The organism is Streptomyces sp. NPDC048353, from assembly GCF_055587165.1.
Genome location: NZ_JBVJGU010000003.1, coordinates 115,344 through 171,704, shown reverse-complemented (window position 1 = coordinate 171,704; position 56,361 = coordinate 115,344). Strand labels below are relative to the sequence as shown.

The following is a 56,361-nucleotide window of genomic DNA, read 5'->3' as shown; positions in this document are numbered from 1 at the left end:
GCCGGAACATTCCCGCGCCGTCGACGGCGGCGGCTTCGTAGAGCTCGCCGGGCACGGTCTGCAGGCCCGCCAGCATCATGACCATCATCCAGGGGAAGCTCGCCCAGGTTTTGGTCACGATCACCGCGAGCATGGCCGTCCCCGGCTCACCGAGCCAGGACACCGCCTCGTCCATCAGACCCGTCTTGATGAGCAATCCGTTGAGCAGTCCGTAGTTGGCGTTGAAGATCCACATCCACAGGAATGAGGTGACGACGCCCGGGATCACCCAGGGGAAGAGGAACAGGCCCCGCATGAACCCGCTGCCTTTCAGGCCCGCGTTGAGGGCGAGGGCGAGGGCGAAGCCGATTCCGAAGGCGGCGACGGTGGTCCCTCCGGCGAAGACGAGGGTGTGTTCGAGCGTCGGCCAGAAGTTCCGTTGCAGCACGTCGGCGAAGTTTGATAGGCCCACGAACTCCCGGCCGGGGAACCGGAGGTCCTGGCGGAAGAAACCCGTGGTCAGCGAGGCGAGTAGGGGATACAGGATGATTGCTGCGAACAGCGCCAGCCCTGGCAGGACGAGGAGCACCGCGAAGGTGCTGTCGGGCAGTCGGGGGCCGTTCCGCTTGGTCTGCCCCGTACGCAGGATGGTCAATGCGGCTTCCTCTCGGGAGGGGGGCGGCAGAGGGGCCGCTGTAGTGCGGCTGTCCGCCCGCAGCGTGTGCAGGTGGGGCGGGGCTGCTGCTTCCCAGGCGACACTGGTGGTTCACTCTGAGCCCGGCGTGCAATATGCGGGATAATCAATCACATGTTGGTTGCTGTCAACCATCAAGGCGGAGCGCTCCTCATGCGGTGATCGTCGGGCCACTGCCCTCCTGACGCCCTTCTCTACCTCATCACCCCTGGCCAGAGGCCCTTTTGGCGAGGACGGGCCATACTTCGGGCGAGCGCGACGGGCGCTCCCCGCCTCGGCTGTGTGCACTTCAATCTCATTCTCTGCATGTGTATTCCATTCTCCAGGTTCGGCGTGCACACTGATCCCCGCGACGGCTCAGCACGCCGTCGCACATCGCAAGGGAGCCGCTGAGAATGCGACAGGAAGAGTTCCACCACGACATCGCGGTCATCGGCGGCGGTCTCGCCGGCGTCTGTGCCGCCATCGCCGCCGCCCGGCTCGGGCAACGCGTCGCACTCGTGCACAACCGCCCGGTGCTGGGCGGCAACAGCAGCAGCGAAGTGCGCGTCTGGGTCTGCGGGGCCACCGCCCACGGAGTCCAGCGCTACGCCCGCGAGACGGGCATCATGGGCGAGCTCTACACCGAGAACCAGTACCGCAACCCCGAGGGCAACCCCTACTACTGGGACCAGGTGGTCCTGGACGCCGTACGCGCCGAACCGCTGATCGACCTGTTCCTCAACACCGACGTCCGGGAAGCGGAGGCGGACGGACCCGAGGACGACCGCACCCTGCGTTCGGCGACGGGCTGGACGATGGGATCGGAGCGGCTGATCACCTTCCGCGCCCAGGTCTTCCTGGACTGCACCGGTGACGGACTGCTGGGCGAGCTGGCCGGGGCCCGCAGCCGCGTCGGACGCGAGTCGGCCGCCGACTTCGGCGAACCCTGGGCCCCCGAGGTGTCGGACGGAGCGCTGCTCGGCTCCACCATCCTCTTCTACACCAAGGACCTCGGCCGGGCCGTCCCCTTCATCCCGCCCTCGTACGCGAAGGACATCTCGCAGACCCCCATCCTGCGTAACCGCGTCCTGCGCACCGGCGACAACGGCTGCGACTACTGGTGGATCGAGTGGGGCGGTGCGATGGACACCGTCCACGACAACGAGGCCATCCGGGACGAGCTGCACGCCGTGATCATGGGCATCTGGGACCACATCAAGAACTCCGGTGAGTTCGACGCCGACAACCTCACCCTGGAATGGGTCGGCAGCGTCCCCGGGAAGCGCGAGTACCGCCGCTTCGTCGGCGACCACGTCCTCACCCAGCAGGACATCCTGGCCCAGCGCCGCTTCGACGACCGGATCGCCTTCGGAGGCTGGTCCATCGACCTCCACCCCGTGGAAGGGATGTACGCCGAGGGTCCGGGCGCGGTGCAGCGCTATACGGACGGCGTCTTCCACATCCCGCTGCGCAGCCTCTACTCGGCGAACGTCGGCAACCTGCTCTTCGCCGGCCGGAACATCTCCGCCACCCACATCGCCTTCGGCGCCACCCGCGTGATGGCCACCTGCGCCACCCTCGGTGAGGCCGCCGGGACCGCCGCCGCGCTCTGCGTCCGGCACGGCCGGAGCCCACGGGACCTGGCCACCGAGACCCCCGGGCTCGTCGGGCAGGTCCTGCTCCGCCAGGACGGCTCCGTGATGGGCGTCTCCAACGAGGACCCCGACGACCTCGCCCGTACGGCCAGGGTCACCGCCTCCTCCCATCTCTCACGTCTCGCGGCGGAACCCGGCCCCGGCACCCCGGCCGAACCCTGTCCCCTCGACCGCGACTACGGCGTGCTCCTGCCCGTCGACCCCGCGCTGGACGGCGTGGAACTGCTCGTCTCCGCCGAGCGGGACACCGAGCTCACCGTCGAGCTGTGGAGCACGCGGCTACCCGAGAACGCCGTGCCCCTCGACGTGCTGAGCACCGTCCGGGTCCCCGTCACGGCCGGGGGACCGGCGTGGGTCACCGCCGCCCTGCACCACGCGCCCGAGGTTCCCGAGAACGTGGTCGTCGTCGTCCGCGCCGACCCGCATGCCTCGCTGCACCTGGTGCCGACGGGCACCGAGGGCGTGCTCGCCCTGCGCAGCCGCGTCGACGGGGACCCGGGCGTCGACGACGACATCCCCGAGGAGGAGGGGCAGGCGGTACTGGACTGGTCCGCGCGCGAGCTGCGACGCCGGTCCCTGTGCTTCCGGGCCCTGCCCGCCACGAACGCCTTCGCGCCCGGCAAGGGCGTCGGCGGCTACCAGCGTCCGTTCGGCGGTCCGCAGATGTGGGTGTCCGGCGACCCCGCTCCCGGCTCCCACCTCGCCCTGGAGTGGGACGCCCCGCGCGACCTGCGCACGGTCCACCTGGTCATGGACGACGACGTGGACACGTACCTCATCAACCTGCACCGGGACCGCATGCCGGACGCGATCGCCCCGCAACTGCTGCGCGACTACCGGATCGAGGTACGGGACGCGACGGGAGAGTGGCGCACCGCGGTCACCGTGCGGGACAACCGGCGTCGCCACCGCGTTCACCGGCTGGACGACGGGGCACTCGTGCGGACCGACGCGCTGCGGATCACGGTGGACTCCACGCACGGGGCACCGCGCGCCCACCTCTTCACGGTCCGGGCCTACCAGGACTGACCCACCACGCGCGCCGTCGAGCGGTCAGCCGCGGTCAGCCGCGGGCCGTCGCGGACCGCTCCGGACAGTGGCCTACCAGGCCGGCCGGGTCCGGGAATGCCGGAACGCCCGGAGTGCGGGGTGCGCACTCCGGGCGTCCCTCACGCGGACACCGCGCGGTCAGTGCGCTCCCAGCGCCTGGCTGACCGCGTCCGCCGCCTCGATGACCTGGCCGACCAGTTCCGACTCCCCGGTCCCCGGCTTTCCGGCCGCGGAGAGGCTTCCGAGCAGGGAGGCGGGACCCCACAGGGAGATCGCGGCGACTACCGAACCCCGCGAGTCCAGGACGGGAGCCGCCAGGGAGGACCGGCCAAGCGCGCGTTCCTGTGCCTCGACGGCGTAGCCGGCTCGCCGCACCGCCTCGCACTCCTCGTCCAGCGCCTTGTGCGAGGTCACGGTGTACTCCGTGTGCGCCTCCAGCTCCGGACCGAGCAACGAACGGCGCTCGTCGCCCGTCATGCGGGAGACCAGGCACTTGCCCATCGCCGTCGCGTGCAGCGGGGCGGTACTGCCCGCCTGTGTGTACGCCTTGGGGGTGCGGCTGCCCTCGAAGTTGGCCAGGAAGACCAGATCGGCCCCGCGCAATATGCCGACGTTCGCGCCCAGCTCGGTGCGGGCCGCCAGTCCCTGCAGCACCATGCGGGAGGCCCGGTGGACGGGGTGGCCGTTCAGCGCCATGGTGGCGAGCGGCAGCGTGCCCAGTCCCAGTCGGTAGAGCCCGCTTATCGGGTTCCGCTCCACCAGATCGAACTGCTCCAGGGTCGCCAGCAGCCGGGAGGTGGTGGACGGACCCAGCTCGGCGTCCACGGCGATGTCGGAGACACGGCGCTCCGTGCTGCCCGAGCCGAGGGCCCGCAGGACGGAAACGGCCCGCTCGACACTCTGATTGGTCCCCTGCTCGGCAGGCATGGCGAGGTCTCCTCATCTGCGTACGCACGGCATTGCGAAGCCTACGGCGTATCCTACATTCAGATCTTGCAACCAGCTTGCACCATACGGTTCATCTCTTCAATCTGCCCGCCGTCCGCTGCTTCCCCTCAGGGGACGGTGCAAGTGATCGCACCCTAGCCGCAGAACCGCGACGCGTCGACGCGCCCGTATGAGGGGCCGGGCCCCGGCAGGACCGAGGGCGGGAGGCGGCGGGGCGAGACTCGCGACGCGGCCGCCGCCGGGACGTACAACGGCCCGCTGGGCGCGGCGGAGCTCATACGAGGGCGTTGGTCAGCACCACCCCGCCAGCCGGTCGACCAGCTCCGCCCGGATCCGAGCGGTTTTGAGCGCCGCAGCGGAGCCCCTTCTGGGAACGGGCGGCGGAGCCTGCCGGCCCCCGGCAGCGTGATGGTGCGTGCGTACGGAGGTGGAGTCCACCGAGACGTCCCAGTGCGTAGCGGCCCGCCCTTAGATGCGCAGGCCGGGAGCCGAGGCCCGAGGCGTTCTGGGGGCGGCTCAGCGGCCGGAGTGGTCGATGACGTTGCCGTTGGAGCAGTTGTTGACGTGGTTTCCGACCCAGTCGCCGAGGACCGGGACGACGGCTACCTCCTGGAGGCAGACGGCGGCGGCGGTGAAGTTCCAGGCGTTGGCGGCGTTGATGCCGCCGCCGAAGTTCGAGTCCTCGTCCGCGTGTGCGGGGGCGGCGATGGTGGCGGCGCACAGCGCCGCTCCGACTACGGTGATGATCTTCTTCATGGTGACGGTAACGAGGCCGGCGGCAGCAGGACACGCGACCGAGCCGTCCGGCTGAAGCACCCGGTGGCGCTGCTGGAACAGCCCGTACGCGTACCGGCGCTGGAGCACCGCGCCGAGGAACTGGACCCGCTGAACGCCCGCGCCGCAGCCGAGCATTACGAGGCGTTCGCCATCGGGCACGTGAACTTCTTCATCGCCAAGCCGGTCCTCGGCCGTTCGTTCACCGATCCGTGGAACTAGGTGCCGCCGCTACGCGGAAGCGTGTGAGCGGCACGAAGGTCGACACCTGCTCCGATAACTCCACCCGGGCCGACTCCGGCCAGTGCTGCATACCCTCCTCGCCTGGCGCCCTCGCGCGCCAAGCGAGGATCGCCGCTCGCAGCAATGCTCGCGCGGCTGCCCGGGCGGCCCGGCCCCGGCTCGGCGAGAGGTGCAGTCGCTCTTCCTGACAGCATCCAGCGCGCAGAACAACCGCAGGGCGGTAAGCGGGTCGGAGCCCTCGACCTCGTCCAGTCGCCCGCAGATCTGTGAGACGTGGGGGGCCACGTCCTCATACACGGCCCGCAGCGCTCCGGGGACGGGCGGCCACGACAACGCCGATCAGCAGTACCAGGACCACTACGAGAACACCCTCCACCCCATGGTGGGCGTGCACGAGACCGCCCGCGAGCGCCCCGGCGGCCAGCACGACCACCGACGCCGCCCGCCGCATGCTGCCGGGCCCAGGTCGGTCCACCGCGAGTCCGGTCAGGGTCCGCGTCATCACGGTGGTGGCCAGGTCCGGCACGCCCAGACGGTGCACGACGGCGTTCTGCAGCCCCATCCCGCAGGCCAACGGCACCAGGACCGCGTACCGTCCCCAGCCGGCTGCCTGACCGGCAAACGCGAGCCCGGCCAACAGGGCCTGAAACACGACCAGCGAAGCGAACAGCGCTCCAGGCTCGGTCTTCCGCCGCCACGCACCACCCGCCGCCGCCCCGGCCAGGAACCCTGCCAGCGCCACCGCCGACGCCGCCGCCGACAACCCGGCCACTCCTGACAAGGCGAAGCCCAGGAAGACCACATTGCCCGTCATGTTGGCCACGAACACCCGCCCCAGCCCGAGGAAGCTGGCCGCGTCCACCAGACCGCTGACAAACGTCAGCACAAGCAGTGACGGAACGAACCGCTCGTAGAGGTGCCCGTCGGGAAACAGCCACCGTGCGACCGTCCCACCACCACTCACCGCGGCCCCTCCCCGCAGGCGCGCTTGACCCGGGAGCCGCCGGCTTCCTTCATGACTCGTGTTCGTTGCACTCACTCACTGGAGCAGAAGGTGAAGAGACGCTCGACGTCACACGCCGCACGTGTGCTTACTCGATCGCCACGTCGCGAGGGTGCCCTCGGGGGCCGTGCCCTCGGGGACCGCAGTGAAAAACCGCAGGATCAGCGACAGCGAGCCGCACCGCGATCATCCGCAACGGACGCGGCCCCAACCCGTGACACCCGACGCCAAGGACTGCAGGCGCGCCTAGGCGGACAGTTCACGCCGAGCCGTAACGTCCCGTGCCCGGGTGCGGTACCGTACGGGGAGCGTCGCGTGCCGGTGGCAGACCGTGTCAGGCATGGAGGCGCCGGACCGAAGGAGGTCGACGATGTACTCGTCCCACCCTTCGCTCTCGCGTGTCTGAGCGCGAGACGACCAGGCTCGTCGCCTGGAGCCAAGAACTCCGTCAGGTGCACCACCGATTGCGGGAAGCGCTGTCCGTGACCCGCGCCTCCCTCGCCGACGGCACCCCCGGTGAAGCGGCCACCCGCGAACTGCTGCTGTACTGCCACGGCTTCTGCACGGCTCTCGACGCCCACCACCAGGGCGAAGACCGCACCCTGTTCCCCGCCATCGCGGCAGCGCACCCCCAGCTGCGCCCGGTACTGCGCTCCCTTGAGCAGGACCACTCGATGATCGCCTACCTGCTCAACGGCCTCCGCGCCGCGGTCGACCGGGCCGCGCCGCCCGAGGAGCTCGACCAGCACCTCGAAGGCATCGCCGCGATCATGGAGAACCACTTCCGCTACGAGGAACGGCAACTGCTCACTGTGCTCGAGACCCTCGAGCTGGAAGCCGTACCCGGCGAGGTCCTGGGCCCGATATGAGCCGGTGAGCGGTGAATCCGCTTACGCCTCGTCAGCAGTGCCGGCACGCAGACAGTGGGGTGGGGCGACCCCCCACTGCCAACGGCGTCCTGCCCAGGGGCGAGGGTCGAGCGAAGTGAAGCGGTCGCCGCAGGCTGCACCGGATGAACACTCCTTGTCATGATGGCTGCACTCCCGGTTGTGGCTGATCGCACAGAGGTTGGTCTGGCGAGGCGTGGCCGGTTCTGCGATGCTTTCGCCGAACAAGCGACGGCGGAACGAGGAAGCCGGTGTGATTCCGGCACGGTACCGCCACTGTGTAGGGGGAGCGACTCCGCCCATGGCCACCGCCCCATCAGGGGTGGGAAGGCCGGAGAAGCTGTGATCCCGAGTCAGGAGACTCACGCCGTCGCACCTCGATGTACGGGGCGGATTTCCCCAGGAGAGGCGGTGGCACTCGTGTGCCTGCGTATGTGTGAGGGCAGTTCCGCGCTGCCTGTGCTCCTCCGGAGCCGGCCTGCCCGGCGTGCCGCACGGGCTCGATCCCCCAGGTCCTGACGACCTCCTCCCTCAGCGGTTTCTTCCCGCACGCCGTATCAGGCGCACCGCCATGCCGGTGTGCCCTGCCCACGCATGCCCTCAGGAGTCAACTTTGTCGTCCGTAAGGCCCCTTGTGCCCGGTCGCCGTCAGGCTGCCGCAGCGGTCTTCCTGGCCGCGGCCCTCACACTCACCGCGTGCGGCGGCGCCTCCGGCCCGCCCGCCGATGCCAAAGCGGCAGCCGCCGGGAAGGGCTGTATCGAGGACTTCGACCCGGCCAAGGACTACTTCCCGGTCAAGTCCATGGTGAAGCACGCCGAGAACTTCACGCTCCGGTACGAGAAGAGCTACCAGGTCCTCACTGTCAAGGAGCCCTTCCCCAAGGGCAAGCCCGCGTCGTACGTCCTGGTCAAGTGCGGTGCGCCGAAGCCGGAGCTGACCGGTGAGCTGGCGTCCGCACAGCAGGTCACCGTCCCCGTCAAGAGCCTGTACTCCGCCTCCACCACCCATCTGCCGCTGCTCACCGAGACCGGCACCCTGGACGTGCTCACCGGTGTCGCGAGCGCCGTGGCGATCTCCTCCGCCGAGGTGCTCGAGCGGGTGCGGGCGGGCGAGGTCGTCGAGTACGCCAAGGACCGCACCCTCGACGCCGAAGCCGTCATCGGCGCCAAGCCGGACGTCCTGATGACCCAGGGCACCGACGACCCGCAGTACCCCAAGCTGCGGCAGGCCGGCATCGCCGTCGTCGCCAACGCCGAATGGCTGGAGCCGAGTCCGCTCGGCCGAGCCGAGTGGGTCAAGGCCATGGCCGCGCTCACCGGGGCGGAGCAGCGCGCCGGTGAGGTGTTCGACACCATCGAGGGCGACTACCGGAAGGTCGCGGCCAAGGGTGCGCAGGCCGTCGCGGCGGGCAGGCCCGTCGAGGTGCTGCCCGGAACGATGTACCAGGGCACCTGGTCCATGCCCGCCGGCGGCAGCTACGCCGCCCGGCTGATCAAGGACGCGGGCGGCACCTATCCGTGGGCGGGCGAGCGGGGCACCGGCGGCCTCCAGCTGAACTTCGAGGGCGTGTACGCCAAGGGCGGCCGGGCCCCGGTCTGGATCGCCGACCAGCAATGGAAGTCCACCGCCGACGCCGCGAAGGCCGACAGCCGGTACGGGCAGCTGAAGGCCCTCACCGGCGGTGCGGTCTGGACGAACACCAAGGCGGTCGGCCCCGGCGGCGGCAACGACTACTTCGAGCGCGGTGTGCTGCGCCCGGACCTGGTCCTGGCCGACCTCTTCGCGCTGATGCACCCGGACCGGGCGAAGGGCCACACCTTCACCTTCTACCAGCTGGTGCCCAAGGCGTGACGACGCACCTGACCGCCGCGACGGCCGCCGCCCCGGACACCACGCCGACGATCCGACCGGCGCGGCGGCGCCTCGCCGTCGTCCTCGCCCTCGTCGCCGGTACCGCCGCCCTGTTCGTCCTCACCCTCGCGACCGGCTCCCACCCGGTGCCGACCGGGGAGGTGGTGCGGATCCTGTTCGGCGGCACCGCCGCCGACCCGCGGTGGACCGTCATCGTGGAAGAGGTCCGGCTGCCGCGAGCGCTGACCGCCACCGCCGCCGGTGCCGCCCTCGCCGTGGCGGGCGTGCAGATGCAGACGCTGTTCCGCAACGCGCTGGCCGATCCGTTCTCCCTCGGGGTGAGTTCGGGCGCCAGCATCGGCGTCGCCGCCGTGGTGGTCGGCACCGGCGGCGCCGCCGGCAGCTTCACCGGCAACCTGGCCGGTCTGGGACGCGTGGGCGTCGTCATCGCCGCCTCGCTCGGCGCCGCCGCCGTGATGGCGCTCGTCCTGCTCCTCTCGCGATGGGTGAAGTCGGCCGTCACCCTCCTCGTCATCGGCGTCATGATCGGTTCGGCGGCGACCGCGGTCGTCGGGGTGATGCTCGTCTACGCCCGGCCCGAGCGCGCCCAGCAGTTCGTCATGTGGGGCCTGGGCAGCTTCAGCGCCACGACCTGGCCCGACCTCCAGGTCATGCTGCCCGTCATCGGCGCGGGACTGCTGGCGGCGCTGCTGACCGCGAAACGACTCAACGCCCTGCTGCTCGGCGAGGACTACGCCCGCACCATGGGCCTGAACGTGCGACGCAGCCGCAATCTGGCGCTGGCCGGCACCTCGCTGCTGGCGGGCGCGGCCACCGCGTTCTGCGGCCCCGTCGCGTTCCTCGGCCTGGCCGTCCCGCATCTGACGCGGGTGGCGCTGGGGACCTCGGACCACCGGGCGCTCATGCCGGCGTCGATGCTCGCGGGTGCGTTCCTCGCACTGGCGTGCGCGTTGCTGAGTCAGCCGCCCGGCACGGACTCCGTGCTGCCGCTCAGCGCCGTCACCTCGCTGTTCGGCGCCCCTGTCGTCATCGCGTTCCTGATCCGCAGCCGTCGCGGCGTACAAGGAGTGGCCTCGTGACCGACACGATGACCGAACCCGTCAAGGACACGGTCGGCAGACCGGACCGCCCCGGCGGTCTCACCACCCAGGGCCTCGGCATCGGCTACCGGACCCGGTCGCCGCGCGGGCGCGGAGCGAGCCGGGCCGTGCTGTCGGGGCTCGACCTGGAGGCGCGGGCCGGCGAGCTGACCGTGCTCCTCGGACCCAACGGCGCAGGAAAATCAACCCTGTTGCGCACCCTGTGCGGGCTCCTGCCCCCACTGGACGGCCGGATCCGCATCGGCGGGGCGGACCTGGCGCACCAGCCGCCGACCACTCTCGCCCGCCGGCTGGCGGTCGTCCTGACCGACCGGGTGGACGCCGGGCTGCTGTCCGTACGGGAACTGGCCGGGCTCGGCCGGCACCCGCACACCGGTTTCACCGGCCGTCTCACGGCCGTGGACCACGCGGCCGTCGAGTGGTCGCTGAAGGCGGTGGGCGCGCGGCATCTGGCGGACCGGCCGGCCGCCGAGCTCTCCGACGGCGAGCGTCAACGCGTGCTGACCGCCCGCGCTCTCGCCCAGGAACCCGAGGTGGTGCTCTTGGACGAGCCGACCGCGTTCCTGGACGTCCCCTCACGTGTCGCCCTCACCGTTCTGCTGCGCGACCTGGCCCGGGACAAGGGCCTGACCGTCGTGGTCAGCACCCACGACCTGGAGCTGGCGCTGCGGGTGGCCGACGCGGTCTGGCTCGTCGACCGCGACTCCCGCGTGCACGCCGGGGCGCCCGAGGACCTGATCCTCAACGGCGCCGTCGCCGCCGCCTTCGACGCCGACCACCTCGCCTTCGACCCGGTCTCGGGCACCTTCGGCCTGCGCCGCACCACACGCACCGTCGTGACGGTGGACGCGCCGGCCGAAGTGCTCCCGCTCCTCGAACGCGCCCTGGCACGGGAGGGGCTGGCCGTGGCGGCCCCGGGCGACCCGAACGGCGACAGGAGAGTGAGGTGGGACGGAGCAGACCGGCTCACCCTCACCGGACCGGACGGCCAGACGGTCCAGGCGTGCGGCTTCCGCGAGCTGACACGAGCGGTACGGGCATGGTGACCGCGGCCCTCACCCCCGCCGTCCTGGCGCGGATCTCCACGATCGGCCCCTACTTCGCGGTGACCACCGGTCCTCGCCCCGGGGCCGGGAGTACCGGTCCTCGCTCCGGGGCCGACGGTTTCCGGCCGATGACCGACCTGTACGCCGTCCCGGGCGTGGTGGAGGAGTGCGTACGGACCCTCTCCGGTCGGCTGGGCGCCGACCAGCTCAGGGTGGCCGCGTCCACCCTGCACCTGGGCACCGCCTCACGGCTCTGGTCGATCGCCCTGGCCTGCGCCGCGTTCACCGGCCGCGTCCCCGACCTGGGGCCGGACCGGCTGTGGTGGCGCGTGCCGTCCTCCGGCCCCCTCGACCTGTGGCTTCCCGACCTCGGGGAGGTGGACCGGGAACCGCGTCCGGCCCTGCACCACACCGTAGTCCTCCGGAATCTGGTCCCGTGGGCCGAAACGGTACGGCGGGCGTACGGAGTGTCCCCGCACACTCTGCGCGGCAACGCCGCCTCGGCGCTGATCGGAGCCCACCGCGTCCTGCTCGCCCGAGCGCCGCACCCTCTCGTTCCCGTCGTCCCCCTCGTCCGCGCACTGCTGGACAGCCCTCCACTGGCCGGGGCCGGCGCGCATCGCGCCACTCCCGCCGGGCCGCTCGCCTTCCAACGCCGCAGCTGCTGCCTCTACTACCGCGTTCCGGGCGCGGGTATCTGCGGCGACTGCGTCCTCGACCTCAAGGAGAAGATCACCTCATGACCACCCCCGAGCCCACCGTTGTGGAAACCCCCGGCGGCGGCACCCAGCACGTCTGGCCCCTCCCGGTCGACGAGGCCACGCTGCTCGACCTCGTCACGACCGTCTTCACCGACCACTGGCAGCACATCCACTTCGGGCCCATCATCGAAGGCGCCGCCTGGGAGGTCGGCGCTCCGGGCGCCCCCACCGCCATCACCATGAACGACGGCTACGCCACCGTCGACTTCGGCACCTGGCACTTCCACCTGTGCATCGGCGAGCACACCGCATCCGGCCCCGACCTCGGCCGCATCCGCCGCTGCTCCCGCGCCGAGCTCTACCGCAGCATCGGCTCCGACGGCGCCCCCGTCAGCTGGGGAGCCCGTCTGTTCAACGGCCGCGACGAGCAGATGATGACCGTCCTGCTGCCCAACCCGTTCCTCACCGACCGCCAGGAACTCCTCGACACACCCGACTTCACCCGGCTCGCCGCATGGGACGCCCTCCGCGACCGCTTCCTCGACCTCGCCCCCGACCCCTTGGACCGCACGGGCAAGGGGTTCCGGCACAGCGGCTGACTTTCCTGCACGGAACCGGGCAGCCACCCCGTTTGTCTGGTCTGTTCGTGTGCAACCTTTCCGCTCGTCGGCTCGTCCAACTGTTCGCAATTGATCGGCTAGAGCGAGGACACGTACGCGTGACGCGTCGATGGGAACGAATGACAGCGGGGGTGGGGGCGGGGGCGGCTCTGCTGCTCACCTGCCTGACCACCACCGCGGCACAGGCGGCGCCCGCGGCGGGTCCGGTGGACGTCGGCGCGTACGCCTCTCTCGACCGCGCGATCGTCGCCCCCGGCACGAAGGTCGGCCTCGTGGCCAGTGTCGGCACCGAGGGGAAGGGAACCATCCCGCACCTCGGCCTGACGCTCACCCTGCCCGAGGGCGTCACGTTCGACGGCCACATCGACGACGACAGAGGAAGCTGCGTCCCGGCAGCCGGGGGCCGGACCCTCACCTGCACGGCGGTGAAGAGCGGCCCGGCGGATTGGGTCGGGGTTCATCTCCGTGTCGCGTTCGCCGCGGACCTGGCGCCGGGCACGAAGCTGGAGTTCACGGCCACCGCGGACATCGGCGACACAGCCGATCCCAGAGCGGCCAACAACACCACGACGGAGAAGGCCACCGTGCAGGCCCCCGCGGACCTCGGGCTCACGTGGACCGGACCGTCCGGGCCGGTGCCCGCCGGCCAGGCCGTGCCGACCACGCTCGTCGTCACGAACCACGGCCCCGGCACCGCCACCGGCTTCCCCTTCCAGGTCGGCGCGGACGGGGACTCATCCCACCCTGGCGGCTACGACAAAAGCTGCTGGCCCGATCCCGCCTCACTCACCTGTGACCCGTCGGGCGACCTGAAGCCGGGCGAGAGCCGGTCGTTTCCCTTCGTCTGGGACCTCCCGAAGACGACCCCAGGGACGTCCCGGACCGTGGGGGCCCGGCTGCACTCCGAGAACGTGCCCGACCTGAACCCGGCGAACGACGCGGCCGACCTCACCCTGAAGTTCGGCACGGCGCCGGGGTCGAAGCCCACCAAGCTGATTCCGACGCCGGCGATCGCGGGCGCGGTCGTGGCGCTGACCCTGGCCGGTGCCACGTTCGTGGCCGTACGTCGACGCACCCGGCACCGCGCCTGAATTCCGCCCCCGCCGGACGGCATGCAGCCCATGCAACGTGCGGCGCAGCGACCGTTGCTCACCCCTCGGGGCATGGAGCACTGAGGCGTACACGGCTTTCCTCGTCAAGTTCATGAGCTGCCACGAGTTCCGGCTTGCACCCCGCGGACGGCTGGATCGTCTGGTGCACCGCCGACTTGGAGGGTCGCCCCTCTGAGCTGACCGGACCTGAAGCCGTCAGCCCGCGCGGACAGGCCGATAGCTCCCGGGTGTTCTGGCGCGGCCCCGGGTGCGGGTCGTCTGGGCGCTGTCCGGCACTCGGCGAGCAGCACCGCCGCTACCCGCGACCGGCCCACGGCCGGCCTGCGCCCCCATGGACCACGAGCCCCGGAAAGCGGAAATGGCCGGCGAGCGAGGCTGTCAGGACTCGCGCGGTGGCCCCGGCCGGGAGGGAGACGCGCGGTCGACGGGGCCGAGTCTTACGACCGGGCGGAGGCGGTCCGGTTCCGGGGAGTTGCGAGGCTAGGGCCTTTTCGCCGGAGGACGGTGTCGGGACGTACGGCTTCCGACACTGCTTTGCCTCGAACGCTTTCGGCAACGGGATCCCGATCACCGACGTCGCGGAGTGGATGGGTCACAAGTCCGTCGAGGAGACGTACCGGACCTGCCGGCACCTGATGCCGGGCAGCATTACCAAGGCCGCCCGGATCCTGGACGCCGGCCTCTGGAAGCGGCCTGATTTCAACGTATCGGGAGAACAGCAGGTTCTTGGTCTGCTGGTGGTGCAGGGACCACGCCCCCGTTGACCTGCAGGAACGGATGCCCTCGAGCCTCAGGCGAGAGACGTGGCCCGAGGATGGTCCGGATCCTGGTCAGGGCGAGCAACGGCCGGTGGAGCGGTGGTTTCATGCTGCCGGACGCCGGCTGCTGGCGCCGCACCTCTGGCAGCCATATGCGTCTGACAACCAATCACGTGTCGGTGGTGAAGCGTGGCTGTGCGACAAGCCGGTCAGGGGCTGAATCGCCGTCACGACGAGGTGTGGGGGATCGCATGGATCTGCTGGCTTTGCCGGATGCTGTCGGAGGCGAGGACGGGTTCGACTGGTTCTGCGAGACGGTGTCCAGCACTGTCATGCCCGTCACGCTCAGCACCCGGAACCCGGCCGACTTCCGGGCGAGCATGACGGACCTGGATCTCGGGGTGGTGCGGCTGTCCACCGTGGCCTGCTCGCCGGTGCTCTCGCGGCGCACCTCGACTCACATCCGGCGTGACGATCCCGAGCGCTTGCATCTGGGACTCGTCACTCGAGGTGAGGTGCGGATCTCCCAGCACGGCAACGAATCGGTGGTCGCGGGGGGAATCGTGCTCACGGACACCTCACGACCGAGCGAGGGGGTGTGCGCAGAGGGGAGGATCGAGACGGTGGTCTTGCAGATCCCCCGTCAGGCGCTGGGGCTGAGCCCGGACCGGGTGGACCGGCTCCTCGCGCGGAACTTGGCCACGGATGTGGGGTCAGGGGCGATCCTCGCAGACTTCCTGAAGACGCTGCTCGCACGAGGGCCGCAATGTCGCCCGGAAGAGCTGCGCGGAATGGGGTCCGTCGCTCTCGACCTGGCCACGGCGTTTCTCGCGCGGCGGCTCGGTGACCCTGGCGAGGCGCCTGCCGAGGCGCGCGCACAGGAGGTGCTGCAGCGGATCTACCGCTTCGTCGAGAGCAATCTCGGCGACCCGGGCCTGACTCCGGAGGTGATCGCCGATCGGCACAACATGTCCATGCGGGGTCTCCACCGCCTGTTCGGCGACCAGCCCCTGACCGTCGCCGCACACATCCGCCAGAGCCGGCTGGAGCACGCCCACACCGACCTCGCGTGCGAGGAACTGAGCGGCCAGCCCGTTCAGGCGATCGCGGTCCGCTGGGGCTTCTCCAGCGCGACCGGGTTCAGCCGGGCGTTCCGCGAAGCCTTCGGGGTCACCCCTTCCGAGCACCGTGCGCTCTCCCTGGCCGGCCCGCGGCACGCAGAGGACAGGAACCCGGCACGTCATGCACACCACCGAGCGCCGCTCGGGCCTACATTTTCCGCTGGAGACAGCGCCACAGCGTGAACGGTGCCATGGGACAACAACCCGGCCCGACGCCCGGCGTGCCATCGACAGTGGCACCGGCCTGTGACAGCCGCGTCTCCATGCCCCTCGCCGTTCTGCGAGGCGGCGTCCGAGATCCATCTCATGGGGGAAGAATGAGCGTGCGCAAGAAGGTCGCCACCACTGTCGGGGCCGCTGCCCTGGCCTTCGCCGGAGTGCTGGGCTCCGCGGGCCAGTCGTTCGCCGGATCGAACGGCCAGCAGCTCCGCTTCCACGACACCAGCACCGTCGTCTACTCCATCCGTGTCGAGGGCTACAACCAGAACGGCGACTCGGTGTCGGGCTGCTTCAGCACGCCGAGCAAGGACACCTGGATCAGCGGCTGGTGGTGGAAGGGGGAGGTCAGAGTCACCTTCTACAAGAACAACTCCTGTTCCTTCGCCACGTACTACGGCGACACGATCGTGTGGGTCCCCACCGAGCAGAGCGGCGACTGGACGACCGTCTACTCCTGACCCCGCCCTCCGCTCCCTCGCCGTGCAACAGCCGTCATTTCGGCATGGATCGAAACGAGGAACACTCATGATTCGACGCGCTTCGGCGATGCTCGTCGCCGCGGCATCCCTGTTCACCACGGGAGTCGCCATGGCCGCGCCCGCGCAGGCGGCCTCCTGCACCCCCGACAACGCCTGTCTCTACTCGGACTCCGACTTCACGGGCCTCAAACGGGACGACTACAACTCCCGTTCCTCATGGGCGTCCACCAACTACGACGGCTTCCCCGACGCCTTTCTCTACTGGTACGAGAACAGTCCGCTCAACGTCAGCTCGCTCGACAACTGGGACGTGGACACCAGGGTCTCGGTGTACTACCACTCCCAGTGGCTGGGGCCCTGCTTCAAGATCGCGAACTACGGCTCCGTGACCAATTTCGCCTACATCACCCTGAGCAGCGGCAAGAACGCCAACGACGTGATGGCCTCGCACCGCTTCGGCAACCACTGCTCGGGCACCGTCTACGACTCCAGCTCATGACCGTGGTGGGGCGGAGGCCAATTCCGCCCCACCACAACACGTCAACCGACCCTCAACGGCCGTCATTTCGGCATGGATCGAAACGAGGAACACTCATGATTCGACGCACTTCGGCGATGCTCGTCGCCGCGGCATCCCTGTTCACCGCGGGAGTCGCCATGGCCGCGCCCGCGCAGGCGGCCTCCTGCACCCCCGACAACGCCTGCCTCTACGCGGACTCCGACTTCACCGGATACAAGCGGGACGACTACAACTCCCTCCACAACTGGGAAAACGTCACCTACCCCGGAACCCCCAACATCCCGCTCTACGCGGGTGACAACTACATCTTCAACGTCAGCTCGCTCGACAACTGGGACGTGGACACCAGGATCTCGGTGTACCGCGCGCCCTATTTCATGGGGCCCTGCTTCAAGATCGCGAACTACGGCTCCGTGACCAACTTCGCCTACATCACCCTGAGCGGCGGTCAGAACGCCAATGACGTGATGGGCGGACACCGCTTCGGCAACCAGTGCTCGGGCACCGTCTACGACTCCTGATCCCCGGCCCATGACCGTGGTGGGGCGGAGGCCAATTCCGCCCCACCACAGCACATCCACTCTATCCAGGGGATCCCTTTGCGTTACACACGTCTTGTCATCGCCGCCGGGATCGGCACGCTGCTGCTCACCGGATGCGCGGAGGAGGCCCCGGAAGGCGTCGGTGCCGGCGGTTCCGTTGCCCGGGAGGTCGTCACGGAGGCCGACATCGTCCTCCCTGTGTCCGCCTATTTCCTCACCCCCGAGCAGCAGGCGCTGGTGGACACCGCGCACTCCACTCTGGCTTCCGACTGCATGAAGCGGTTCGGGTTCGACTGGCCGGTCACGAAGGCCGAGCCCGTCAAGGCCGTGAGCCGTCGCTACGGCGTGGTCAGCGAGAAGGTCGCCGCCGAGCACGGCTACCACATGATTCCTCTGGCGGGCGACGACCACACCCGAGGCGCGGTGTCCGGCAAACCCAAGCTTCCGCCCGAGGCGTACATGGTCTTCGGCGCCAAGGCTCCCAAGGGCGGCCAGGCGGGCTCGGGCGGCAGCTACCGGGGCAAGGACATTCCCGAGGGCGGCTGCGTGGGGGAGGCCCAGCGCAAGCTGGGGCTCGAGAAGGTGCAGAACCCCGAAAAGGGCAAGATCGGACTGCTCAGCATCGACTTCTCCAGCTTCGAGCAGGCCCAGAGGATGCCGGAATTCGTCAAGGTGCAGGACGCATGGGTGTCCTGCATGAAGAAGGCCGGATACCAGCACGCCGCATTCCTGCAGTCCGGCGAGAAGTTCACGCTCCAAGGGAACTCCGCGTCACCGCAGGAGAAGGCCGCGGCCAAGGCCGACGTGAAGTGCAAGCAGGAAACGAAACTCGCCACCGTCCTGCTCCGCCTCGAAACGCAGATCCAGAACGACTACATCGAGCAGAACGCCGCCGGTTTCGCCGAGATCAAGAAGGACCAAGGCGCGGTCATCAAGTCGGCCAACGCGGCACTGGCGAACTGAATGCAGAACGACGAGCACTCCTCGGAGGCGGCCGAGACGGTCGCCGGTCACGGGGGTGACGGTGTACGGACCAGACGCCGCTGGCTCGCCCTGATCGCGGCGGGCGCGGTCGCGCTCACCGGGGCGGGCTTCGGGGCCTCCCTGCTGATCAAGTCGCCCGCGCAGGCAGCGGCGGACTCCCGGCCCCCGGCACCCTCCGTGATCACGGCGCCGGTCGAGTACCGGACGCTGGCATCCTCGATGATCATTCGCGGCACCGTGGTCGCCGGCCAGAGCGTGGAGATCACCCCCGGCGGCGCGCCCGAAGGAGGCAGCCCCACGGTCTCCAAGCTGCCGCTGAAGGCAGGCGACCAGGTGCGCGCGGGCCGGCTGCTGGTCGAGGTCTCCGGCCGTCCGGTGATCGCGCTCCAGGGCACCGTTCCGCTCTACCGCGACCTCAAGCCCGGTGCCCAGGGCAGCGACGTGGGCCGGCTCCAGGACGCGCTCCAGCGGCTCGGCCACTCCACCTCCCCCGACAACCGGGGGCGTTTCGGCGAGGGCACGAAGTCGGCGGTCACCGCGCTCTACGACGCGCTCGGCTACGAACCCGTCCAGGTCGGCGGCGCCGACGGATCGAACACCGTCACCTCGGCCGAAGCACAGGTGACCTCGGCCGAACGGGCGCTGGACGACGCCGAGGACGCGCTGAAGACCGCCGAGACAGGCTCCCGGTCCGAAGCCGATGCCGGCTCCCACTCCCTCTCCCGCTCCGGCAGCTCCGAATCGGGCTCGGGCAAGACCGCCGGCTCGACCGCGGGGACGGCCGGCTCGGCCGAGGGAACGGCCGGGGAGGCGAAGGGCGGCGGCCGCGACCTGGAGGGCCTCCGCAAGGACGTCGCACGTGCCGGGGAGGACCTGGCCACCGCTCGCGAGGCCCTCGTCGCCGCGCGGGCGGCCGCGGGCCCCATGGTCCCGTCCGGCGAGGTCGCGTTCCTGGAGAGCTTCCCGGCGCGGGTGCAGGACCTTCCCGTACGGCTCGGCACGAAGGTGCAGGGGGCCGTGATGACCGTCGCCGCGGGCCCCCTGGTGGTGCACGGTTACGTGCCCGACCACCAGAAGGGCCTGATCAGGGCGGGCCAGAAGGCCGAGATCCTCTCCGAGCTCGACGGCGCCACCGCCCCGGCCTCCGTACGGTCCGTCGCCACCGCCCGTACGACCCCGCAGCCCGCCGGCGACACGCAGGACGGACAGCAGGCCGGCGGGCAGTCCGACGCGGACGGCTATCTGATGATCCTGGCGCCGGGCCGGCCCCTTGAGGCCCAATGGACCGGGCAGAACGTCCGCCTGACCGTCCTGGCCGCCACGACCCGCGGCAAGGTTTTGGTCGTACCCGTCACGGCGGTGTCGGCCGGCGCCGACGGCTCCACCGCGGTCACCGCGCTCGAGGAGGACGGCAGGCAGCGCCGGGTCCGGGTGAGACCCGGCACCACCGGCGACGGCCATGTAGAGGTCATCCCCCTGGACCGCGGGGCCCTCGGCGCGGGCGACCGCGTGGTGACCGGCGTCCGCGCCGATTCCACCGCGCAGGGAGACACCGGATGACTGCGCCCGCGACCCCGCCCGAACCGCCCGTCATCGAATTCCGGCAGGTCGGCCTCACCTATCCGGGACCGCCGCCCGTGGAGGCGTTCCGCCCCAGCGACCTCACGGTCCACAAGGGCGAGTTCATCACCGTCGTCGGCCCCTCCGGATCGGGCAAGTCCACGTTCCTGAACATCGCCGGACTCCTCGACACGCCCACGACGGGCAGCTTTCTCCTCGACGGCATCGACACCGGCCGGCTCAGGGACACCGAGCGCACCACGTTGCGCGGCCGCCGCATCGGGTTCGTCTTCCAGGCCTTCCACCTGCTGCCGCACCGCAGCGCCCGCGAGAACGTCGAACTCGCCATGGTCTACGGCGGCGCCCCGCGCCGCGAACGCCCCCAGCGGGCCCGCGAGGCGCTGGATCGGGTCGGCCTCGGCCACCGGACCGACGCACTGCCCACCCGGATGTCCGGCGGCGAACGCCAGCGGGTGGCCATCGCGCGGGCCTTGGTCGCCCGGCCCTCGCTGCTCCTGTGCGACGAGCCGACGGGAAACCTCGACACCGGCAACGCCGAGGCGGTGCTTCGGCTCCTCGAAGCCCTCAACGCCGAGGGCATCACGATCGTCCTCATCACACACGACCCTGCCGTGGCCGCCCGCGGCCGACGGACGGTCACCATCCGGGACGGCGTACTGAGCGAGAGCGAGCGGGCACGCGCATGCTGAGCCGGAACCGAAAGGCACGGGACACCGCGCCCCCGCCCCCCATCGGGCACTCCACGTTCGTGTCACGGGACCTGCTGGCCGAAGCGCTGGCAGGGATGCTGCAGCGCCCCGCCCGCTCCGCGCTCACCATGCTCGGCACCGTCCTGGGCGTCGGCGCCTTCGTCGCCGTACTCGGCCTCACCGCCACCGCCTCCTCGCAGATCGACTCCCGCTTCAACGTGCTCTCCGCGACGGAGGTGACGGTCGAGGACATCGCCCGCGACCAGGACGAGTTCGCCGACGCGGCGTTCCCTGACGACGCCTCGGACCGCGTCGAACGGCTCAACGGGGTGCGGCACGCCGGCGTGCTGTGGACGGTACAACCCCGCTACGGCGCCGCCGAACTCACCGTCACCGCCGCCCCGGTCGGCGACACCGGAGGGGAAACCCTCAACGTGGTGGCCGCCGCCCCCGGCACACTGCGCGCCGCCGAACCCCGGCTCTCCCAGGGCAGGCTGTACGACGACTTCCACAGTGACACCCGCCAGCGCGTCACCGTCATCAGCTCGGGCATCGCCGCACGCCTGGGCATCACCACACTGGAGACCCGACCGGCGATCTTCATCGGAGGGCAGCCGTTCACCGTCACCGGCATCGTCGACGACGTCCAGCGCCAGCCGGACGTGCTCCTCTCCGTTCTCGTACCGCACACCACCGCGGTCGAACTCTGGGGGCGGCCCGCCCAGGGCGCCAGAATGCTCATCGCGACCGACCTGGGCGCCGCCCGTCAGGTGGCCGGGGAAGCCCCCACGGCGCTGCGCCCCGACCACCCGGAGTACTTGAAGGCGGTTCCACCGCCCGACCCGAAGAGCCTGCGGTCCTCGGTTACCTCTGACCTCGAACAGCTGTTTCTCCTGCTCGCCGGGGTGTGCCTGGTCATCGGAGCGGTCGGGATCGCCAACACCACCCTGGTAGCGGTCCTGGAGCGCACCGGGGAGATCGGTCTGCGCCGTGCTCTCGGCGCGCAGAGGCGGCATGTCACCACCCAGTTCCTCGCCGAGTCGGGCACGCTGGGCGCGTTCGGCGGACTCATCGGCACGGCCATCGGCACGCTGGCCGTCCTGGTGGTGGCGCTGATCAGGGAGTGGACGCCGGTCATGCACCCGGTGATCCTCGCGACCGCCCCGTTCATCGGTCTGGCGACCGGAGTCGTGGCCGGGATCTATCCCGCTCGGCGTGCGTCCTCCGTACAACCGGCCGAAGCCCTTCGCGGCTGACCGGCCCCACCCGTGGGCCGTCGCTCGCGAGTTCCACGCTGCCGAGGGGCCTCGGGCGGGCGGCAGGCAGCGGGCCGACTTCCGGAGCGGTCGAGCGTCGATCGGCTGATGGCCCAAAGGGGGCGTGTTGCGTGAACTGGAGCGATGTCGGTGCCCGACAGTTCGGTGGTGCGTGGGCGCACGTCGTCCGTGTGTGCAGAGTGGGCTCCCGCATACCTGATGACTCATCAGGAAAATCAGCATTCGGTCAGCATGAGTCCCCGCGCGTTCCGGGGCGATCGTCCCAACAGGCGCCGGTGCGAAGGGAAAGCCCAGGTGGGAAGCCGTCTCACCTGACCGGAGCGATGTTCCTCACAAACATCGGACGGACGGGGGTGTCGGTGTAGAGTCGAAAATGCCCTTGACCTGTAGAAGCAGGCAGGGAGCCGTCTTAGAGGAGTCCACAGTGCTGCGCACTCTGTTCAAGTCCAAGATTCACCGGGCCACCGTCACACAGGCCGATCTGCATTACGTCGGCTCCGTGACCGTCGACGCCGATCTCATGGAGGCGGCCGATCTGCTGCCCGGGGAGCTGGTGCACATCGTCGACATCGACAACGGGGCCCGGCTGGAGACGTACGTCATCGAGGGCGAGCGCGGGTCCGGGGTGATCGGGATCAACGGCGCCGCCGCGCACCTCGTGCACCCCGGTGATCTGGTGATCCTCATCAGCTACGCCCAGGTCGACGACGCCGAGGCGCGGGCGTTCGTGCCGCGGGTGGTGCACGTGGACGCGGACAACCGGATCGTGGAGGTGGGGGCCGACGCGTCCGCGCCCGTGCCCGGGAGTGACACCCGGCGCAGCCCGCAGGCCGTCGCCGCGCACGTCTGAGCCGGGGGAGGCGTCTCGCATGGCGGAGCTGAGGATCCGCGACGACCGGGCCGAGGGGCGCCTGGAGGCGTACGAGGGTGACACCTGCGTCGGTGTGATCGTCTACTTCGTCCTCGACGCCCCGCCGCACGCCCTCGTCGCCGTGCACACCGTCGTCGAGGACGGTCACGAGGGCAAGGGCATCGCCGGATCGCTCGTGCGCGAGTTCTACGCCGGCGCCGCGCGTGAGGGCGCCCCCGTCGTGCCGCTCTGCCCGTACGCCGACTCCTGGGCGCGGAAGCATCCCGAGGAGGCGCCCGCGGCGTCGGCCGAGGTCGTCCAGGCGGCGAAGGCCCAGCTCAAGGAGGCGCCGGAACTCTGGTGACCTTGGCGCTGCTGCACACCTCGGACGGCCACGTCCCCGTCTTCGACGCCCTACGCGACCGATACCACCCCGGGCTCGCCCTGCGGCACCTCGTCGCCGCGGAACTGCTCGTACGGGCCCGGGCCGAGGGCCCGGGAGTGGTGGCCGGAGCCGTCCGTGGCCTTCTCGGGCGCGCCGTCCGGGACGGCGCCGCCGCCGTGCTCTGCACCTGTTCGACTCTCGGGGCCGTCGCGGAGCGCGCCTCGGCCTCCCTCGGTGTGCCGGTGCTGCGAGTGGACCGGCCGATGGCGGCCGAGGCCGCCCGGCATGCGCGGATCGTGGTCGTCGCGACCGTGGCGTCCACGGTCGAGCCCACCCTCGGGCTCCTGCGCGAGGAGGCGGGCGACCGGTCCCCGGCGGTGGAGACCCTGCTGGTGGGGGAGGCGTGGGAGCGTTTCGAGGCCGGCGACCGCGACGGCTACCTGGACGCCGTCGCCGCCGCCGTGGACCGGATCGACCCGGGCGGCGACACCGTCGTCGTGCTGGCCCAGGCCTCCATGGCGGACGCCGCCGCCCGTACGCGTACACCGCTGCCCGTGCTCTCCAGCCCCGCGTCCGGTCTCGGCGCCGCAGCCGCCGCGGCGGGCCGCTGACCCGAAGGAATGGATCCGGCGGGCGCGGGCACGCGCACCGGTAGAACCTGGTGCAGAACGGCCGAGTCGACCGAGAGGCCCGTCATGACCCACCCGTACCCCGATCCGGTGCCGCCCTCGCCGGTCCCGCCTCCGGGCCCCGTCCCGCCCCCGACGCCCGGGCCGACGCCGGTTCCGCCGCCGAACCCGGTGCCCGAGCCGCCGCAGCCCACGCCCGTACCGGAACCGGAGCCTCAGCCCCAGCCGGGCCCCGCCGGCCCCTGAGCGGCGTGTGACACGAGGAAGTCGAGCCCCGCGCGGAATTCGCGCGGGGCCTTGTCACGGTCTGTGGATTACCCGTAACTTGGTCGGCTGCTGATGCGCCCAAGGGGGGACCATGGCCTTACGCGGACGACACCGCAGACCTCAGCAGAGCCGGATCAACCGGGCTTCGCTCACGGTCACCGCGAGCGGCGCCGGACTCGCGCTGCCGCTGATCGGGGCGGGCTCCGCGCAGGCCGCCTCTTTCGACGTGTGGGAGAAGGTCGCCGCCTGCGAATCCTCCTCCAACTGGGCCATCAACACCGGCAACGGCTACTTCGGCGGGCTGCAGTTCAGCCAGTCGACCTGGGAACGGTACGGCGGTACGCACTACGCCCCGCGCGCCGACCTGGCCTCGAAGGACCAGCAGATCGTCATCGCGGAGAAGGTCCTCAAGGGCCAGGGGCCGGGTGCCTGGCCGACCTGTTCCCCGCGGGCGGGGCTCGTCCGCGGCGGTGACGCGCCGGACGTCCGGCCCGCCACCCTCCCCGCGCAACGCGGCTCCGGCGGCCAGGAGACGGAGCGGTCGGCCCGGCAGCAGCAGGGGCAGCAGCCCACGGGGCAGAGCCCCACGGGCAAGAGACCGACCGGCCAGAAGCCGTCGACCGCCGCACCGAAGCCTCCCGCCGCCGTCACTCCCACCAGCGTGCCGACGGTCCGCGAGATGTACACCGTCGCGCCGGGCGACTCGCTCTCCCGGATCGCCCGCGAAGAGCGGGTGAGGGGCGGCTGGCCGCAGCTGTACCAGGAGAACCGCGCCGTCGTCGGCGGCGACCCGGACATGATCCACCCCGGGCAGCGGCTCACCTTGCGCATCTCCGCGCCCAAATCCCCGCCCGCCCAGGCCCCCTCGGCCAAGGCCCCGGCGACCACGGCCCCGCCCGCGAGCAAGCCGCCTGCGAGCAAGGCACCCGCGAGCAAGGCACCCGCGACGAAGCCGCCCGTGGCCAAGGCGCCGGTCACCAGGACCCAGCCCGTCACCCGGCCCGCGTCCAAGCCGCCCGTGAAGGCGGTGACCAAGCCCGTCACGAAGCCGGTGAGCAGGCCGGTCACCAAGCCCGTCACCAAACCGGCGACGAGACCCGCGCCCCGGGCCGACGACCGCTACAGCGCCCCCGTCTCCGCCTCGCTCGGCACCCGCTACCGCAAGGCGGGTTCCTCCTGGTCCAGCGGCTATCACACCGGGGTCGACTTCCCGGTCCCCACCGGCACCTCCGTCAAGGCCGTGTCCGACGGCAAGGTCGTCTCCGCGGGGTGGGGCGGCGCGTACGGCTACGAGATCGTCATCCGCCACGACGACGGCCGCTACAGCCAGTATGCCCACCTCTCGGCGCTGCACGTCCGCGACGGCCAGCGCGTCACCGGCGGTCAGCGCATCGCCCGCTCAGGATCGACCGGCAACAGCTCGGGGCCGCACCTCCACTTCGAGGTACGGACGGGCCCCGGATACGGCTCCGACATCGACCCCCTGGCGTACCTCCGCGCCCGCGGCGTCTCCATCTGAGCCCCTAGGGGGTGTCGGGCCCGCCGCGCGCGGGCCCGACCCCGGATCCGGGCACGGGGACGGCGCCTCCGGGTTCCCCGCCTCCCGGTCCACCACCGTGTGCGGGACCTGCGCCGTCGCCGCCAGGCGGTCCGTGGTGAGCTGGACGAGGCCGGCCGCCGTCACGGCGCCGCAGATCAGCGCCGCCACGGTGCCGGCGGCGCCGTAGCGGAAGGTCTCGCCGAAGAGCGTCAGGCCCACCGCAGCGGCCACCACCGGGTTGACCACCGTGACCGTGGCCAGCGGCGCCGCCAGACCCGCGCCCCGGTAGGAGGCCTGGGAGAGCAGCAGTCCGGTGATCGCGAGCGCCGACAGGACCAGCAGGCTCGGCCACTGGGCCAGCGGCGCGCTCGCCGTCCACTCCTCCGCCACCGTCTTCGTGAAGACCGAGGCGATACCGAAGGAGACGCCCGCTGCGGCCGCCAGGATCACGCTGCGCAGGACGGAACGGCCCACCACGCGCGCGGCGGCGAACAGCGCGACGATCACGCCGAGCGTCCCGGCGGCCAGCAGCCACCTCTCGCCGCCGTCCAGGGACCGGGCCCCGGCGCTGCCGGTCAGGCTGAGCAGCCCGGCCAGACCGACCGTGGCCATGACCGCGCCGCGCCAGGCCGTGCGGCCGGCGTGGCGGCCGACGAAGAGCGCCGCCATGGGCAGCGCGAAGACGATCGTGAGCGCGCCGAGGGGCTGGACCAGGCTGAGCGGACCGTAGGCGAGCGCGGCCACGTGGAGCGCGGCCCCCAGGCCGTTGAGGACCACGGACCCCCACCAGGCCGGGGTGCGCAGCGGGGCGTACGTGTGGCCGCCGGCGGTGGCCGCCACGCGCTCCTGCACGATCGCCGCGGCCGCGTAGGCGACCGCCGAGACCAGTGACAGGAGCACGGACGGCAAGAGGGGGTTCATACCTCCAACGATCTCTCCTTTCGGCGTTCACGTCGTCGTACCTGGGAACCCCCTCGGACGTACTGCTGACGCAGTACGGGCCCGATCCGTACACCCTGAGATGTACGCCGTCGCAGGTCAGGACGGGTGGAATGCGACCTTTCCGGTATCCAGGTCGAAGCGGGCACCGACGATCAGGGCCCGGTCGAACGCCTCATCCCGAGCCAGTCGCCGCCGGATCCGGGCCACATTGGCCCGCACCGTGTTCTCCACCCAGTCGCCCGGCAGGCCGCGCGTCTCCCGCGCGGCCGGGGCGATCTCCTCGACGAGCCGGGCGAGGTGCCCCTCGGCGGGCTTCCCGGTGCGGACGAACTCGACCGCGGCCGTCGCGGCCCCGCAGCGCTCGTGCCCGAGCACGACCACCAGCGGAACGCCGAGCTCCGTGACACCGAACTGGATCGAGCCGAGAACGGCCTCGTCGAGGACCTGCCCGGCCGACCGTATGGCGAGCAGATCGCCGAGCCCCTGGTCGAAGACGAGCTCGGGCGGCACCCGCGAGTCGACGCAGCCGAGGATGAGCGCGAAGGGGTGCTGCGAGACGGCGACGGCCGCGCGCCGGGCGGCGTCCTCGTGCGGGTGGAGCTGTCGCAGGGCCGCGAAGCGGGCGTTTCCCGCGCGGAGTTCGGCCAGCGCGCGGGCCGCCGTCGGCGGCTTCTCGGCCCGTGTCCGGCCCGACGGCGACGGGGGCGGTGACGTGAGGGTCGTGGCGCGGGCCGCGGGAACGCCCGCCGCGAGGGAGGCGGCCGCCGTCAGGGTCAGCACCGCCCGCCGCCGCGACACCGCGGGCGCTGTGGGAGGGGTGGAGGGGGACGTGCGCGGGGAGGTGGTCATGCGCCGAGCGTTACGGTGATCAACGGGCACCGCGACCGGCTTGGTCCGTTCATGACCTGGCCATGACCGGGTGTGACCCACATTTGACCGCGCCCATGCCGGGCGGGCACGTCAAGGAGGCAGATCGGTGGATCTCGTCGAGAGCGCGTCGGTGGGCGGCTTCTTCGCGCTGCGGACGACCCCGCCCGCGCCCGTGACCCCGCCCGAGCAGAGCGCCCCGCCCGCGCCCCCGGTGTCCGCCTCCACCGCCCACCCCCTCGCCGGCCTCTACGCGGGCCGCATCGGCCCCCTGACCGCCCGCGTCGACTCCGTCGCCGCCCGCATCCGTACGCCCGAGCGGAGGGTGGCCGCCTCGCTCGCGCATCTCGGGCTCGCCGCGCGGTTGTGGTCGGTCGCCCTCGGTCCGGCGGCCCTGCACGGGAGGTTCCCCGACCTCGATCCCCGGGAGGTCCACTGGGACGGGACGGCCACCTCGCCCGACGACCTCTGGTGGTCCGGCACCGCCACCCGCCCCGGCACGGTGGAGGAGCTGCGCGAGGCCGTCCTGGAAGCCCACCTCGTACCCCTCGCCCACGCCTTCCGCGCCGACGGCCGGATCTCGCCGCGGCTGCTGTGGGGCAACGCCGGCTCCGCGCTCGCCGGCGCCCTGCGCGAACTCGTCCGCTGGGCCCGCGCCCAGGGCCGCCCGGACGCGGGCGAGCGGGCGGCCGCCCTCGTCTCCGGGCTCTTCGCCCACCCCGACCTCGCGCGCACCGTCCGCGGTCCCGCCCTGCGCCGTACCACCTGCTGCCTCTACTACCGCTCCCCGAACGGCGGACTCTGCGGCGACTGTGTGTTCGAACACCCTCCCGTCACGGGTTTGGAGACACGCCCTCCGGCTCCGTAAAGTTCCTCTTTTGAAAGACGAGCGCGCGCGAGCGTATGAGCGATCGAGGAACGGCAAAGGCCATGACGGTGACTGAAGAGACCCAGGAGCACGGGCCGGGCATCGACCCCGAGCGCCTGGCCGTCTGCCTGAGCGTCCTCGACGAGCTCGACGAGCTGGACGTCGACCACCCCGACGCGATCGCCGTCCGCCGCGCCACCGCCGGCATCTACCGGACCGTGAAGCAGCGCCGCCGCCAGGAGCGCCGGGCCGCCAAGACCGCGCACGACAAGGCGGTCACCGAGTCCACCGCCACCGGCTCCGCCCAGCGGATCGACGACGAGACCGAGGGCATCCTGCCCTCCTCCGTCACCGAGGCCGGACAGATCGCCGGGATACTCCAGCGCCCCCGCTCCTGCTACATCTGCAAGACCCGGTACATCGAGGTCGACTACTTCTACCACCAGCTCTGCCAGGCCTGTGCCGCCGAGAACCGCACCCGTCGGGACGCCCGCGCCGACCTCACCGGCAAGCGCGCCCTGCTCACCGGCGGCCGCGCCAAGATCGGCATGTACATCGCACTGCGGCTGCTGCGCGACGGCGCCCACACCACCATCACCACCCGCTTCCCGAACGACGCCATCCGCCGCTTCAAGGCGATGCCGGACAGCGACGAGTGGATCGGCCGGCTGAAGGTCGTCGGCATCGACCTGCGCGATCCCGCCCAGGTCGTGGCGCTCGCCGACTCCGTCGCGGCCGAGGGCCCGCTGGACATCCTGATCAACAACGCCGCCCAGACCGTGCGCCGCTCCCCGGGCGCGTACAGCGAGCTGGTCGCCGCCGAGGCCGCGCCGCTGCCGGCCGGTGAGCTGCCGCCCGCCCAGATCATCGGGACCTTCGGCTCCGGTGCGGTGGACACCATCCCGGCGCTGCCGTCCGCCCGCAAGGGTGACGCGCTCACCGCGCAGGACGTGACCGAGCTGGCCCTCGTCGGCGGCTCGGCCTCCCTGGAGCGGATCGCCGCCGGTACGGCGATCGACGCCGGCGGTCTCGTCCCCGACCTGCACGACACCAACAGCTGGATCCAGACCGTCTCCGAGGTGGATCCCGTCGAGCTGCTCGAAGTGCAGCTGTGCAACTCCACCGCGCCGTTCATCCTGATCAGCCGGCTCCGCCCGGCGATGGCGGCCGCCGCCGCGAAGCGCACGTACGTCGTGAACGTCTCCGCGATGGAGGGCGTCTTCAGTCGCGGCTACAAGGGAGCGGGCCACCCGCACACCAACATGGCCAAGGCGGCGCTGAACATGCTGACGCGCACCAGCGCGCAGGAGATGTTCGACTCCGACGGCATCCTCATGACCGCCGTCGACACCGGCTGGATCACCGACGAGCGCCCGCACCCGGACAAGATCCGTCTCGCCGAGGAGGGCTTCCACGCGCCCCTCGACCTGATCGACGGCGCGGCCCGGGTCTACGACCCGATCGTGCGCGGCGAGGCCGGCGAGGACCTGTACGGCTGCTTCCTCAAGGACTACGCCCCGGCCAACTGGTAAACCTGCCGGACAGCCGGGTCGTGCCGCCCAGGCGGCCGCCCGGCACGGCTCCCGCCTGGCCGGTACGCCTCCGGCCTGGGCGGGCACGCCTCGCGACCATCCGTCCCGGCGGTCGCTCACCCGTACGACATTCACCCGATCGCGTCACACTTTCGAGCCCCATAGAGCGCGAGCGCGCTCATTTGGTTACTCTGAGGACCACGGTCGGCCACCGGGGTTTCACAAAACCCTCACGGTCGGCCTGGGGACTGGCCTTCCACCAAGGCCGCGGTCCCGCCCCTCTACGGCGCCACCGCGACCGAACGGCCATGTCCTCATTGGTAACGCGACACAAGGGAGTGCGCGGTGACACCAGAACTGACGAAGCAGGAACAGCGACCGGCCGACCGCCCGGAGCGGCCCCGGCGGTCCGGCGAGCTGGGCAGCCTGGAAGTGTGGGCCCGCTCGGCGCCCATCAGGCTGGCCGGCTACGAAGACGACCTCGCGGAGCCGCACATCCTGCCCGGTATCGACTGACCGGGATCGACCGAGTCGCGATTCGTCGCTTCGCCCTGTGCCCCCGTCCGGACCCCGGCCGGGGGCACAGCGCTGTCCGGCCGTCTGCCCACCGGGGCGCATCACCGAACGCTCATCGGGACTCGCCGTCCCGGAGCCGGATCGGCGGCATGTACTCCCGTTCCAGCGTCCGGTGCCACCACGCGCCGGTCTCCCGCAGCTCACGCCAGGTCGTGTACCGGTAGCGGTAGAGCCGCGCCCGGACATGGGTGGGCGGCCGGTCCTGGAAGGGGTTGTGACGCAGCAGCCGCAGCGTGTCCCGGTCGCCTTCGAGCAGACGCTCGAGGAAGGGCCCGAACCACTCGCGCGCGTAACCGGGGGAGAGCGCCGCGAACCACATCAGCCAGTCGAGCCGCAGATGGTACGGGGCGAACGGCCGGGGCATCCGGCGCGGATCGCCCGGCTTGCCCTTGAAGCCGTACTCCCGCCAGACCGTGCCCGCGTGCGGCGCCGGATCGTCCGTCCCCTCGATCACGATCTCGTCCCGGAGCCGGCCGATCGACCCGAAGGCGCCGTACGTGTTGACCAGGTGGAACGGGTCGTACGAGCGGTTCATCGCCTGGTTCTTGGAGAGCAGGTTGCGGGCGGGGCGGTAGCTGAGGCCGAGGACCAGCGCCGTCGCCGCGACGACCAGGACCACGTACCAGAGCGGCGGATCGGGCTGCGGATGGTCACCGACCAGCGGCGAGGCGTCCACGGCGGAGAGCGCGAGGACGATGGTGATCCAGTTCAGCCAGGCGAAGTTGCCGGAGAGCACCAGCCAGAGCTGGGTGAGCACCATCAGGCCGGCCGCGACCGTCGCCACCGGCTGCGGAGCGAAGAGCAGGACCGGGACGAACAACTGCACGACGTGGTTGGCGGCGACCTCGGCCCGGTGGAGGGGCCGGGGGAGATGGTGGAAGAACCAGCTGAGCGGGCCGGGCATCGGCTGCGTCTCGTGGTGGTAGTACAGGCAGGTCAGGTCGCGCCAGCAGCGGTCGCCGCGCAGCTTGATCAGACCTGCGCCGAACTCGACCCGGAAGAGCAGCCAGCGCAGCAGGAAGAGGACGAGGACGGGCGGGGCCGTGTCGTCGTTGCCGAGGAAGACGGCGAGGAAGCCCGTCTCCAGGAGCAGCGACTCCCAGCCGAAGCCGTACCAGGTCTGGCCGACGTTGACGATGGACAGGTAGAGCGCCCAGAGCACCGCCCACAGCAGCATCGAGACGGCCAGCGGTACCGCGTCCCCCGCGCCCGCCACCAGCGCGAGCGCCAGGGCGGCGCCGGTCCAGGCGACCAGCGCGAAGAGCCGGTCGGAGTAGCGCCAGTGGAAGAGGCTGGGGGCCCGACGCGGGCCCACCCGGCGGACGTACTCCGGCACCGGGAGCATGCCGCGCTCGCCGATCAGGGCCCGGAACTGCAGCGCGGCCGACACGAACGCCACGAGGTAGAGCCCGGCGAGCCCGCGCTGAAAGACGATCCGGCTCAGCCAGTAGTCGGGCGAGGTGAACCACTCCATCCCCTCCAGTATCGGCCCGTGCGCCCCCAGCCTCACCCCGTCCGTTCACCGGGCCCGGCCGGCGACCGCTCCGCACCGTCGGCGGCGGTCCACACGGCCTAGGCCCGCGGGTCAGCCCTTCTCCTCGTCCTCCGCGGCGCGCTCGCCCTCCGCCTGGGACGGCGTGGTGCGCATGGTCTGCGGATGGCGCTGCTTCCTCTCCTGGGCGTCCATGTCCTCGTCGAGCCGCTCGCCCTCGGCCTGCGAGGGACTGGTGTATTCGTCGTACTGGCTCATCGCCGACTCCTCGGAAGGGATGTCACGCATACGCGGAAGGTCATGAACAAGTGACGCATACCGGACGAATCCGTACAGGGGGAGCGTAACGCCCGGTGTACGCCGTTCACCCCTCGACGATGCGCCGCAGCGTACGTCCGAGATGCCGGGCGTAGGCGTGCTGGAGGACCGGGATCAGCGGTCCGGCGAGGCGGGTGTACCAGGTGGCGGGGCGGCTGAAGGCGGTGACCGTGAACCAGACCGAGCCGTCGGCGTGCAGATCGACCACGAAGGACTCCTCGCCGCGCTCGGGATGCCGCGCCAGGGTGCCGTACGCGAATCCGGTGCGGTCCTTCTCGTACGCCGTCCAGACGACCTCGCAGGGCGCGGCGAGGCGGAGCGGGCCGGCGCCGACGGAGATCTCGACGAAGGCGCCCGGCTCGGCCCGGACGGCCGCGCTGCGGACGCGGGCGCCCGACGAGCGGTGCATCCGCCAGGTGGTGACGGCGGCCCCGGCGGTCTCGAAGGCGTCGCGGCCGTGCCCGATCCGGGTGGTGTGGTGCAGGTGGTGGTAGCCGGCCGGCAGCGGGCCGGACGCGGTGGCGCCGAGGCCGGGGTAGGCCAGGCCCGCGGGGGTGTCGGTGGCGAGGCTGCGGATCAGACGGGTCATGACGCGGTCTCCGATCGGGGTGCGAGGGTGCGCAGTCGGCGCCAGGCGAGTACCGAGCACAGCGCGAACCCGAGGGCGTTGGCAAGACCGTGGGTGGCGGCCATCCAGGTCAGGCTGGGGTGGGGAAGGCCGGTCGCCTCGCCGAGCGCCCAGCTCAGGGCGAGCAGCATGGTGGCGACGAGGACGGCCGCGGAGGTGGCGAGAAGGGCGCGGGTGGCCGGGTCGGCCACGCCGGTACGGACGTCCCGCCAGGTCAGCAGGGCGACCGCCCACATGCCCCCGGTGAGGACGACTGCTCCGGCGAGTTCGGCCCAGTCGTCGATGAAGTAGCCCGCCAGGACCAGCAGGGTGCCGAGCGGCACGCTGAGGGCCGCGAACCGCGCCAGGGGCCCGGGGGAGGCGCGGCAGACCAGGCCCGCGACGAGGGCGGCGGCGAAGCCCGCGAAGTGGAAGTGCGGGACGGTCAGGGCCAGGATGTCGAGGTCGAAGCCGAGGAGTTCGTGACCGGCCCGTTCGGCGACCAGGGCGAGGCCCGCCACCGAGGGTGCCGCGAGGGCGGTGAGCACGGCGATTTCCGCCGGGGCGAGGGAGCCGGTCGCGGCGAGGCGCAGCGGGGCGTGCAGTGCGAGGGCGAGCGTGGCGAGGGCGTAGACGGCCGCGAGCGCGGCGGCGGTGGGGCCGCGGGGGAGCCAGAGGGCGACGGCCCCGGGCAGGGCGAGCAGCGGCCAGGCCCGCGCCAGCGGGCGCAGGGCGGCGGGCTGAGGGCCGTCGAGCAGGCGGAGTCCGGCCGGGACGACGGCCAGCATCCCCAGCATCACGATGAGTCCGACCAGTACGGACATGCGGCCACCCCTTGTTGAACGCGTTCAAGTGTCATGGTCGAGCGTAGACCGTCTCTTGAACGTGTTCAAGTGCTCGGGTGTCGGCGGACGACCGGATGGCCGCACCCGGATTGCGGTGCGCGGCGGGATGCGACAGACATGAGGGAATGTCCCGTCCCGGGTGGAGAACGGCCGGGTGAAGGAAGCGTCTCGGGGCGAAAGAGGCGGGAGAACCACGTGCGCTCACCCCTGCGCCGGCCACCACGGCCCCTCGCCGCGCTGGCCGCGCTGACCTCCGCGCTGCTGATCGCGGGCTGCTCGTCCGGCGGCGACGCGGGCGGGAGCGGGACCGAGGAGGCGACCGCCGCCTTCGGGGAGGTCCTCCTCCAGCCGGCCACCGCCCCGGGCCCCGACCCGTTCACCGCCTCCACCGCCACGGCCACCACCGTCGCGGCGGGAACGACCGCCGTGGCCCGGGCACCCGCCTCCCCGGCGCCCGCCCGCGGCCGGGCGCTCCGCGAGGTCACCGGCTCCACCCCCGGCCTCTACGGCGGCACCCGCTCCGTCGCCAGCTGCGACGTCGAGCGGCAGGTCGCCCTCCTGACCGAGGACCCGGCCAAGACGGGGGCCTTCGCCGAGAGCTCCGGTGTGCCCGAGTCCGGCATCGCCGACTGGCTGCGCGACCTCACCCCGGTCCTGCTGCGCACCGACACCCGGGTCACCGGCCACGGCTACCGCGCCGGCGAGGCCGCGCCCTTCCAGGCCGTCCTCCAGGCCGGCACGGCGGTCCTCGTCGACGGCTACGGAGCGCCCCGCGTCCGCTGCGCCTGCGGCAACCCGCTGCGCTCGCCCGTCGACGACAAGGGGGCCGCGCACAGGGGCAAACCCTGGAGGGGCTACCACCCCGACCGGGTCGTCGCCGTCACCCCGACCACCACCGTCGTCGGCAGCCTGGTCATCGTGAACGTCGCCGACAACACCTGGATCGAACGGCGGAGCGGATCCGACGGGGAAGGGGACCGCGACCCCGACGTCGTACCGCCGTGCGACCCCGCCGAGTGCGACCTCGTCGCCGCCCCGTCCCGCCGGCCGCCGGACGCGCCGGCCCCGCCGCCGACCGGCCCCGACGGGCCGGACACGCCCCGGGAGGCGCCCCCGGACACCTCCGTGCCACCGCCCGGCGAGGCCCCCTCGGACCCCGCCCCGCAGGAGCCGGAGCAGCCGATGGAACCGCCGATGGAACCACCGGTGGAGCCGCTTCCCGAGCCTCCGCCGGGGGACCAGCCGCCGCCGGATCCGGACGCGCCGATGGACCCGGGCGTCCCGATGGGACCGGATCTGGGCATTCCGCTGCCGGAGGAGCTGTACCCCTCCGGCGAGGGCCCGCGGCAGCCCGAGACCTACGAGGGATAGGACGGAGCGGAGGAGCCCGGTGCGGCGCGCACCGGGCTCCTCCGCTCCGTCCGTGCGACGCCGTCGCGGCGCCTTCGTCCGGCACCGATCCCCTGGCCGTACGTCCCGTACGGCACCGGAAGCCCCCCCGGCTCCGGCCACGCCCGAGCCCTCGGAAGACCTGCCAGTAAGGCGTCTTTCCGGCGGGCGATCTCCGCCGTGCGCGCGGCCCGACCTGCGCCTAGCGTGGCCATCATGGACGCGGGCAGAGGGGGCGGCGATTCGACGGAGCGCTGCCTCTGTGCGGCAGGGGCGGGGGGTGAGCGGTGCCGCTTCCTCCGGGACTTCGGCCAGGAGTTCGGGATGGGCAGTTTCGACTGGGACCTGACCGCCGGGACCATGGTCATGGACGACGGCGCGCTGAAGCTCTTCGACATGTCCCCCGACGAGTACGACGGCGACCCCGCCACCCTCAGCTCCCGGGTGCTGCCCGACGAGGCCCGCCGGCTCGACACCCTCGTCACCCACGCCCTCAAGGACGGCAGCCGACGCTACGGCGCCTACTTCCGGATCCGCCGCCGCGACGGAAGCCAGCGCTGGACCCACACCCAGGGCGTCATCCACCGCGACGAGGCGGGGCGCCCCCGGCGGATCCTCGGCATCGTCCGCGACGCCTCGGAGGAGCTGACCGAGTCCGCCGCCCGGCTCGGCCTCGACGAGGGCCGGCGCAAGCGCACGAGCGTCGTGGAGAGCACCACCGCCGCCCTCGCCCACGCCCGGACCGTCAAGGACGTCATCGACCTGCTGAACGACTCCCACGGCCTGGAGTACTTCGGCGCCACCAGCCTGGTCATGGGCCTGCTCCAGTCCGGCCGGATCCACCTCGTCGCCGAGGGGCCCAACGGCGCCTTCGTGCCCGGCACCCGCTTCACCCGGGTGGACGAGCCGTACCCCATGAGCGAGGTGATCCGGACCCTCACCCCCCGGTTCATCGACTCGCCCGAGGACTTCGCCCGGTCCTACCCCGTCCTGTGGCCGCACATCAGCGGCCTCGGCATCACCTCGGCCGCCTACCTGCCGCTGATCGCCCAGGCCCGCCCGGTCGGCGCGCTCGGGCTGCTCTACAGCGACAAGACGGGGTTCAGCGCCGACGAGCGGAACCTGCTGGTCGCGCTCGCCAGCAGCATCGCCCAGAGCCTCCAGCGGGCCATGCTCTACGAACAGGAGCACGACCTGGCGGAGGGGCTCCAGCAGGCGATGCTGCCCCGCCGGATCCCCGACGTGCCGGGAGCGCACATAGCCGTCCGCTACCGCTCGGCCCGCCTCGGCCGGGACATCGGCGGCGACTGGTACGACATCATCCCGCTGCCCGGCGGCCGGGTCGGCGCCGTCATCGGGGACGTCCAGGGGCACGACACCCACGCGGCGGCCGTGATGGGACAGCTGCGCATCGTGCTGCGGGCCTACGCCGCCGAGGGGCACAACCCGGCGACGGTGATGGCCCGCGCCTCCGTCTTCCTCCACGAGCTGGACACCGACCGCTTCGCCACCTGCACCTACGCGGAGGCGGACCTCGCGACCGGCGTCGTCCAGCTGGTGCGCGCCGGACACGTGGACCCGCTGATCCAGGACACCGAGGGCGGCTGCCGGCGGCTCCCGGTGGAGGGCGGGCTGCCGCTGGGTCTCTCCGCGGAGTTCGGCCGCCTGGACTATCCGGTGACCGCCCTGGAGCTGGACCCCGGACAGACCCTCGTCCTGTACACCGACGGCCTGGTGGAGGCGCCGGGCTCCGATCTCGACGAGGGCATGCGGTGGCTCTCCTCGCTGGTCCGGCGCGGCCCGCGCGACCTCCAGCAGCTCGCCGACCACCTCTGCGAGAGCGTGGACGAGCGGGGCGGCGACGACGACGTGGCGATCCTGCTGCTGCGGCGCGAGGGGGCGTACTTCCCCCGGTCCGGCGGCCGGCTCCAGCAGCACGTCGGCCAGAGCGACCCCGAGGCGCTGAGCTCGGCCCGCCACATGATCAGGGCCGCCGTACGGGCCTGGGGCGGCGGCGAGCGCTCCGACGAGATCGAGCTGGTCGCCGACGAGCTGGTCACCAACGCGCTGATGCACACCGACGGAGGGGCGATCGTGACCCTGCGGATGCTCGGCGACCCGGAGCGACGGCTGCGGGTGGAGGTCGAGGACCGCTCCAGCGCGCTGCCCCGGCGCCGGGAGGCGGGCGAGGCGGGCGTCTCGGGGCGCGGGCTGCTGCTCGTCGACCAGCTCTCGGACGTCTGGGGCGTGGAATCACGCGGCAGCGGCAAATGCGTGTGGTGCGAGTTCAGTGTTAACCCAGAGTATACGGATCGTACTTGACCGTAACCGACCGTCCGCGATTGACTTCGGGCTTCCGCTGCCCTTCCCGGACACGACCTAGGACATGAGGATGCGTTGAGCACCGAGCTTCTGGCACCCCTCGATCTGGCCTTCTGGCACCTCGAATCCACCGACCACCCCATGCACCTGGGCGCCCTCGCCCACTTCGGGCCCGCGCCGGACGACACCGACCTCCTCGACCTGCTCGCCCGCCGGGCGGCGGCGATCCCCCGGCTGCGCATGCGGGTCCGTGACGTCTGGCTTCCCGTCGGCGGTGCGGCCTGGGCGTCGGACAAGGACTTCGACGTGCGGCGGCACGTGCGTCGGATCGTCCTGCCGGGCGCGGACTTCGCGGACGAGGCCGCCCGGCTGGCGGGCGACCTGATGGAGCGGCCCCTGGAGCGGGGGCGACCGCCGTGGGAGATGTTCCTCCTCACCGGAGCCCGCGACGGCTCCTTCGCCGTCCTGGTCAAACTCCACCACGCCCTCGCCGACGGCATGCGGGCCGTCGCCATCGGCGCCGGGATCTTCGACGAGATCGCAGCCGTCCGCGCGGCCGCCGGGCGGCGCGTCCGCCCCGTGCCCCCGCGCTCCTGGCTCCCCGGGCCCGGCCGGCTCGTCGGCGCCGCCCGCGGCCGCATCGAGGACCTCGGACGGGCCGTCGAGGTCGGCGCCAGTGTGCTCCGGGCCAGCCGGCTCGAACCCCGGGGCGCCACGGCCCTCGCCGCCCACTCCAGCGGCACGCGCCGGGTGGCCACCACCGCCCTCGACCTGGACCGGATCCAGCGGGTGCGCCGCGCCTCCGGCGGCACCGCCAACGACGTGCTGCTCGCCGTCGTCGCGGGGGGCCTGCGCCGGTGGCTCGAAGAGCGCGGCGAACCGCTCCCCGGCGCCGACCCCCGGGCCCTCGTCCCGGTCTCGCGCCGGCGCCCGGGCGCCTCCTCCGGCACCGGCAACAGCCTGTCCGCCTACCTCCTGGCCCTGCCGGTCACCGAGCCCGACCCGGGCGCCCGGCTGGCCGCCGTACGGCGGGGGATGGAACGGAACAAGGCCGACGGGCCGATGCGGGGAGCCGGCGCCGTCGCCGTCCTCGCCGACCAGCTGCCACCCCTCGCCCACCGCTTCGGCGCCCCCCTGGCCTCGGGAGCCGCCCGCCTCCTCTTCGACGTCCTGGTCACCAACGTGCCGCTGCCCCGCTCGGCCCTCTCCCTCGGCGGCGCGCCGCTGCGCGAGCTGTACCCGATGGCGCCGCTCGCCCGCGGCCAGTCCCTCGCCGTCGCCATGTCCCCCTACGGCGGCCGGGTCCACATCGGCCTGGTCGCCGACGGCAAGGCCGTCCCCGACCTGGACGCCCTGGCATCCGCCCTGGCCGCCGAACTGGAGGTGCTGCCCCGGGCGGACGGAGCCTGAACGGCACGGTGGCGTGGGGACGGCGGCCGGAGGGCCCACGGCGGACGCGCGCTCGCCCGCCCCTCGGTTCCCGGCGGTCGACACGCCGACGGCCAGGAGGAGTCCCCTGGGCGCGCGTCGGGGCCATGGGTGGGGCAGGGTGGAGCCATGCCCGAATTGCCCGAGGTGGAAGCCCTGCGAGAGTTCCTCGACGAGCATCTCGTGGGCAAGGAGATCGCCCGCGTCATCCCGGTCGCGATCAGCGTCCTCAAGACGTACGACCCCCCGCTGACCGCCCTCGACGGTGCCGAGGTCGTCTCGGTCGGACGGCGCGGCAAGTTCCTCGACATCCGGACGGCCGCCACCACGGGTGAGCTGCTCCACCTCCTGGTCCACCTCGCCCGCGCGGGCTGGCTGCAGTGGAAGGACCCGCTGCCCTCCGGACCGCCGCGGCCCGGCAAGGGCCCGCTGGCCTTGCGCACCGCCCTCGTCACCGGCGACGGCTTCGACCTCACGGAGGCCGGCACCACCAAACGGCTCGCCGTCCACCTCGTCCGCGACCCGCTCGACGTCCCGGGCGTCGCCCGCCTCGGGCCCGACCCGCTCGCCGCCGCATTCGACCTCGCCGCGTTCACCGCACTGCTCGCCGGGGAACGCCGCCAGATCAAGGGGGCCCTGCGCGACCAGAGCCTGATCGCCGGCATCGGCAACGCGTACAGCGACGAGATCCTGCACGTGGCGAAGATGTCCCCCTTCAAGCCGACCCAGAACCTCACCGAGGCCGAGACCGCCGCCCTGTACGAGGCGCTGCGCACCACCCTGCGCGAGGCCGTGGAACGCTCGCACGGCATCGCGGCGGGCAGGCTCAAGGCCGAGAAGAAGAGCGGGCTGCGGGTGCACGGCCGCACCGGCGAACCGTGCCCCGTCTGCGGGGACACCATCCGCGAGGTGTCCTTCAGCGACTCCTCGCTGCAGTACTGCCCCACCTGCCAGACCGGCGGCAAACCGCTCGCGGACCGCAGGCTGTCCCGCCTGCTGAAGTAGCCCCGCCACAGGCACCCCCGCGCCACGCCCGAAGCGCACACCCCCGCGCCCCCGGCCCGCGGTGGCCGGTTCTGCCCCGGCTCCGCCCCGCCTACACTCCGCTGCATGCTGCGCGTACTGGCCGTCGACGACGAAGAGCCGGCCCTCGGGGAACTCCTCTACCTCCTCCGTGCCGACCCGCGGGTCCGCAGCGCCGAGGGAGCCACCGACGCGACCGAGGCGCTGCGCAGGATCGGGCGGGCACTGGAGGCCGGGCCCGACGGCGAGGAGGCCGTCGACGTCGTCTTCCTCGACATCCACATGGCCGGACTCACCGGGCTCGACCTCGCCCGCCTGCTCGCCGGGTTCGCCCGGCCGCCGCTGATCGTCTTCGTCACCGCCCACGAGGGCTTCGCCGTCCAGGCCTTCGACCTGAAGGCGGTCGACTACGTCCTGAAGCCGGTGCGCCGGGAGCGGCTCGCCGAAGCGGTCCGGCGCGTCCGCGACCTGGTCCACGTGGCCCCGCCGCCTCCCGCGCCCGGCGGCGCGCCGGAGCAGATACCGGTGGAGCTGGGCGGTGTCACCCGGTTCGTGGCCGTCGACGACATCGAGTACGTCGAGGCGCAGGGCGACTACGCCCGCCTGCACACCGGCGACGGCGGCAGCCACCTCGTCCGCATCCCGCTGTCCACGCTGGAGGAGCGCTGGGCGGCCCGCGGATTCGTACGGATCCACCGCAGCCACCTCGTGGCCCTCGACCGCATCGACGAACTGCGCCTCGACGGCGGCGCGACCACCGTACGGGTCGGCGCCGCCGAACTCTCCGTGAGCCGCCGCCACGCCCGCGACCTGCGGGACCTGCTGATGCGCCGGGCGGCCGGGCGCCCCTGACGGCCCGCCCCTCTCGCCCGCCGCCGGCGCCCCGGCCGCCCGCCCACGCGTCTACCGCCCGTGATCGCTTCTGCGTAGACTCCACCCGCCCCAGCAGGTCGATCAGAGGCGGGAGCGGACGCCGATGTCCGAGCAGGAGCCACCGCCGCGCCGGCCCCGGCGCGAGACCGTCACGCATGCCTCGGCCCTGCGCGAGGGCGCCACCGGGACGCCCGGCGTGCCCCGGCAGGCGTCCGGCCCGCGCCCGCCCGCCGGGCGGCGAGCCGGCCATCCGCCCGCCCGTCACGAGATCAGCGAACAGACCACCCTCGGCCACACCTACGTCCGCTCCCTGATGCGCAGCCAGCTGAGGGCCGCGCTCACCGCCCTCGGCGCGCTCGCCCTGCTCGTCGGCTCCCTGCCCCTGCTCCTCGCGCTCCCCGCCCCCGAAGCCGTCGTCTGGGCCGCCCTCGGCGTCGGCGTCCACCCGGTCATCTGGGCCGTCGCCCGCTGGTACGTCCGCAGGGCCGAACGCAACGAGCGGGACTTCACCGGCCTCGTCGAGGGCCGCTGAGCCCGGGGGAACGGACGTGAACCACACCTACGCGGTGGCCGCCGTCACCGCCGTCGTCGTGGCGACCGTGCTCATCGGCGCCCTCGGTCTGCGGATATCCCGCACCACCTCCGACTTCTACGTCGCGTCCCGCACCGCCGGTCCGGGGCTCAACGCCGCCGCGATCAGCGGCGAGTACCTCTCCGCCGCGTCCTTCCTCGGCATCGCGGGACTCGTCCTCGTCCAGGGCCCCGACATGCTCTGGTACCCGGTCGGCTACACCGCCGGCTATCTCGTCCTGCTGGTCCTGGTCGCGGCCCCGCTGCGCCGCTCGGGGGCGTACACGCTCTCCGACTTCGCCGAGGCCCGGCTCGAATCGCCGCAGGCCCGCCGGCTCGCCAGTCTCTTCGTCGTCGGGATCGGCTGGCTCTACCTGCTGCCCCAGCTCCAGGGCGCGGGACTCACCCTGGAGATCCTCACCGGCGCGCCCGACTGGGTGGGCGGCCTCCTCGTCGCCGTCGTCGTCACCGGCATCGTCGCCGCCGGCGGCATGCGCAGCATCACCTTCGTCCAGGCCTTCCAGTACTGGCTCAAACTCACCGCCCTGCTCGTGCCCGCGCTGTTCCTGGCCGCCGCCTGGTCCGGCGACGACGCGCCCCGGGTCCGCTTCGACGCACCGGCGGTCTTCCGCGAGCACACCGTCGTCCGCGTCGCCGACACCGTCCGGATCGAGGTCGACGCCCCGCTCGCCCTCACCGTCACGGGACGGATCGACGCCCGCGCGTACGAAGGCCGTTCCGTCACGCTCGAACCGGGCACCCACCGGGTGGAGGGCGGTACCGAACTCGCCTTCCCCGCGGGCGCGAAGGTCCCGGAGCGCACGGGGGTGCCCCCGGCCGAGGGGTGGGGAAGGGCCTCCGACGGCGCCGACCCCCTCGGCTGGTCGCAGCCGCTCGCCGGAGGGCGCGACGGGCACCAGCTGTACGCCACGTACGGGCTGATCCTCGCCACCTTCCTCGGCACCATGGGGCTGCCCCACGTCGCCGTCCGCTTCTACACCAGCCCGCACGGCCGCGCCGCCCGCCGCACCACCCTCGTCGTGCTCGGGCTGGTCGGCGTCTTCTACCTCCTGCCGCCGGTGTACGGCGCGCTGGGCCGGATCTACGCCCCCGAACTCGCCCTCACCGGCGCCGCCGACGCGGCGGTGCTCGTGCTCCCGGAGCGGATGCTCGGCGGGGTGCTCGGAGACCTGCTGGGCGCGCTGCTGGCCGGCGGGGCGTTCGCGGCGTTCCTGTCGACCGCCTCCGGGCTGACCATGTCGGTCGCCGGGGTCCTCACCCAGGACGTGCTGCCGTCCCGGGGCGTACGCCACTTCCGGCTGGCGACCCTGCTGGCCACCGCCGTCCCGCTGGCCGTCGGGGTGATGGCGTCCAAGGTCCCCGTCGCCGACGCCGTCGGCCTCGCCTTCGCCGTCTCGGCCTCCTCCTTCTGCCCGCTCCTCGTCCTCGGCATCTGGTGGCGGCGGCTCACCCCGCCCGGCGCGATGGCCGGACTGCTCCTCGGCGGCGGTTCGGCGCTCACCGCGGTGATGGCGACCCGGGCCGGGCTGCCCCCGGCCGACGGCTAGGCGCACACCCTGATGGCCTGGCCGGCCGTCTGGTCGGTCCCGCTGGGCTTCGCCTCGATGGTGCTGGTCTCGCTGGCCACCCCCCGGCACGTCCCGGCCGGGACCCCGGCGATCCTGGCCCGGCTGCACCTGCCGGAGGAGCTGCTGCGCGAGGGGGCCGGCCGATGAGCGGGACCGCCCTGGCGGCCGCCTCCGCCGCCGCGGCCGTCCTGCTCGCCGTCGGATTCGTGCTGGGGCGGCTCACCGCCCGGCGCGGCGACCGGGACGCCGACCCCGACCTCGGCACCCCAGTCGAACGCGCCACCTTCCACACGCTGCACACCGCCTCGCTCGCCGCGCCGCCGCTGCGGGCGGGCCTGACCGAGGACACCGCCCGCAAGGCCGCCCGGCGGCTGCGGTCCCTGCTCGGCACCGAGGCGCTCTGCCTCACCGACCGCTCCGCCGTCCTCGCCTGGGACGGGCCGGGCGAGAGCCACCACCGCGACCACGTCATGCACCAGGTGGCCGAGACGCTCGCCTCGGGGCGCAGCCGCTCCGCGCACACCGGCTGCGGGGAGTTCGAATGCCCGCTGCGCTGGGCGGTGATCGCCCCGCTCACCGGAGAGGACGGCGTGCTCGGAGCGCTCGTCGCCTACGGTTCGCGGGAGTCCGCCGTCCTGGTGCGGGCGGCCACCGAGGTCGCCCGCTGGGCGTCCGTACAGTTGGAGCTGGCCGAGCTCGACCGGTCGCGGACGCGGGTGGTGGAGGCGGAGATCCGCGCCCTGCGCGCGCAGATCTCGCCGCACTTCATCTTCAACTCCCTCGCCGCCATCGCCTCGTTCGTACGGACCGATCCGGAACGGGCCCGTGAACTCCTCCTGGAGTTCGCCGATTTCACCCGCTACTCCTTCCGCAGGCACGGGGAGTTCGCCCAGCTCGCCGACGAACTGCGCTCCATCGAGCAGTACTTGGCGCTGGCCGGGGCGAGGTTCGGCGACCGGCTCAAGGTGACCCTGCAGATCGCCCCCGAAGTCCTGCCGGTGACGCTGCCGTTCCTCTGCCTCCAGCCGCTCGTCGAGAACGCCGTCAAGCACGGCCTGGAGGATTCCGTGCACGTCTGCCGGGTCACCCTCGCGGCGCGGGACGCGGGAGCGGAGGCGGTGGTGACGATCGAGGACGACGGCGTGGGCATGGACCCCGCCGTGCTGCGCGCGATCCTGCGCGGTGAACGGCCCACGGGCTCCGGGATCGGACTGTCGAACGTGGACGAGCGGCTGCGCCAGGTGTACGGCGCGGAGTACGGCCTGGTCATCGAGACCGGCACCGGCGCGGGGATGAAGGTGACCGTACGGATCCCGAAGTACCGGGCCGGTGTGCACCCCACACCCGGCTAGACCGACGGTGGTGCGGAGCCGGCCGACGGGTCAGTACAGATGCAGGGCCAGATGTCCGAGGGGAAGTCCCAACTGCCATGCGGGCATCCACACTTGTGCCCGCTCGTCGACCGGGAAGCCGGGCGAGAAGGGCGGCAGGCCGCCCAGATCGGCCGCCCGGATCAGGGTCGCCTCCAGGAGCCGCCAGGTCTCGCGGGCCAGGGCCAGGTCGGGTCCCTCGTCTCCCGCGCGGGCCCGGGCGTCGAGCCGCGCGCGGACCCAGTCGGGCCAGGGATGGTCGTACGCGGTCCGGTTGATCCACTCGTCGAGCCGGTCGGCGCGGCCCGTGGCCACGCGGTCCTCCGCGGTCTCGCAGAGGTGGATGGTGAGGGCCAGCGTGCGCTGTCCGGCCCGGTACTCCAGTGAGCCGGGCTCCACCAGACAGCTCGTGCGGAGCAGGTCGCCGGCGGTGAACTCGGCACACAACCAGGCCATCGGGACGGCGAGGCCGCCCCCGCTGGTGCCGTTCGTACTCTCGGGCAGCAACGCTCCCACCTTCTCCGGACGTGTCGTGTCGGTCGAGGACCCCGAGGACGAGCCTCCACCCAAGAAGACGCGCGCGGGTCGCTCTTTGCTCAACTCGCCGGTGTGGTTTCGGATACGTTTTACCCGCGCATCGGTGCTGGTGGGAGAGGCGGGGCGGGGCCTTACGCCCGTGACGCGTGGGACATGTCGAGGCCCGGGCGGGCCGGGGCGGCCCGGTCGACGGGCCCTCGCTGCAGGTCCGGGCGGCTCAGCCGAGCAGGGCGTAGACGGCCGTCGCGTGCGCGGCGGTCTCGTCCGTCCCCTCGGCCGTCATCGCGATGTCCGCGAACGCCATCCGCTTGCCGGTCTTGGTGAGCCGTGCCCGCACCAGGACGTCCGCGCCCAGGACGGCCCGCTGGAAGCTGATCGACTGCTGGACCGTCGTCATGGGCACGAAACCGCCCCGGGCGGCCGAGACCGCGATCACCGTCGCCGTGTCGGCGGCGGCCATCAGCGCCTGCCCGCACAGCCCCCCGCCCTCGCGGGCCAGCCGGTCCGACCAGGGGAGGCGGAGGACCGCCTCCCCGGTGTCGAGCGAGACCACCGAGAGGCCCAGATCCAGCACCCACGGGGCGAAGTTGTCGGCGAGTACCCGGTCCGCGGCGGCGAGAGTCAGCGTCACCCGCTCATTGTGCGGCCGCGGCCCTCGGCCGGGCAACGCCCCCGCGCCGGGGGCGGTAGCCGGGCAGGCACCGCCCGAGCTGGCGCAGCGCGTAGTGCGAGCGGGACTTCACCGTCCCGGCGGGGATGCCGAGGTCGGCGGCGGCCTCGTTGACGGTCAGGCCGTGGAAGTAGATCCGGACCAGGACCGCCCGGTGTTCCGGGCTCAGGCCCCGCACGGCCGCCCGGACGTCGAGAGCGGCGACCGCCGACTCCGTGACGTCCGCCGGGTCGGGGGTGGCGGCGAGCATCCCGTCGCCGATCTCGGCGGGCCGGGCGAGCCGGGAGCGCCGGGCGTCGATGGCGAGGCGCCGGGCGACGGTGAACAGCCACGGCCGCATCGACTCGTACGGGCTGTCGAAGGCCTCCGGGTGGAGCCAGGCGCGCACCAGCGTCTCCTGGACCAGGTCCTCGGCCCGCTGCTGATCGCCGTAGGTCAGCTGGAGCAGGAAGGCGAGGAGGGCCGGGCCGTGGTCACGCTGGAGCTCCGCCAGGGCACGCTCGTCGGTCGTCGCCGTTGTCATGCTGCACACCTCTCCTGCCGGCTCGTCGTCCCACGGGGCGTATCCGAACGCATGCGGGCGACGGGGGACAGGGAACGCACACGTCCGTGCGACGAGCGGTCGCACCGAGCGGCGAATGGTGCGGTGAACGGTCACACGGAAGCGCTGCGTCCGTTTCAGCGGGGTTTGAAAGCTTCGCGGCTTTGTGCCTTGACTGCGGCTTATATCCGCTGTGAATTCATCAGGACAGATGTTCGTCAGATGAACTGCGGAGTCCGGCATATGACCCAGCGCACGAGACGACGGGCGGTGGTCGTCACCGCCGTCCTGCTCACCGCGGCGACCGGCTGCGCCGGCGCGGCCCGTACCTCCGGAGCACCGCCCGCGGGGCAGGACCCCCCACGCTCCGCCGCCCCGCCACCGGCCGGCTCCGCCACGTCCTCGGAGGGAGTCGGCGGGCCCTCGGCCCGCGCCGGCTTCACCCTCGTGGCCTCCGGGGACGTCCTGCCCCACTCCTCGGTCATCCGCCAGGCCGCGGCCGACGCGAACGGCCAGGGCTACGACTTCCGCCCGATGCTGGCCGGCGTCAAGCCGGTCGTCTCCCAGGCCGACCTGGCGATCTGCCACATGGAGACGGTGTACGGCGAGGAGGGCGGCCCCTACACCGGCTACCCCGCCTTCAAGTCGCCGCCCGAGATCGCCGCGGCCCTCAAGGACACCGGCTACGACTCCTGCTCCACCGCCTCGAACCACACCCTGGACGACGGCGTCGCCGGACTGGGCCGCACGCTCGACGCACTCGACCGGGCCGGCGTCCGGCACGCCGGTTCCGCCCGCTCCGCCGAGGAGGCCGCGCGGCCCCCGCTCATGAAGGCGGGCGGCGCGACCGTCGCCCAACTCGCCTACACCTACGGAACCAACGGTTACCCCCTGCCCGACGGGCAGCCCTGGGCGGTCAACCTGATCGACGAGCAGCGGATCGTCGCCGACGCCCGGGCGGCCCGCAAGGCCGGTGCCGACGTCGTCGTCGTCAGCCTGCACTGGGGCACCGAGTGGGAGACCGCCCCCGACGACACCCAGCTGACCCTCGGCAGCTCCCTCACCGCCTCCCGGTCCGGCGGGCGCCCCGACATCGACCTCATCATCGGCACGCACGCACACGTGCCCCAGGCGTACGAGAAGGTCAACGGCGTCTGGATCGTCTACGGCATGGGCGACCAGATCGCCGGCGACATGATCAATTACCAGGGCTCCCTCGACCCCCGGGGCAACCAGGGCACCCTCGGCCGGTTCACCTTCTCCCCGCCCGCAGCGCCGGGCGGCCGCTGGGAGGTCACCAAGGCGGAGTTCATCCCGCAGTGGTTCGACACCTCCCGGGGCCGGGTGGTCAACCTCAACGCCGCCCTCGAACAGGGCGGCGGGCAGACCGCCGTACGCGACACCATCCGCGAGGTCGTCCTCGGCCGCGGGGCGGGCAACGACGGTCTGGTGATGGGGCGGTAGGCGGCGAAAGGCCGCGCCGGGGCGGTCCGGCTATCGGCTCATCGGGTGCTTTCGGCAGGGCGGCCGGTGTGGAGGAAGCGCACCGGCCTTCGGCCATGCGAGTTATTAGTCATGAAAAACGATCAGATTCCCAAAGGGCGCCGTACGGTGCTGCGCATCGCCGCCGCCCTGGGGGCCACCGCCACGGTCGGGGTCTTCGCCGCGGAACGGGCTGCTACGCCCGTACGGCCCGGGAGTACCGCACCCGGGACCGCCGCGGGCGCGCCCGGCTCGGGGGCGCCGGCGAGCACCCGGCTGAAGCCCTCCGCCTACCGGCTCCAGCCGATGACCGCCTACGCGCCCCCCACCCTGCGCAGGGCGCTCCCGCCGGTCCGGCAGCGGCCGTTCCTGAAGATGTCCGGCGTCGGCCGCTCGATGGTGCTGACCTTCGACGACGGACCCGACCCCCGCTACACCCCGGAGATCCTCGCCACCCTGCGCCGCTACGGCTGCCGGGCGATGTTCTTCGTCTGCGGGGAGATGGCCGCCGAGAACCGGGACCTGCTGCGGGAGATGGCCGCCGACGGGCACGTGGTGGGCAACCACTCCTGGTCCCATCCCCTCATCCCCAAGCTGCGCCCCTCGCTCATCCGCCACGAGCTGGGCTCCACGAGCGACCTGGTGGAGCGGACCCTCGGTACGGCGCCCCTGTGGTACCGCGCCCCGTTCGGGGCGTGGAACCGGCACTCGTTCGAGATCGGCGCCGAACTGGGCATGGAGCCGCTGGCCTGGACCGTGGACACCCTCGACTGGAAGGAGCCGGGCACGGACAGCATCGTGCGCCGGGTCCTGGACGGGGCGGCCCCGGGGGTCGTGGTGCTCTCGCACGACGCGGGCGGCAACCGCTCCCAGAGCGTGGCGGCGCTCAGGCGCTACCTGCCCGAACTGCTGGACGCCGGCTACAGCATCACCGTGCCCCAGCGCTGATCGGGTACCGCAGGGCCCCCGGCGCGCGGCGCCGGGGGCCCTGCCGGTGTGTCCGCCCGCTCAGCGGGTGGCGACCATGCGGGCGTAGACGACGACGTTCCCGTCGTAGCCCTGCGCCCGGGAGTAGCCGCCGCCGCAGGTGATGACCCGCAGCTCGGGCTCCCCGGTGTCGGCGTAGACCTGGACACCGGGGAAGTTGTTCTTGGCGTACACCTCGACGCCGTAGATCTCGAAGATCGCGACGCGGCCGTCGAACCGCTCCACCTCGACCAACTGGCCCTTCTCCAGCGAGCCCAGGCCGTAGAAGACCGCGGGACCGGCCTGGTTGTCGACATGGCCGACGATGATGGAGGTGCCGCGCTGCCCGGGCGCGATGCCGTTCTGGTACCACCCGGCCAGATTGGCGTCCTCCGGGGGAGGCGCGGCGATCCAGCCGTTCTCGTCCAGGCCCACGTCCATGAGGGGGGCCGCGACCCTGATGGACGGGATCTTCACCCGTGAGGCGGGGGCGAACGGCAGCGGCGCCAGGCCGGAGACGGCCGGCGGAGCCCCGATGCGGGTGGGAGCCGCGGCGGCGGCGGGCTGCGGGGGGCCGAGCTCGACATCGACCCCGTTGCGCATCATCGCCAGGCCGGACAGCATGACGAGGGTCAGGACGCCCCACGGTTGGCGTCTTCTGGGCTCAAAGACGCGGAAGTCCTTGGGGCTCATGGTTCTCCCTTCGTGGCGTCGACGAAACGGTAAGGGTGGCGGGCCGGACCGGCGAGCGGGGAGAGGCGAACGGGTGGCGGGCGCCTCCCGGCCGTGCGAGGGCCGTCCGGCAGGCGCCGGGAGCTCAGTGGTACCCCAGGGCGGGCCGGGTGACGAGAACGATGACCCATACGAGTAATCATCAGATAAGCAGCCTGACGGCCTGTGACCTGCGGCTCCGTCAGGTACGGCGGCCCTTTTCCCGGCGTGTCGCCTCACCGGGGTGGACCAGTGTCAGGGTGCGGTGGTTGTCCGGAATGGTGATGGTTCGTCATGGAAGGCGTACTCGTCGAATTTCCCGGGGCACCGCTTCGGGGCGTCTTCCACTGGAGGTTCAACCATGCGTGCTGCACGCACTCTGGCGGTGGCCGCCACCGCATTCGCGGCGGTCGGGCTCGCGGCCCCCCTCGCCGCCGCCACGAACGGTCCCGGCGACGTCACCGTCAACTCCTCCGTGGTCCAGCGGGGAGGGGACGGAAACCAGGGCGTCACCGTGACCCCCTTCGCCGTCCACCAGGGATCGACCCTCACGATCACGGTCAGGGGCTGCTCCGGCGGCCGGGTCACGTCCGACGCCTTCCCGACGACCAGCCTCTCCGCGAACGTCAACGGCGTCTCCAGTGCCGTCGCCCGCATCCACGACAACGCCCGGCTCGGTCAGCACACCCTGACCGTGCACTGCAACAACAACCGGGTGCTCACCGGCCAGTTCCGCGTGCTGGCCGGCCAGGGCTCGCAGGGCGGCATCGGCGGCTCGCTCGCGCCCAGCTCCACGGAGATGGCCGTCGGCGGTTCCCTCGTCGCCGCGGCCGGGCTCGGCGGTGGTCTCTTCATCGCCCGCCGCCGCCGTGTCGGCGCCGCCGCCTGACCGGCCGAACCTCCCGATCGGTCGGCCGCCAGCCACGCCCCGTCGCCCCCGAATCCTGGTCGGACAGGACTCGGGGGCGACGGGTGTCCGCGGTCGTGTCCGCGGTCATGGCGGGGGTGCGGGTGGTGGCGGGAGGCGCCGTCGGGAGACACCGTCCCCGCCGTCAGTGACGCCGGGCCCGGTCGAGATCCGCGCGGCGCCGCCGTACGACGAACACCAGACCCGTGGTCGCGACGGCGACCAGGCCGGCGCCCGCCGCCAGGGTGACCGTGTCGATCCCGCCGACCGAACCACCGAGACCGCCCTGTACGCCGCGAGGCGGGGTGAGCACGGTGGAGTTGGCCGTCGGGGTGGCCGTGGTGCCGCTGATGGTCAGCGTGACGGTCTCCTGGACGCCGCCGGTGCAGTTGAACGAGACGGTGTAGACGGCGCCCCGCTTGGCGTCCTGGTCCACCACGGCGGTGGCCGTGGATCCCGGGGCGATGGTCACGGTGTCGAAGATGCCGGCCGAGGCGGTCGCGGTGCTGCGGCAGGCGGGAGCGCTGAGCGTCACCCGGCCACCGGGGGCCACGAGCGAGGGGGAGACGACGAAGTCGCCCGGAGCCTTGGCTCGGGGCGCCTTGGGGGCGGGTGCGGGGGCGCCGTCCGCAGCCGAGGCGAGGGGAGCGGCCAAGGCGAGGGCGGCCGCCCCCAGAAGGGCAGTGGACGCGGCACGTATCGCGCGCATGGGTGTCCTCCGGGTCCGTGAGGCGCAGCCGCGGAAGGTTTTCCGCGAAAGGGCAGGAATGCACCTCGATGCCCGAAACGTTAGAAGCGCACTATCACAACCGCGATCCCAGACGGGCGAATGGGGCACCAAGGTCCACCGTTCGGCCTACAGGACGCTGCTCCGGGCCCGGGATTCCGGGCCTTCCGCCACGCCGTGTCCGCCGCCCCCGGGGGCGTCTCCGTCCGCCCGGCCGCTCCCGGCCGCTCCCGGCCGCCCCCCGCCCGCCCTCAGCCCCGCCCTCCGTTCAGTTCACGACCTCCGGGAAGAGGTCGGTGAAGGGGGTGGCGGTGGCCGAGATACCCCGTCCGAACGGCGCGTCGAAGTCCCAGATCAGGAAGAGCAGGAAGGCGATGAGCGCGCTGAAGAGGCCCGCGAGCAGGAGTTCGCGCCCGGTGCGCCGGATCTGCAGGGTGAAGATCAGGCCGACCGTCACCAGCGCTCCGATGATCAGGCCGAACCACACCACCCCCGGCATCGTCGCCCCCGCGCTCTGCCCCCGCGCTCCCCGGGCGTCGTCCACCGCCGCCACCTGGTCCACCAGCGGCTGGTACGCCTGTCCCTCGTGGTCGTCGGCGGGTCGGTAGTCGGTCACGCCGCGGCGGATCCGCTCCAGCAGTTCGGTGCCCTTCTCGCTGAGTTCGCCGTGCTCGGACATGTGACGCCACTCGTCGTCGATGACGTAGGCGACGTACGCGTCGACGTCGGAGCGGATCCGGTCGCGGACGTCGGCCGGGTAGACCTCGACCCGCGCCGAGATCTCGTGCAGCGCCTGGGCCTCCTGGCGCACGGTCTCCTGGGCGGCGCTGCGGGCCTCCCAGACGCCGGCGATGGCCAGGCCGAGGACGATCGCGTAGACCACGCCGATCATCATCGTCATGTACTCGATGACGTCGGGCGTCTCGCTGGGGTCGTCGTCGTCGGAGAGCCTGCGGTTGTTGATGACGACGATGGTGAGGACGACGGCGCACGCGGCGGCCATCGCGATGGACAGGACGAGCCATTCGGACATGGTGGTCTTCCTTCGGCGGGCTCAGCGGGCTCAGCGGGAGCGGGGACGGAGTGCCGCGGTCGCCAGTACCGCGGGTGCGGTGACGAGCAGCGTCATCGACACGAGCGAGGGTCCGCCGTCGGGTTCGGGCCGCTGGGCGCGGCGGTAGGCGGGCAGGGCGACGGGGGCCGGGGCCGGCGGCCGCGGCCGCAGTGTGGGGGGCGGCGTCGGCTTCGGCGCCGCCGGGGGAGGGGGCGGCGGTTCGGGCGCCGGCGGGGGAGGCGGAGGTGGCGGGGCCGGCCTCGGCGGGGGCGGCGGATCCGCGCGTACCGGAGGCGGCGGCTCGGGCGTCGGGCTCGGTTTCGGCGGCTTCGGCTTCGGCGGCGGAGGCGGCGGGGGTGGAGGCTCCGGCGACGGCGACGGCGTCGGAGTGGGCGTGGGCGTGGGCGTCGGCGTGGGGCTGGGCGAGGGCGGGGTCGGGGTGGGCGGGCACACCCCCGCCACCGCGACCGCGTTCGTACCGCCGGGCCCGGTCACGGCGTAGGCGCAGGCGTCGGCGGCCGCCGGCACCGGAGTGGCGAGCAGCCACAGCAGCGCGGCGGCCCCCAGGGGCCGCGAGAGGAGCGATCCGTACACAGACACGCCGACGAGCATGATCAGAACGCGCTCCCCGTGTGCGCGGAACGCTCCGGATTCGCTGGATGGAGGGGTTCTTGGAGGACGGCGGTTTGACGTTCCGGCGGAAATTTTTCGCCAGAGGTTGAGCAGACCGCCCCCCGGCCCCGTACTCCATGCCGTGGACGGATCCCGACGCCGGTCCAACAAGCTATGAAGCAACGGGAGTTGACATGAAGACCTGGGGGAACGCGGCACTCGCGCTGACCGCGGCGGCCGTTCTCACGCTGACGACGGGTTGCGGCCAGGAAAAGGGCGACCAGTCGCTCGGCGGAGCCCCCGCCGGGGCGGCGAACCCGGCCGGGGCGTCCGCCGACGGATACAACCCCGGTGGGTACGCCTCCGGGGGTTACGGCTCCGGCGCCGAGGGTTCGGGAGCGGCGCCCGCCTCGCCCGCCGGCCAGCTCGTGGCGGCGGACACCAAGCAGCTCGGCGAGGTGCTCACCGACAGCAAGGGTTTCACGCTCTACCGCTTCGACAAGGACTCCGCGAACCCGCCCCGCGCCACCTGCGAGGGCGACTGCGTGAAGGCGTGGCCCGTGGTGAGCCCCGCCGGGGCCAAGCCGCCCGCCGGCGTGGACTCCGCGCTGCTCGGCGAGGTCACCCGGGCCGACGGCACCAAGCAGCTCACCGTCGACGGCTGGCCGATGTACCGCTACGCCAAGGACGCCCGGCCGGGCGATGTCAACGGTCAAGGCGTGGGCGGCACCTGGTTCGCCGCCGCCCCGGACGGAAAGAAGGCCGCACCGGCCCAGAATGAGGAGAACGCCGACGGAGGCGAAGATTCCGGTACGGTTCCCACAGGGCTCTCGGTGCGCAAGGATCCCAAGCTCGGTGACGTTGTGGTGGATTCGCGTGGAATGACGGTTTACCGCTTCAAGAAGGATTCCGCCTGGCCCATGAAGACGGCCTGTGTCGGTCCCTGCCTGGAGAAGTGGCCGGTTGTCGCCCCTGTGGACAAGAACGACACCAAGGGCATCACGCGCAAGGGCTTCGTGACCTTCAACCGGCCCGACGGCATCAAGCAGCAGACCATCGACTGCTGGCCGCTGTACACCTTCGCCGGTGACGAGGAGCCCGGAGACACCAACGGCCAAGGCGTGGGCGGCACCTGGTACGCCGTCTCCCCCGAGGGAAAGCTGGTCGGAGCGCCCAAGTAGTCCCCCGCGCCGCGCTGCGACCGGTCGGCCCGCCGTCACGCCTCCCGTGACGGCGGGCTCGACGCACGTCCATATGCACGTGAATGTGCACGGTAGGAAGGCGCGAACTCTTCGCTGCGTACGCACGTGCCAATGGCGTGTGACCAAGAACGGATCGCGAATTTCCGTTTCCACTCGCTCTCTCGGCGGGCGATCAGTAGCCTCGGCTCGAACACCGGCCGCGAACACATGGCCGCATCCCCGTGGCGACTTGTTGGAGACATTGATGGAGCGTCCCGCCTGGGCCCCGCCGGGTATCGATATCTCGGTGCCGAGCGTGTCCCGTATGTACGACTACTATCTGGGCGGCTCGCACAATTTCGAAGTGGACCGGGAAGCGGCCCGCAAGGCCATGGAGTTCATGCCGGGACTGCCCAAGATCATGCAGGCGAACCGTGCCTTCATGCGCCGCGCCGTGCGCTTCGCGGTCGACAGCGGCATCACCCAGTTCCTCGACATAGGCTCCGGCATCCCGACCTTCGGCAACGTCCACGAGATAGCGCAGGCCGCCGAACCGGCCGCCCGCGTGGTCTACGTCGACCACGACCCGGTCGCCGTCGCGCACAGCCGCGCCGTGCTGGAGGGCAACGACGGCGCGGCCGTCGTCTCCGCCGATCTGCGCAAGCCCCGGGAGATCCTCGACAACCCCGAGGTGGAGCGGCTCCTGGACCTGGACAAGCCGGTGGCACTGCTCCTCGTCGCCGTCCTGCACTTCCTGGAGGACGAGGACGAACCGGCGAAGGCCGTCGCCGAACTCCTCGACGCCCTGGCGCCCGGCAGCCTCGTCGTGCTGACCCACGCCTCCTACGAGGGCATCCCGCTGACGGAGGAGCAGGCCGGCGGCACCGTCGAGGTCTACCGCACCATCCGCAACCCCCTCGTGATGCGCTCGCACGCCGAGATCTCCCGCTTCTTCGAAGGCTGCGAACTCCTCGAACCCGGCCTGGTGTCCATGCCGAACTGGCGGCCCGACGGGGAGGTCGAGGAGGAGGATCCCTTCGCCTTCTCGGGCTTCGCAGGGGTGGGGCGCAAGGCGTGAAGCTGCCGTCTCAGCCGTCCGGTTCCGGCGCGGAACCGGACGACGTCGAGGACAGACTCAGGCGGTTCGCGACGATCTGGAGCCGGGCCATCTTCCCGGTCACCGCCACCTCGCTGACCCGCGCCGAGTTCGAGGGGCACCTGCTGCCGCTCGCCCGCGTCCTGCGCGCCGCCCTGCACGACCGGCCCTTCGACACGACCCCGGCCCACCGCGCCGGGACCGCGCTCGTGGCGGCCCACTGCACCGACCCCGACGCCCTCAGCCGTAGCCTCGGCGTCGTCGACTCCTACCTCGTGCTGTACTGCGGCGACGAGCGGGAGCACCCCGCCGAGGAGCTGCGGGCCCGGTGCGCGCGGCTCCAGCACGCCATGGCGGCCGGCTTCGCCCAGGGCCTGCGCGAACGGACCCTGGCCGAACAGGAGTCGATAGCCCGCTCCGCGCTCGCCGCCCGCAGCGCCGCCGAGGTCGCCCTGCACGCCACCGAGACCCGTTTCCGGGCGGTCTTCGAGGGCGCCGCCATCGGCATCGGCATCGCCGACCTCGACGGCAACATCCTGGAGATCAACGAGACCCTGACCCGGATGTTCGGCGGCCTGGAGCACCACGTCCGCGGCCGCAACGTGCAGGACTGGGTGCACCCCGAGGACGCTCCGCACGTCTGGAAGCTCTACGGCGAGCTGGTCCGCGGCGAACGCGAGCACTACCGCGTCGAGAAGCCCTACTACCGCGGCGACGGCACGGTCCTGTGGACCAACCTCACCGTCTCGCTGCTGCGGGACGCCGAGGGCTTCCCGCAGTACCAGCTGGCGCTGATGGAGGACACCACCGAACGGCGCCTGCTCAACCTCCGGCTCCGCTACGAGGCGACCCACGACGCGCTCACCGGACTGCCCAACCGGACCCTGTTCTTCGAACGCCTGGAGAAGGCCCTCGCCCCCGCCGACGGCGCCCGCTTCGGGCTCTGCTACCTCGACCTCGACGGCTTCAAGGCGATCAACGACAGTCTCGGCCACGCGGCCGGGGACCGGCTGCTCGTCGAGGTCGCCGACCGGCTGCAGAGCTGCGCCACCGCTCCCGGCGAGATGGTGGCCCGGCTCGGCGGCGACGAGTTCGTCGCCCTCACCACCGGCACCGACACCGAACGACAGGTCGTCGAGCTGGCGAACCGCATCCTCACCACGCTCGCCACCCCCGTCCGGATCGACGGCCGCGAGCTGACCGTCCGCGGCAGCGTCGGCGTCGTCGAGGGCCCGGCGGGCGAACGGACCCCGGCCGAGGTGCTGCGCAGCGCCGACATCACCATGTACCGCGCCAAGTCGGCGGGCGGGAACCGCTTCGAACTCGCTGACGCCGAGGCCGACGCCCGGGCCATCACCCGGCACGGACTGACCACCGCCCTGCCGGCCGCCCTGGAGCGCGGCGAGTTCTTCATCGAGTACCAGCCGCTCGTCCACCTCGGCGACGGCAGCGTGCACGGCGCCGAGGCGCTCGTCCGGTGGTGCCACCCGCAACACGGGGTGCTAGGCCCCGACCGCTTCATCCCGCTCGCCGAGAACACCGGCCTGATCGTGCCGCTGGGCCGCTGGGTGCTCCAAGAGGCCGTCCGCCAGGCCCGGTTCTGGCAGGCCCGGCACTCCGACGGCGGACCGCTGCGGATCAACGTCAACCTCTCGCCCACCCAGCTGCACCATCCCCGCCTGGTCGCCGACACCGTCGACGTGCTGGAGCGCTCGGGCCTCGAACCGGGCGCCCTGTGCCTGGAGGTCACCGAGTCCG

The 56,361-nt window shown here is 72.3% G+C and carries 53 protein-coding genes, 2 pseudogenes and 1 riboswitch (2 of these 56 running past the window's edge); of the genes and pseudogenes, 39 read left to right on the top strand and 16 right to left on the bottom strand.

The features are described from left to right. Nucleotides 1-634: the 5' portion of a carbohydrate ABC transporter permease gene (locus ACZ6RC_RS11255; RefSeq protein WP_469581136.1), read on the bottom strand. Its footprint begins 278 nt before the window's first position; only the first 634 of its 912 coding nucleotides appear in the window; the start codon lies at nt 632-634; the stop codon falls past the left edge of the window. A 434-nt stretch (nt 635-1,068) separates the two neighbouring features. On the opposite strand from ACZ6RC_RS11255, the gene ACZ6RC_RS11250 reads away from it, so the two are divergent. Next, on the top strand, nt 1,069-3,339 hold the full coding sequence (locus ACZ6RC_RS11250; RefSeq protein ID WP_469581133.1) for an FAD-dependent oxidoreductase: 2,271 nt from the start codon (nt 1,069-1,071) through the stop codon (nt 3,337-3,339). Nucleotides 3,340-3,498: 159 nt separating this feature from the next. On the opposite strand, the gene ACZ6RC_RS11245 is transcribed toward ACZ6RC_RS11250, so the two are convergent. Both ACZ6RC_RS11245 and ACZ6RC_RS11240 read right to left on the bottom strand, forming a co-directional pair. After that, entirely contained in the window at nt 3,499-4,287 is a 789-nt protein-coding gene (locus ACZ6RC_RS11245; RefSeq protein ID WP_391134463.1) for an IclR family transcriptional regulator, read from the bottom strand. Nucleotides 4,288-4,824: 537 nt separating this feature from the next. Continuing rightward, the gene (locus tag ACZ6RC_RS11240; protein WP_469581130.1) at nt 4,825-5,064 is read right to left on the bottom strand and encodes a hypothetical protein; all 240 of its coding nucleotides are present in this window, start codon (nt 5,062-5,064) and stop codon (nt 4,825-4,827) included. A gap of 63 nt (nt 5,065-5,127) precedes the next feature. On the opposite strand from ACZ6RC_RS11240, the gene ACZ6RC_RS11235 reads away from it, so the two are divergent. Then, complete coding sequence (locus tag ACZ6RC_RS11235; RefSeq protein WP_469581127.1) at nt 5,128-5,304, top strand: hypothetical protein; 177 nt, start codon at nt 5,128-5,130, stop codon at nt 5,302-5,304. 310 nt (nt 5,305-5,614) lie between these two features. Here ACZ6RC_RS11235 and ACZ6RC_RS11230 read toward each other — a convergent pair whose 3' ends face one another. After that, entirely contained in the window at nt 5,615-6,289 is a 675-nt protein-coding gene (locus ACZ6RC_RS11230) for a YoaK family protein (RefSeq protein ID WP_469581124.1), read from the bottom strand. Between the two features lie 437 nt (nt 6,290-6,726). Here ACZ6RC_RS11230 and ACZ6RC_RS11225 point away from each other — a divergent pair, with 437 nt between their 5' ends. The 20 genes and pseudogenes from ACZ6RC_RS11225 to ACZ6RC_RS11130 all read left to right on the top strand — a co-directional run bounded on the left by ACZ6RC_RS11225 (nt 6,727) and on the right by ACZ6RC_RS11130 (nt 25,487). Continuing rightward, nucleotides 6,727-7,197 (top strand): hemerythrin domain-containing protein, encoded by a 471-nt coding sequence (locus tag ACZ6RC_RS11225; RefSeq protein WP_469581121.1) that lies wholly within the window; start codon nt 6,727-6,729, stop codon nt 7,195-7,197. A 213-nt stretch (nt 7,198-7,410) separates the two neighbouring features. After that, a riboswitch (cobalamin riboswitch) is annotated at nt 7,411-7,601 on the top strand. Between the two features lie 248 nt (nt 7,602-7,849). Further along, the gene (locus ACZ6RC_RS11220) at nt 7,850-9,067 is read left to right on the top strand and encodes an ABC transporter substrate-binding protein (RefSeq protein WP_469581119.1); all 1,218 of its coding nucleotides are present in this window, start codon (nt 7,850-7,852) and stop codon (nt 9,065-9,067) included. Next, the gene (locus tag ACZ6RC_RS11215; protein WP_469581116.1) at nt 9,064-10,167 is read left to right on the top strand and encodes an iron chelate uptake ABC transporter family permease subunit; all 1,104 of its coding nucleotides are present in this window, start codon (nt 9,064-9,066) and stop codon (nt 10,165-10,167) included. The genes ACZ6RC_RS11220 and ACZ6RC_RS11215 overlap by 4 nt, the downstream gene beginning before the upstream one ends. Further along, nucleotides 10,164-11,234, top strand: a complete 1,071-nt coding sequence (locus ACZ6RC_RS11210; protein WP_469581113.1) for an ABC transporter ATP-binding protein — start codon at nt 10,164-10,166, stop codon at nt 11,232-11,234. Before ACZ6RC_RS11215 ends, ACZ6RC_RS11210 begins: the two co-directional genes overlap by 4 nt. Then, nucleotides 11,228-11,977: a (2Fe-2S)-binding protein gene (locus ACZ6RC_RS11205; protein WP_469581110.1), complete on the top strand. Its 750-nt coding sequence runs from the start codon at nt 11,228-11,230 to the stop codon at nt 11,975-11,977. Before ACZ6RC_RS11210 ends, ACZ6RC_RS11205 begins: the two co-directional genes overlap by 7 nt. Then, entirely contained in the window at nt 11,974-12,534 is a 561-nt protein-coding gene (locus ACZ6RC_RS11200) for a DUF7676 family protein (protein ID WP_469581107.1), read from the top strand. Before ACZ6RC_RS11205 ends, ACZ6RC_RS11200 begins: the two co-directional genes overlap by 4 nt. 140 nt (nt 12,535-12,674) lie before the next feature. After that, complete coding sequence (locus tag ACZ6RC_RS11195) at nt 12,675-13,646, top strand: COG1361 family protein (protein ID WP_469581104.1); 972 nt, start codon at nt 12,675-12,677, stop codon at nt 13,644-13,646. 521 nt (nt 13,647-14,167) lie between these two features. Continuing rightward, a pseudogene (locus ACZ6RC_RS11190) lies at nt 14,168-14,353 on the top strand (tyrosine-type recombinase/integrase); the annotation flags it as partial. Between the two features lie 323 nt (nt 14,354-14,676). Next, entirely contained in the window at nt 14,677-15,729 is a 1,053-nt protein-coding gene (locus ACZ6RC_RS11185; RefSeq protein WP_469581101.1) for an AraC-like ligand-binding domain-containing protein, read from the top strand. A 134-nt stretch (nt 15,730-15,863) separates the two neighbouring features. Next, entirely contained in the window at nt 15,864-16,223 is a 360-nt protein-coding gene (locus ACZ6RC_RS11180) for a hypothetical protein (protein ID WP_453610902.1), read from the top strand. A 67-nt stretch (nt 16,224-16,290) separates the two neighbouring features. Continuing rightward, complete coding sequence (locus ACZ6RC_RS11175; protein ID WP_469581098.1) at nt 16,291-16,743, top strand: hypothetical protein; 453 nt, start codon at nt 16,291-16,293, stop codon at nt 16,741-16,743. 95 nt (nt 16,744-16,838) lie between these two features. After that, nucleotides 16,839-17,285 carry a hypothetical protein gene (locus ACZ6RC_RS11170; protein WP_453610896.1) on the top strand — a complete coding sequence of 149 codons (447 nt, stop codon included), beginning with the start codon at nt 16,839-16,841 and terminating at the stop codon, nt 17,283-17,285. A gap of 78 nt (nt 17,286-17,363) precedes the next feature. Beyond that, nucleotides 17,364-18,269 carry a hypothetical protein gene (locus tag ACZ6RC_RS11165; protein ID WP_453610894.1) on the top strand — a complete coding sequence of 302 codons (906 nt, stop codon included), beginning with the start codon at nt 17,364-17,366 and terminating at the stop codon, nt 18,267-18,269. Beyond that, complete coding sequence (locus tag ACZ6RC_RS11160) at nt 18,270-19,850, top strand: peptidoglycan-binding protein (protein ID WP_469581093.1); 1,581 nt, start codon at nt 18,270-18,272, stop codon at nt 19,848-19,850. After that, nucleotides 19,847-20,560: an ABC transporter ATP-binding protein gene (locus ACZ6RC_RS11155; RefSeq protein WP_453610888.1), complete on the top strand. Its 714-nt coding sequence runs from the start codon at nt 19,847-19,849 to the stop codon at nt 20,558-20,560. Before ACZ6RC_RS11160 ends, ACZ6RC_RS11155 begins: the two co-directional genes overlap by 4 nt. Continuing rightward, nucleotides 20,554-21,816, top strand: coding sequence for an ABC transporter permease (locus ACZ6RC_RS11150; RefSeq protein WP_469581089.1), 1,263 nt, complete (start codon nt 20,554-20,556; stop codon nt 21,814-21,816). The genes ACZ6RC_RS11155 and ACZ6RC_RS11150 overlap by 7 nt, the downstream gene beginning before the upstream one ends. A gap of 445 nt (nt 21,817-22,261) precedes the next feature. After that, complete coding sequence (panD, locus tag ACZ6RC_RS11145; protein WP_391134342.1) at nt 22,262-22,687, top strand: aspartate 1-decarboxylase; 426 nt, start codon at nt 22,262-22,264, stop codon at nt 22,685-22,687. 19 nt (nt 22,688-22,706) lie between these two features. Then, nucleotides 22,707-23,051: a GNAT family N-acetyltransferase gene (locus ACZ6RC_RS11140; RefSeq protein WP_469581086.1), complete on the top strand. Its 345-nt coding sequence runs from the start codon at nt 22,707-22,709 to the stop codon at nt 23,049-23,051. Continuing rightward, complete coding sequence (locus ACZ6RC_RS11135; RefSeq protein WP_469581083.1) at nt 23,048-23,683, top strand: aspartate/glutamate racemase family protein; 636 nt, start codon at nt 23,048-23,050, stop codon at nt 23,681-23,683. Before ACZ6RC_RS11140 ends, ACZ6RC_RS11135 begins: the two co-directional genes overlap by 4 nt. 376 nt (nt 23,684-24,059) lie before the next feature. After that, nucleotides 24,060-25,487 carry a transglycosylase family protein gene (locus ACZ6RC_RS11130; RefSeq protein WP_469581080.1) on the top strand — a complete coding sequence of 476 codons (1,428 nt, stop codon included), beginning with the start codon at nt 24,060-24,062 and terminating at the stop codon, nt 25,485-25,487. On the opposite strand, the gene ACZ6RC_RS11125 is transcribed toward ACZ6RC_RS11130, so the two are convergent. Then, on the bottom strand, nt 25,368-26,429 hold the full coding sequence (locus ACZ6RC_RS11125) for a DMT family transporter (RefSeq protein ID WP_391134333.1): 1,062 nt from the start codon (nt 26,427-26,429) through the stop codon (nt 25,368-25,370). The genes ACZ6RC_RS11130 and ACZ6RC_RS11125 overlap by 120 nt on opposite strands. A gap of 117 nt (nt 26,430-26,546) precedes the next feature. Then, nucleotides 26,547-27,299: a carbonic anhydrase gene (locus ACZ6RC_RS11120; RefSeq protein WP_469581077.1), complete on the bottom strand. Its 753-nt coding sequence runs from the start codon at nt 27,297-27,299 to the stop codon at nt 26,547-26,549. Nucleotides 27,300-27,426: 127 nt separating this feature from the next. Here ACZ6RC_RS11120 and ACZ6RC_RS11115 point away from each other — a divergent pair, with 127 nt between their 5' ends. From ACZ6RC_RS11115 to ACZ6RC_RS11105, 3 genes are all read left to right on the top strand, one after another. Then, a complete protein-coding gene (locus tag ACZ6RC_RS11115) occupies nt 27,427-28,185 on the top strand; it encodes a (2Fe-2S)-binding protein (RefSeq protein WP_469581075.1) in 759 nt (252 codons plus the stop codon). A gap of 62 nt (nt 28,186-28,247) precedes the next feature. After that, complete coding sequence (locus tag ACZ6RC_RS11110) at nt 28,248-29,717, top strand: SDR family NAD(P)-dependent oxidoreductase (protein ID WP_453610790.1); 1,470 nt, start codon at nt 28,248-28,250, stop codon at nt 29,715-29,717. A 345-nt stretch (nt 29,718-30,062) separates the two neighbouring features. Beyond that, a complete protein-coding gene (locus ACZ6RC_RS11105) occupies nt 30,063-30,233 on the top strand; it encodes a hypothetical protein (RefSeq protein ID WP_391134322.1) in 171 nt (56 codons plus the stop codon). 112 nt (nt 30,234-30,345) lie between these two features. Here ACZ6RC_RS11105 and ACZ6RC_RS11100 read toward each other — a convergent pair whose 3' ends face one another. The 4 genes from ACZ6RC_RS11100 to ACZ6RC_RS11085 all read right to left on the bottom strand — a co-directional run bounded on the left by ACZ6RC_RS11100 (nt 30,346) and on the right by ACZ6RC_RS11085 (nt 33,534). Next, a complete protein-coding gene (locus tag ACZ6RC_RS11100) occupies nt 30,346-31,767 on the bottom strand; it encodes a lipase maturation factor family protein (RefSeq protein WP_469581071.1) in 1,422 nt (473 codons plus the stop codon). 111 nt (nt 31,768-31,878) lie between these two features. Continuing rightward, nucleotides 31,879-32,073: a hypothetical protein gene (locus ACZ6RC_RS11095; protein WP_469582885.1), complete on the bottom strand. Its 195-nt coding sequence runs from the start codon at nt 32,071-32,073 to the stop codon at nt 31,879-31,881. A 76-nt stretch (nt 32,074-32,149) separates the two neighbouring features. Beyond that, nucleotides 32,150-32,692, bottom strand: a complete 543-nt coding sequence (locus ACZ6RC_RS11090; protein WP_469581069.1) for a DUF1990 family protein — start codon at nt 32,690-32,692, stop codon at nt 32,150-32,152. Beyond that, the gene (locus tag ACZ6RC_RS11085) at nt 32,689-33,534 is read right to left on the bottom strand and encodes a YndJ family protein (RefSeq protein ID WP_469581066.1); all 846 of its coding nucleotides are present in this window, start codon (nt 33,532-33,534) and stop codon (nt 32,689-32,691) included. Before ACZ6RC_RS11085 ends, ACZ6RC_RS11090 begins: the two co-directional genes overlap by 4 nt. A gap of 216 nt (nt 33,535-33,750) precedes the next feature. Between ACZ6RC_RS11085 and ACZ6RC_RS11080 the strand changes: the two genes are divergently transcribed. The 8 genes and pseudogenes from ACZ6RC_RS11080 (at nt 33,751) to ACZ6RC_RS11045 (ending at nt 44,101) form a co-directional block, all read left to right on the top strand. After that, nucleotides 33,751-34,926, top strand: coding sequence for a DUF6777 domain-containing protein (locus ACZ6RC_RS11080; RefSeq protein WP_469581064.1), 1,176 nt, complete (start codon nt 33,751-33,753; stop codon nt 34,924-34,926). A gap of 342 nt (nt 34,927-35,268) precedes the next feature. Further along, the gene (locus tag ACZ6RC_RS11075; RefSeq protein ID WP_453610780.1) at nt 35,269-37,266 is read left to right on the top strand and encodes a SpoIIE family protein phosphatase; all 1,998 of its coding nucleotides are present in this window, start codon (nt 35,269-35,271) and stop codon (nt 37,264-37,266) included. Between the two features lie 75 nt (nt 37,267-37,341). Then, a complete protein-coding gene (locus tag ACZ6RC_RS11070; protein WP_469581061.1) occupies nt 37,342-38,676 on the top strand; it encodes a wax ester/triacylglycerol synthase family O-acyltransferase in 1,335 nt (444 codons plus the stop codon). Between the two features lie 147 nt (nt 38,677-38,823). Next, nucleotides 38,824-39,699, top strand: a complete 876-nt coding sequence (locus ACZ6RC_RS11065; RefSeq protein ID WP_469581058.1) for an Fpg/Nei family DNA glycosylase — start codon at nt 38,824-38,826, stop codon at nt 39,697-39,699. Between the two features lie 105 nt (nt 39,700-39,804). Next, nucleotides 39,805-40,569 carry a LytR/AlgR family response regulator transcription factor gene (locus ACZ6RC_RS11060; protein WP_391134297.1) on the top strand — a complete coding sequence of 255 codons (765 nt, stop codon included), beginning with the start codon at nt 39,805-39,807 and terminating at the stop codon, nt 40,567-40,569. 124 nt (nt 40,570-40,693) lie between these two features. Further along, complete coding sequence (locus ACZ6RC_RS11055; protein ID WP_469581054.1) at nt 40,694-41,122, top strand: hypothetical protein; 429 nt, start codon at nt 40,694-40,696, stop codon at nt 41,120-41,122. A gap of 16 nt (nt 41,123-41,138) precedes the next feature. Further along, nucleotides 41,139-42,896 (top strand): annotated as a pseudogene (locus tag ACZ6RC_RS11050) (sodium/solute symporter). Continuing rightward, entirely contained in the window at nt 42,893-44,101 is a 1,209-nt protein-coding gene (locus tag ACZ6RC_RS11045) for a histidine kinase (RefSeq protein ID WP_391134287.1), read from the top strand. The pseudogene ACZ6RC_RS11050 and the gene ACZ6RC_RS11045 overlap by 4 nt, the downstream one beginning before the upstream one ends. A 30-nt stretch (nt 44,102-44,131) precedes the next feature. Here ACZ6RC_RS11045 and ACZ6RC_RS11040 read toward each other — a convergent pair whose 3' ends face one another. From ACZ6RC_RS11040 to ACZ6RC_RS11030, 3 genes are all read right to left on the bottom strand, one after another. Continuing rightward, nucleotides 44,132-44,626, bottom strand: coding sequence for a hypothetical protein (locus ACZ6RC_RS11040; RefSeq protein ID WP_469581052.1), 495 nt, complete (start codon nt 44,624-44,626; stop codon nt 44,132-44,134). Nucleotides 44,627-44,873: 247 nt separating this feature from the next. Beyond that, a complete protein-coding gene (locus tag ACZ6RC_RS11035; protein WP_391134281.1) occupies nt 44,874-45,287 on the bottom strand; it encodes a PaaI family thioesterase in 414 nt (137 codons plus the stop codon). A gap of 4 nt (nt 45,288-45,291) precedes the next feature. Continuing rightward, on the bottom strand, nt 45,292-45,849 hold the full coding sequence (locus ACZ6RC_RS11030) for a sigma-70 family RNA polymerase sigma factor (protein WP_391134278.1): 558 nt from the start codon (nt 45,847-45,849) through the stop codon (nt 45,292-45,294). A gap of 261 nt (nt 45,850-46,110) precedes the next feature. On the opposite strand from ACZ6RC_RS11030, the gene ACZ6RC_RS11025 reads away from it, so the two are divergent. Both ACZ6RC_RS11025 and ACZ6RC_RS11020 read left to right on the top strand, forming a co-directional pair. Next, on the top strand, nt 46,111-47,331 hold the full coding sequence (locus ACZ6RC_RS11025; protein ID WP_469581050.1) for a CapA family protein: 1,221 nt from the start codon (nt 46,111-46,113) through the stop codon (nt 47,329-47,331). 111 nt (nt 47,332-47,442) lie between these two features. Further along, nucleotides 47,443-48,297 (top strand): polysaccharide deacetylase family protein, encoded by an 855-nt coding sequence (locus tag ACZ6RC_RS11020; protein ID WP_469581048.1) that lies wholly within the window; start codon nt 47,443-47,445, stop codon nt 48,295-48,297. Nucleotides 48,298-48,357: 60 nt separating this feature from the next. Here the strand turns inward: ACZ6RC_RS11020 and ACZ6RC_RS11015 are convergent, their stop codons facing one another. Further along, the gene (locus ACZ6RC_RS11015) at nt 48,358-49,008 is read right to left on the bottom strand and encodes a class F sortase (protein WP_391134270.1); all 651 of its coding nucleotides are present in this window, start codon (nt 49,006-49,008) and stop codon (nt 48,358-48,360) included. Between the two features lie 379 nt (nt 49,009-49,387). On the opposite strand from ACZ6RC_RS11015, the gene ACZ6RC_RS11010 reads away from it, so the two are divergent. Continuing rightward, nucleotides 49,388-49,915 carry a hypothetical protein gene (locus ACZ6RC_RS11010; protein ID WP_391134267.1) on the top strand — a complete coding sequence of 176 codons (528 nt, stop codon included), beginning with the start codon at nt 49,388-49,390 and terminating at the stop codon, nt 49,913-49,915. Between the two features lie 163 nt (nt 49,916-50,078). Here the strand turns inward: ACZ6RC_RS11010 and ACZ6RC_RS11005 are convergent, their stop codons facing one another. Together ACZ6RC_RS11005 and ACZ6RC_RS11000 are read right to left on the bottom strand one after the other, a co-directional pair. Further along, entirely contained in the window at nt 50,079-50,642 is a 564-nt protein-coding gene (locus ACZ6RC_RS11005) for a hypothetical protein (RefSeq protein ID WP_391134264.1), read from the bottom strand. A gap of 286 nt (nt 50,643-50,928) precedes the next feature. Then, nucleotides 50,929-51,693 carry a bestrophin-like domain gene (locus ACZ6RC_RS11000; RefSeq protein ID WP_391134261.1) on the bottom strand — a complete coding sequence of 255 codons (765 nt, stop codon included), beginning with the start codon at nt 51,691-51,693 and terminating at the stop codon, nt 50,929-50,931. Between the two features lie 827 nt (nt 51,694-52,520). Between ACZ6RC_RS11000 and ACZ6RC_RS10995 the strand changes: the two genes are divergently transcribed. The 3 genes from ACZ6RC_RS10995 to ACZ6RC_RS10985 form a co-directional block, all read left to right on the top strand. Beyond that, entirely contained in the window at nt 52,521-53,507 is a 987-nt protein-coding gene (locus ACZ6RC_RS10995; RefSeq protein ID WP_391134255.1) for an SCO0930 family lipoprotein, read from the top strand. Between the two features lie 265 nt (nt 53,508-53,772). Then, nucleotides 53,773-54,585 (top strand): SAM-dependent methyltransferase, encoded by an 813-nt coding sequence (locus ACZ6RC_RS10990; RefSeq protein WP_469581033.1) that lies wholly within the window; start codon nt 53,773-53,775, stop codon nt 54,583-54,585. Further along, on the top strand, nt 54,582-56,361 hold the 5' portion of the coding sequence (locus ACZ6RC_RS10985; RefSeq protein WP_391134249.1) for a putative bifunctional diguanylate cyclase/phosphodiesterase. It continues 386 nt past the right edge of the window; only the first 1,780 of its 2,166 coding nucleotides appear in the window; the start codon lies at nt 54,582-54,584; its stop codon lies off the right edge, out of view. The genes ACZ6RC_RS10990 and ACZ6RC_RS10985 overlap by 4 nt, the downstream gene beginning before the upstream one ends.

Coding starts and splice junctions, on each gene's coding strand:
- ACZ6RC_RS11250 (WP_469581133.1), top strand. CDS start 1,069: ATGCGACAGGAAGAGTTCCACCACGACATCGCGGTCATCGGCGGCGGT.
- ACZ6RC_RS11245 (WP_391134463.1), bottom strand. CDS start 4,287: ATGCCTGCCGAGCAGGGGACCAATCAGAGTGTCGAGCGGGCCGTTTCC.
- ACZ6RC_RS11240 (WP_469581130.1), bottom strand. CDS start 5,064: ATGAAGAAGATCATCACCGTAGTCGGAGCGGCGCTGTGCGCCGCCACC.
- ACZ6RC_RS11205 (WP_469581110.1), top strand. CDS start 11,228: ATGGTGACCGCGGCCCTCACCCCCGCCGTCCTGGCGCGGATCTCCACG.
- ACZ6RC_RS11200 (WP_469581107.1), top strand. CDS start 11,974: ATGACCACCCCCGAGCCCACCGTTGTGGAAACCCCCGGCGGCGGCACC.
- ACZ6RC_RS11195 (WP_469581104.1), top strand. CDS start 12,675: ATGACAGCGGGGGTGGGGGCGGGGGCGGCTCTGCTGCTCACCTGCCTG.
- ACZ6RC_RS11185 (WP_469581101.1), top strand. CDS start 14,677: ATGGATCTGCTGGCTTTGCCGGATGCTGTCGGAGGCGAGGACGGGTTC.
- ACZ6RC_RS11180 (WP_453610902.1), top strand. CDS start 15,864: ATGAGCGTGCGCAAGAAGGTCGCCACCACTGTCGGGGCCGCTGCCCTG.
- ACZ6RC_RS11175 (WP_469581098.1), top strand. CDS start 16,291: ATGATTCGACGCGCTTCGGCGATGCTCGTCGCCGCGGCATCCCTGTTC.
- ACZ6RC_RS11170 (WP_453610896.1), top strand. CDS start 16,839: ATGATTCGACGCACTTCGGCGATGCTCGTCGCCGCGGCATCCCTGTTC.
- ACZ6RC_RS11160 (WP_469581093.1), top strand. CDS start 18,270: ATGCAGAACGACGAGCACTCCTCGGAGGCGGCCGAGACGGTCGCCGGT.
- ACZ6RC_RS11155 (WP_453610888.1), top strand. CDS start 19,847: ATGACTGCGCCCGCGACCCCGCCCGAACCGCCCGTCATCGAATTCCGG.
- ACZ6RC_RS11150 (WP_469581089.1), top strand. CDS start 20,554: ATGCTGAGCCGGAACCGAAAGGCACGGGACACCGCGCCCCCGCCCCCC.
- ACZ6RC_RS11140 (WP_469581086.1), top strand. CDS start 22,707: ATGGCGGAGCTGAGGATCCGCGACGACCGGGCCGAGGGGCGCCTGGAG.
- ACZ6RC_RS11130 (WP_469581080.1), top strand. CDS start 24,060: ATGGCCTTACGCGGACGACACCGCAGACCTCAGCAGAGCCGGATCAAC.
- ACZ6RC_RS11125 (WP_391134333.1), bottom strand. CDS start 26,429: ATGAACCCCCTCTTGCCGTCCGTGCTCCTGTCACTGGTCTCGGCGGTC.
- ACZ6RC_RS11120 (WP_469581077.1), bottom strand. CDS start 27,299: ATGACCACCTCCCCGCGCACGTCCCCCTCCACCCCTCCCACAGCGCCC.
- ACZ6RC_RS11110 (WP_453610790.1), top strand. CDS start 28,248: ATGACGGTGACTGAAGAGACCCAGGAGCACGGGCCGGGCATCGACCCC.
- ACZ6RC_RS11100 (WP_469581071.1), bottom strand. CDS start 31,767: ATGGAGTGGTTCACCTCGCCCGACTACTGGCTGAGCCGGATCGTCTTT.
- ACZ6RC_RS11095 (WP_469582885.1), bottom strand. CDS start 32,073: ATGCGTGACATCCCTTCCGAGGAGTCGGCGATGAGCCAGTACGACGAA.
- ACZ6RC_RS11090 (WP_469581069.1), bottom strand. CDS start 32,692: ATGACCCGTCTGATCCGCAGCCTCGCCACCGACACCCCCGCGGGCCTG.
- ACZ6RC_RS11085 (WP_469581066.1), bottom strand. CDS start 33,534: ATGTCCGTACTGGTCGGACTCATCGTGATGCTGGGGATGCTGGCCGTC.
- ACZ6RC_RS11075 (WP_453610780.1), top strand. CDS start 35,269: ATGGGCAGTTTCGACTGGGACCTGACCGCCGGGACCATGGTCATGGAC.
- ACZ6RC_RS11065 (WP_469581058.1), top strand. CDS start 38,824: ATGCCCGAATTGCCCGAGGTGGAAGCCCTGCGAGAGTTCCTCGACGAG.
- ACZ6RC_RS11060 (WP_391134297.1), top strand. CDS start 39,805: ATGCTGCGCGTACTGGCCGTCGACGACGAAGAGCCGGCCCTCGGGGAA.
- ACZ6RC_RS11055 (WP_469581054.1), top strand. CDS start 40,694: ATGTCCGAGCAGGAGCCACCGCCGCGCCGGCCCCGGCGCGAGACCGTC.
- ACZ6RC_RS11045 (WP_391134287.1), top strand. CDS start 42,893: ATGAGCGGGACCGCCCTGGCGGCCGCCTCCGCCGCCGCGGCCGTCCTG.
- ACZ6RC_RS11030 (WP_391134278.1), bottom strand. CDS start 45,849: ATGACAACGGCGACGACCGACGAGCGTGCCCTGGCGGAGCTCCAGCGT.
- ACZ6RC_RS11025 (WP_469581050.1), top strand. CDS start 46,111: ATGACCCAGCGCACGAGACGACGGGCGGTGGTCGTCACCGCCGTCCTG.
- ACZ6RC_RS11020 (WP_469581048.1), top strand. CDS start 47,443: ATGAAAAACGATCAGATTCCCAAAGGGCGCCGTACGGTGCTGCGCATC.
- ACZ6RC_RS11015 (WP_391134270.1), bottom strand. CDS start 49,008: ATGAGCCCCAAGGACTTCCGCGTCTTTGAGCCCAGAAGACGCCAACCG.
- ACZ6RC_RS11010 (WP_391134267.1), top strand. CDS start 49,388: ATGCGTGCTGCACGCACTCTGGCGGTGGCCGCCACCGCATTCGCGGCG.
- ACZ6RC_RS11005 (WP_391134264.1), bottom strand. CDS start 50,642: ATGCGCGCGATACGTGCCGCGTCCACTGCCCTTCTGGGGGCGGCCGCC.
- ACZ6RC_RS11000 (WP_391134261.1), bottom strand. CDS start 51,693: ATGTCCGAATGGCTCGTCCTGTCCATCGCGATGGCCGCCGCGTGCGCC.
- ACZ6RC_RS10995 (WP_391134255.1), top strand. CDS start 52,521: ATGAAGACCTGGGGGAACGCGGCACTCGCGCTGACCGCGGCGGCCGTT.
- ACZ6RC_RS10990 (WP_469581033.1), top strand. CDS start 53,773: ATGGAGCGTCCCGCCTGGGCCCCGCCGGGTATCGATATCTCGGTGCCG.